Here is a 57,671-nt window from a genome sequence, read left to right as displayed (position 1 = left end):
CGGCTGCGCTCGGCGCCGGCATAGAGCCCGATGACCTCGGCCGGCAGCTCCGCGGCCAGGGAGTCGGCCACCCACCGGGCGGTGTCGTGATACTGGCTGAAGATGATGCAGCCAAGTTCCAGCCAGCCCTCGTCGTTCAGGTAATACCTAATCGCCCGCAGCTTCGGATCATCGTCCATGCCGTTCAGGGCGGCGATCAGACCAACGAGCGCGGCACGCTCCGCGTCGGTTTGGATCGCAAGCTCTACCTCGGCGTCTTCTGTTTCTTCCTGAATCTCACGCCCCGCGAGCAAAGTGGTCGCGGTATTGATACCGGCCACGCGGCTTGAACAGACCCGCTGCTCCATCAGGTTCTTCATGAAGCCTCCGCCCTTGCCGCGCTTGGCGAGCACGCGGCCGAAGGCGCGTGCTTCCTCGTAGGCCCGGTCGAAATCCGGCGACGTGCGCAGCGCCATCCCCTGGAACAGGGCGTTGAACCGGTGCAGGTCCTCGACCAGTCCCCCGTCCGGATGGACGTTGACCGCAACCCTGTCGAGCAGTCCTTGGGCCTCCAGGGTCGCACGCTTGCGCAGGACCACATGACGGACGAAGGGGTTCTCGCGTTGAAAGAACGAGGCGCCGTCGATCACCCGCTCAAGCTCAGTCTCCAGATCGTCGCGCAGTTCTGCGGACAGCAACGGCAAGGCACCCGCCAGATGCTCGGTCCGGCGCAGACTGAGTTCTTCGCGCAGGTTGCGGAACAGCCGGCGTGCGTTGGGCTCGTTGGTGGACTCCATGGTCGGCAGCGGCGAGCGCAGCAATCGCCAGCCGTAGTTGAGGTCCAGAACCCGCTCCTCGCCGCACAGGATGGGCAGCACGCGCCCCGGGTTGTGCCAGGTGGCCAGCTCGTTGCCGAGCACGAAACCGTTGCTGCCCCGGTGCAGCACCCGCACCAGGTCCCACAGGTCTTCGGCCTGGGTCTGGATGGGTGTGGCGGTGCCGAGCAGAACATGATCGGCCCGATTGGCGACCGCGTGCATGAAGGCGAGCAACTCGTTCGGCTCACCGGCCTGCTGGCCGTAGCCCTGGCGCGAGCGCGCCTTGTGGGCCTCATCCAGGATGACGAGATCGAAGCTCAGTCCGGTCAGGACCTCCTTTTCCTTCGATGGCTGTACCATCAGCCCGGTGGAGACGATCCCGATCCGCAACGGACAGCGGGCGATGTGCTCCGGTCCACTCGGGGAGATCGCCCGTTCTTCGGGGTCGAGCCACAGCTTGCGATTGGAGTGCCAGCGGGCACAGGGAATCCCGAGTTTGTCGATCATCTCCGTCTGCCACTGTTCACACAGGGTGGCCGGGGCGAAGATCACGATGGGTTTGCGGCGGCGTGCGGTCCGCTCGGATAAGAGGCAGAGCGTCAGGGCCGCGGTACCGAGCGACAGGGTCTTGCCCAGACCAACCTCATCGGCCAGCAGTAGTCGCACCTGACCATGGTCGTGGTAATGGCGCAGACATTCGGTCACGAACCCCTGCTGCCAGGGTTGTAGTGCCATGCCCTCACGGTACAGAGGGGACTCGATCAGCGCTGCCGGGGCCAGGGTCTCCTCGGTCTCGATGGCCGGCAGCCCGACTTCGGTGCGCCGACCGCGGCGTCGGACCTCGCGGCACACCGCGTCCGGCAGTGGACGGGCCGCGTTCCACAGGAACTCGAATTCGGCCTCGATCCAGGCCACCCCCTCCGGCGAGTCGTCCTCCCAGAGGATCTCATAGTGATCTTGCCAGCCGTGGCGGGTCTCGTTCATGGAGCCGATGAAACCGACCCGGCGCCCGTCGGCCCGCTCAATGACCCCGGCCTTGCCGTGCACGAAGCCGCAGATGCTGTCCGGCGCCACCCGGATCACCTGGCCGCGCTTGGCGAGAAAGGCATCCAGGCGCTGGTAGCGCTCGCGGTTCAGCAGGGACTCGGCCTCGATCGAGCGCTCGTTCCAGCGCCCGAGCATCCGCGCCTCGCGCACCTGGGCGACCTTCAGGTCTTCCGGAGTCAGGTCCACGTTGCAGACGATCCGCACGTCCGCCACCGACTCCAGCCATTCGTGGGCGACCTCGAACAGCGAGCTGGTGAAGTAGCCGGCGATGCGCCGGTAGCTGCGCGCGCCTTGGAGGTGTTCGGCCAGGAAGCTCTGATCCAGCCGATCGGTGCGCGAAGAGAGGCGGCGGATGGTCATTGATCTCTCACGGAGGCACGGAAGAGAAGTGAAAGACGATTCTCTTACGGAGACACGGACGAGAAGAGAAAGAAGATTCTCTCACAAAGGCACAAAGACACGAAGAAGAAAAGAAAGAAAAACAAAGCAAAAAAAAGCCATGACAGTCTTCTCTTCTTTGTGCCTTTGTGTCTTTGTGTCTTTGTGTCTTTGTGAGAGGACTTCTTCTCTTTCTTCCGTGTTTCCGTGAGCGGCTCTGTTCACCCGAGTTGGCCGTTGATGGTTCTGGTGATGCCGTCTTTCATCAGGGCTTGGCCGAAATTCAGGAGATAGCCGAGCTTCATCCCGGTCAGGCGCAGGTAGGTGAGCAATTGTTTCTTGTGCGCATTCGTGACGCACTCGATGGATTTCAATTCCAGAATGACCTTGCGGGCGACGATCAAATCCGCCCGGAAGCCTTCCTCAAAGCAAATATCATCGTAGAAGATCGGGACCGACACCTGTCGCTCAACAAACAAGCCCCGCCTTTCCAACTCATAGGCCAACACCGCCTCATAGACACTTTCCAGCAGCCCAGGCCCAAGCCGCATATGAATCTTAACGGCACAATCCACAACGATCACACCGATTTCATTCTCATTCATTATCAGCTATCTCACGGAGATGTAGTAGAAAATAGAAGAAGATTCTCTCACAAAGACACAAAGACACGAAGAAGAAAAGAAAGAAAAGCAAAGTAAAGAAAAAAGCCATGAAAGTCTTCTCTTCTTTGTGCCTTTGTGTCTTTGTGAGAGGATTTCTTCTCCTTCTTCCGTGTCTCCGAGAGGAACTCTCAAGGCTCATTGTAGCCGCTGGTTGCGGATGCGGCCGGCGATGGCCTCAGCGGCGCGGCGGATCTCGGGGCCGCGGGCCTTGGCGGCGATGAAGTCGGCCATGTCCGTCAGCACCGGGCGCTTGTCGAGATAATCCACCAGGGCGTCGCGCAGGTTCGCCATGACGACCGCCGGGTCCTTCTCCGCCAGGAATTCCTGAATGGCGACGATCAGAGCACCCAGTGAGGTCGGGCCGAGCTCGGTGCGGTCGGTCAGGTCTCGGGATTGGAACTCGGTGATGGACTTGAGCCGCGCCGCGTTGGGCTTGATGCTGGCCATCACCGCGGCATAGTCGCCGACGCGGAACGCCTTGGCGAAGTTCTGGTAGTTGTCGAGCTTCGCCGCCCCGGTGGTCTCCATGTCCAGCATCCGCAGGTAGAAGCGCTGTATCCCGCCGACAGCCGCCCAGGTCTCACGGTCGAGGCCCTCCGGGACCAGGAGGCTGTTGGCGGTCTCGGCCGCCTGCTCGACGATCTCGTCCACCACGGTGGTTTCGCCCTTGCGTCGCGGGCGCAAGGCAAAGGTGGTCACGTCCTCGCCGCCGATGCTGGTGTAGCCGGTCAGCACCTTGAGCGCCGCCGCGTATCCGGCCATCTGCAGGTCGGAATCGTTGAACACCGGGGCACCCATCTTGGTCTGGGTCTCGGTGTTCAGGTGCATCATCTGCTTGATCTGGGCATCGACCTCCCGTTTAACCTCGGGAAGGATGCGTTGTTTGAAGCCGGGGCGGTCGCCGGCCGGGCGCTTGCGCAGCATCAGGATCACGGTGCCCTGCACGAAGCCGCCCTTCTTGAGTTCGGAAGTTGTTTCGGTCGCGATATACCAGGCGCCGACCACCTGCAAACCTGAGGCCCAGAAGATACTCACCATATCGGACCAGACGCCGGAGTCCTGGTGGGTGAACATCACGCACTGCATGCCGTTGTCGGGCATGTGATTGGTCATAGCGCGGTAGGCGTCCACCATGCCGCGGCGGAAGTCGTCGCCGGAGCCCTTGATGGCGAGATCGCGGCGGGAGTCCCAGGTCCATTGGTCGAATGGCGGCGGGGGACTCTTGCGCAGCCAGGCGATGAAAAACTCGGTGATTTCATGATACATCACCGCGTCGCCGTAGGGCGGGTCTGTAATGAAAATATCGCAATTTCTTTCTGTGTTACTTGCTGATCGAGTATCAACGATTCCTTGAGTTGCTATTTTTTCGTTAGGATAGACGGATAAAATGGAGCCTGCTAAATAGATAAAAGCACGGCCACCATAGTTATCAAGCGTATTAAGCGCCTGATTATAAAAAGTACTTTGGCATGTCGGGTCACGTCGCGACGCTGCATTTCTTGGGTCCCAGCGAACTAATCTGGATAAGCGATCACATCCGTCACAGAGCATGGAAACAAGAAAGGGATTCTGTCGTGCTTCTCGCGAAAGAAGAGAAGCCAACATAAGTGCCCGTGGATTAAATAAATGATGCCAGTAAACCCAACCCCTTGCCACCAAAAGCTCACGTCCCTGATACCGAGGTGGCCCACCAATTTCAATGGCCATATCTGGCACCAGCCCCTGCTCCTGCCAACGGGCGAAACTATTGGAAACGATCTTCTCAACCTGCCGCTCTCGCTCCAAATCTTCCTCGGTCACGGACGCAAAAAAAGATTCCTTATGAGACTGATCAAGTGACTCGCGACGAATCCACTGAATACAGTAAAGTCGTTCCTGAAAAATATCTGTGGGGTGCGGTTTGAAATCTTGCTTTTCCCAGCGACGGAGACTGTTTGTCAAATTACCTGTGGCATCGCGATAGTCTCCGCGCAGAGTCTTGATCGGCGTACGAAAAGTCTTTTCATCAAGTTCGTAGACTAGATTGCCATCGCGCGTTGTACCCCGCTCAGCGGCGTTCATATCGGCAACGGAGGCGCCGGTAACAACTTGAATATCAAAGCGCTTACTCGGATGGTTCGGGACGAGCTTTGCAATCACGTTGCGCGTCTTGGAGATGACCCAGCTTGGCGCCATCGGCACACGCCAGCCGGTTTCTGTGTCCAACCCTTCCAGGCAATAGAGATACGCCTTGGCGCGGTTGCCACTGCTGTCGTGCTCGATGCCAAGCGCCGTGATCTCCCGATCCACCGCCTCGGCCACCTCGCGCTGCGCCCGCTCAATCTCGGCACGCTTGTCCGGCGCGGCGCCGATGATGTTGAGCGCCCCCCAGGTCAACATGCATGCGATGGGGTTCAGATCCGACGCATAGACATCACAGCCCAGCCGCGCCGCCTCGAATGGGATTGAGCCGCCACCGCAGAAGGTATCCCCGACCCGCGGCCGGTGACCGTAGCGCAGGATACCCAATTGCTCGACCAATTCCTGATGTGAATGTGCATTGATGCCCAGATACCCAAGGTGGGCATTCACCGCCGGCCAGATCGGGGCATAGAGTGCGGCCTGATCCAACTCCTCCGGGCGCTTGCACAGCCCAGCGCGCTCCTCGTAGGTGGGCCAGGTCCCCAGGGCTTTGGCCAACAGGTCGCGTTTGTCAGCCTCATCGACATCCCGCCGCCAGCGGATGTTGAGCCCCGGGAAGAGGTCCAACTCAAGCGGGAACCGGGCGTCCGCGATCTCTTGTTTATCGAGCGTATTTCCCTTGAATGAAGCAGTGAAGTAGTTCCAGGGGTCATTCAGCGCGACCCGTTCAGCGATATCGGCCGGACTGATCTTCGGCTCCCGCCGCGCCAGTCCGCCCTCGTCGAAGGCCATCAGTTTTTCAAAAACTTCCAGGTCCTGTTCGGGATCATCGGTCTGCGGCAAAAGGCTTCCCAGCACGATGGCCCGCACCAGGATCAGCGGTTTGCGGCCCTTCCAATAAGAACCCAGCGCCGTCAGCGTCTGCCCTGCCCCCGCCTTACGCTCGCGCTGCGCCTCGAACGAGACCTTCTGCGCCGGAAACACCGCCTCGATCAGGGCCGGGGCGTCGCGCAAGGCAAAGGGCTGGACTCTGCATTGCCCACCGGCCGCGGCGCTCATTACATCAACCGTCATTCTGCAATTCCTGAGTAGCTCTCACTGGGGCGCGGAGAAGAAGATTCTCTCACAAAGACACAAAGACACGAAGAAGAAAAGAAGCGGAGCAGATCATGGAAAGCTAAAACGCTATTCAATAATGATCCTGGCAAAGCGACCACTTCAGCAGCCCCCGAGATAATTCCCTAGGCTTCTCTTCTTTGTGTCTTTGTGTCTTTGTGAGAGCATTCTTTATTCCCTGTCTCCGTGCTTCTCGAAGCCCTCCGGGTCTTGCTCGGGATCATCGGTCTGCGGCAGCAGGCTGCCCAGTACGATGGCCCGCACCGGAATCAGCGGGTTGCGGCCCTTCCAATAAGCACCCAGCACCGTCAACGTCTGCCCCGCCCCAGCCTTGCGCTCGCGCTGCGCCTCAAACGAGACCTTCTGCGCCGGAAACACCGCCTCGATCACGGCCGGGGCGTCTTTGAGGGCGAAGGGTCGAAGACTGGGGGCGACCAGGTCGGGAGTAGGCTCGCGGGGCGCTGATGCCTGAAGGGGTTCTTGCATTCCGCTGGTCTCGGGTATCCGTGGTGACAATGTCTTTAGGCAACTGCTAGTATCGGATCAAGCGGGAGGAAACACCATGCGGACAACCCAAGGACCCGCCGCCATGCCCGACGAGCGCGACTTGCCGGGACGGGCGTTGCGCGTCGGCGCCGCGGCCTGAGCCGCCTCGATGCCCCGCCGCGGCCTTGACCATCGTTCCGGCCGGCCGCGGACGGTCCGCACAGCGGACCCTACGGTAACACCGCAACCTGTAGGGTCCGCTGTGCGGACCGACGACCGTGCCGATCGCGCGGTGGCTGGGTTTATGACCAAGGCCCTCGCCGCAACCCAATGAACGACTGCGCAAGACGATGCAGAGGGCCTTGATCGTAATCCCGGCCAGCGGCGTGCGTAGTCAGGGCTTCCAGCCCTGACGGTGTCAGGCCAGGATGGCCTGACTACGCACCCGGCGAGCCCAAGTGGCCGGAATCTTGATCGAGGCCATGCAGAGTGTCCCGGAGTGCGCACCTTCAGTGTAACAGCCGTGCGGTTGGCGATGAAATACAGCGAATTCAAACGGTGGCTGGCAGCGCAGGGGGCAAGATTCCGTCCCGGTAACGGCAGCCACTTGCACGTGGAATTGAACGGCAGACATTCTGTGTTTCCGTTCCACGGATCAAAGGAGATTCCCAATTCCCTCGTGAAGGCAATCAAGAAAGACTTAGATTTGGATTGAAGGAGATCCCTGATGTTGTGCTACCCGGCAACCCTGGAACGAGACAACGAAAGCGGCGCGGTGCTTGCGGGCTTTGTCGACATTCCATTCGCCCATACGGTGGGTGACGATGAGGCCGAGGCGCTGCTGAATGCGGTCGATGCCCTGACCACGGCGTTTGCGGTCTTCGTCGAACGGCGTGAACGCATCCCCGAACCCTCGGCGCCGGCTGAGCATCAGCCAGTGGTGGTCCTGCCGGTGGTCGTCGCGGGCAAGGTCGCGCTCCACAACGCGCTCATCGCCGCGGGCATGGGTAAGGCGGACCTCGCTCGAAAGCTCAATATCACGCCGACGCTGGTAGATCATCTGCTGTCCTTTCGCCACCACAGTCGCATCGAACAGATCGAAACGGCGCTCGCGCTGTTGGACAGGCGCCTCGCGATCCAGGTTATAGAGGCAGCTTGATATCGCCGTCGGACGTGATAACCGGACGTAGGGGCGGGTTTCAAACCCGCCCCTACTGGATGTCAGGTACGAAGGCCATCATTCGGGGATTGTCGTCTCAGTCATCGAACAGGGGCAGCGTGCCCTGCCCCCCGAGCCCCGCCTTCCCGACCAGGGTCCGGGGCTTGAGCGGCTCGTTCTGAGCGGTGTCGCCCAAGGCATAGCGCAGCGCGACCCGCCAGCCCTGATCGGCATCACCGATTCCGCCAGCGGTCATCGCCGTCATCCCGAACAGCCACCAGCGCTCCTCGGGTCGCAGCGCCAGCCAGTTGCGCACGGCGCTGCCGATCTTCTCGGGGTCCAGGCGCTCGCAGGCCCAGGCCAGTACGCATAACTCTTTCCCGAGCAGTCGGTCCACGGGGTTGTCCCCAACCTTCCAGGTCCCGGTGGCCAGGTCGTGCTCCTTGAGTCTGGCGTTGAAGGCCCGCTGCACCTCTGCGCGGATGGCCGTCCAACGGTGCCGCGGGAGCAGCACGCGGTCGATGACCTGCTCCCGGACGGTCTCGGAGCCCATCCCCAGGTGCTCGCAGATCAGCACGGGCGCCGCATTGCCGCGCGGGATCTGGACCAGGAAGTGATGGGGGTCGGAGGTCGCGGGGACGCCGAAGCCCAGGGTGCGGTGGGCGTAGGCGGGGCGCTCGCGCGGGTCGGCTTTCTGAATCACTCGGCTATTCTCTGAGGCAAGTCCGAAGACGGTAGGGTGAATCAGCGCGGCGCATCCACCATCACACCAGCCGCGACCACCGCGGGTGGTGGATGCGGCGCGACCGGCCACCGTGCCGAACCCGCAGCATCGTACCGCGCGCCTTATCCACCCTACAGGGTTTCCTGCTCTGCGTGCCTCTGTGTCTGGGTCCCTCCCCGTACTAATCCTGACTGACATCGCCGGACTTGAGTTCGATACCCGCGATCTCGGCGAACTCCCTCAACGCGAACCCGTCGCCGAAGCTTACGCCGCCCTTGACGATGATCTGAACCGCGGCCTGCTCGTCCCCCATAGCGGCGCGGATGCCGCGGATGGCGGTCTCGATCGCGGCCGCCGTGAGGCGGCGCTCATTGAAGCGGATCTGAACCGCGTTTTCGCCCTCGCCCAGGATCATCTGGACCCCCCACAACAGGGTATCAGGACGATCCCTGAAGCGTTGAATGAACGCGAATGTACGGTCGGTGGTGTCGATCGACACTCGCTTAATACCGTCAAGCCGTGCCGGTTGGTGCTCATCAATGATGACCCGGTAGTCACCAGCGGACGGGATCAGAACCTTAGCGGACTTCTCCACCTCGCCGGCCTTGGCCGCAATGAGGATGGTGCAGCCCTTGGCCGGCACCTGGAAAGGGTCCGTGTAAACCGTCCCCTCTTTGGGATTGGTGCCGTCCAGGGTGTAGCGCATCTCGGCGGCGGGGGTGCAGCGGAGTTCGACCTTGCGCGAGTCGGCGATGTTGAGCACTTCGTGGCGGACGGTCAGGTCCGCAGTCCAGCGGGTCGGCTCGCCCACGTGGTACTTGCCGGCGCTGTCCACCGCGATGAAGTAGAGAGTCGCTTCGGGGGTGCGATAGTCTTCCAGGTCTTGGACCTGGTGGTCCTCAACCGACACCGCGGCGGTCTTGGCGACATAGACGCGGGGGCTGTCACCGGCGTTGCGGGGCGTGAGCGAGAGGGTGGTCTCCCCGGTCTCGCGATTGGTGCCCTGGGGGGTGATGTTGACCGAGGTCTTCTCGGCGGGGAAGGGCCCCTTCTCGATGTGCCCCTCCGGCGTCTGGCGCCAGCGCCCTTGCTTGAGGGCCTCATCGCGGAGTTGCTCCAGCCCACGTGCGCCTGGCATCCAGGGCCACGTCGGGTCGGTCTTGGCGCGCATGACCAGGTCGCGCCAGGGGACACGGCGGTCCTTGGCAGACCACAGGTAGGTCTCGGCCATGGCCCAGTAGGCGGGCAAGGCGTCCGGCATATCCAGAGCAAGCTTGTTGTCGCAGCGTCCGCTGGCCAGGAGTTTTTCGATCTGGGCCTCGGCGGCATGTTCGCCCGCGCCGAAGCTCAGGCCGTTGTCGATGGTGGCCATGACCAGTTCGCCGGTACCGCCGGGGAAGAACAACCGGTTGTAGGCGCCGGAGACGGCCTTGGTGAAGCGCTCGGACAACTCTTCGAGCTTGTCGCGGGCCTCCTCGAACAAGGTGTCGCCCGCTTTGAGCGGCTTGAAGATCGCCTCCACCGCATAGAGTTCCCGCAGCCGCGCCTCCACCTCGTTGGCGAGGTGGCTGTCGTGTCCGGACAGGATCAGCACGTTGTTCTTTTCCTGCTGGAACTCGAAGAAGTTGCGGATCTGTTCGGGCGGGGTCCGCCCATCCGGCTGCACCACCAGCAGGATGCGCGGGCCCGAGAGCTTCACATCATCCAGGCGCGGCATGATCTGGACTTCCTGGTAGGCCGCCCTGGACTTGCTCTGGGCCTGAAACAGCCCGGTGAGGCGGTTGATCAGTGCTTGCTCCAGTTTGGGTAACGGGATTTGCTTGGCGTCGCGCTCAATGCGTCGCCCCAGATTTTCGGTCTCCTTGAAGTAGAAGCCTTCCCCCTCCCGATGCAGATACCAGGCGCGGTCGCGCAGACGTTCCAGGCCGGCCAGGAATTCATCGGCCTTGCGGTAGGGGGCCGCCAGGTATTCGATGATCTCGGCCTGGGTCAGGCCGGTGTGAGCACCGACGGCGCGGGACAGGGACGCCGAAAGGATCAACTTGGCCACCTGGGTGGCGGCGTCGCTGCCCAGATCGCCGTCGATCTCCTCGGCACGGGCATTGCCTAGGTCTGCGATGTCGTTGACCACCGCGGGCAGGAGCGCCGGGTTCACCCGCTGGATCTCGTCGCGGACCTGCGGGTCGTTGAGATCCAGGTGCTGGGTGCCAATCAGGAAAACGTCGTTGGCCTCCCGGTTCCAGACGCTGCGCAACAGCCGGGCGGTGAACTGCATGAGACCGCGGGTCTGGCGAAAGCCCTCGTTCTCCTTGAACAGGGCCACCAGGTTTTTAAATGAGGGGTGAAAGGGGTAGGTCTCGCGGACCTCCAGGGCGACCTGCTCCATGGCCCGAGCGGCAATGTAGCCGCCATCCTCGGCGGCCTTGACCTGTTCGGCGAATGCCTCCCCGACCGATTCGACCAAGGCATCCCCGGGCAACTCGGTGAACAGGCGCTTCTTGAGGATCTGGTAGATCTCATTGCCGGCGAGTTGGACCGGGGTGATGGTCTGGGCCTGGCGCCGGGACTCCTGCTGGAGGTTGGACATAATCCGCGCCAAATCCTTGGTCTGGGCCTCGTAACTGCCCGACAGATTGGCGATGACGACGCAACAACGCGGCAACTTGATCGCCGCGGTCAGCAGGTTGCTGATGCTGTAGGTCACCAGATCGGCCAGGGACCCCTTGCCGACCGGGCGAGTGTCGGCGTTGAGCAAATAGGGCGGCAGCTCGTCGAGCAGGATCAGGGTCGGCGCGTCGCCGATGATCGTAAGCCACTTCTTCTCGTCGATTCCGCGGGGGCCGTCAATCCAGTAGGGGCGTATCAAATCGGCCTCGCCCAACTGCTCGGCGATCTCGCCCCAGATGTAGTGCTCGGGGTCGTTGCGGCCGTTGAAGGCGGCAATGCGGGCGGGGCCGAAGTCCAAGCGCTCGGCAAGCTCGGCGGGTAACACGACAGGGCGCAGGTGCGGATGTTTGGCCAGCAACCCCAGCGCCACCATGAGATGCGTCTTACCGCCGCCCATGGCCTGGGCCAACTCGAAAGCGGCCTGGTCGGACCGGCCGGCGAGCCGCAGCAAACCCTCGCGGAACAGGGTGTCCATGCCCTGGGTCACGTAGTTCCTGGCGAAGAACTCGGCCCCGTCCCCGGCCCCGCCGATCAGGTCCGAGAGGTTTTCGATCGCCTCCGTCATCCGGTAGTCGTAGACCATCGGATGGATTTTGCAGGCGTCACGAACGGTTCCAAGCACTTCGATCTCCTTCGATTTCGAGTCCGCAGGTTGCCCCAACCGGGTCACCCTACTCCATCACACCACGCGCTCAACCCTGCATCGCAGGGCCGTCAATGTTAGTCCTTTCGGGAGCGCCTTTCTCCTAGCGATAACGGCTCCAACAGGGCCGTAGGTTGGGGTGACGAAGGAACTCCAACGATCGGCGGCCTGGGATGTTGGGGTTCGTTCCTCACCCCAACCTACCGTGCTATCCCCTCACCACAGGGTCGCGACCGGAAACGCGGCGAACGCCGGGTCCCGGGTCACCAGGACCATGGATTCCAACTCACTCTGGGCCGCCAACATGCGATCGAAGGGATCGCGATGGGCCAGGACATAGCCTCCCGCGCGCAGTCCGTGGAGGTAGCTGACCGGCAGGTGGAGGAAGCCGTCAGCGGCGACCAGTTCCGCGAACCGTTCGGCCGCGTGGGGCACTTCATCGAGCTTGCCCAGCCGCTGCTTGGTCGCGATCTCCCAGGCCGTCGCCGCGCTGACATGGACCGCGTTGGCCTCATCGGCGATGGCGGCCGCCGCGCTGGCGGACAGTTGTGGGTCCGCGGTGAACCACCAGAGCAGCGCATGGGTATCGAGCAGCAGCCGCATCAACGGCCTTCCCAGGCGTCGAGTTCTTCCGGGGGCAGCGGGTCAAAGAAGGCGTCGGTCACGCGGCCCGCGAGGCGCCCCGGTTGACGCCGGGCGGGTGCGGGTGCCAAGGGCATCAGGCGTGCGTAGGGCTTGCCGGCCTTGGCCAGGATGATCTCCTGACCGGCATGGGCCTGCTCCAGGAGCTTGGAGAGATGGGTCTTGGCCTCGTGGACGTTGACGATCAGCGTCATTGGCGCCTCCTGATGGACTAAGTACTCGGACTAAGTCTAGCGGGAATGACGGTGCGATGGAATAAGGCCGATGCCTGGGGCCCTCTTGCTACCTCAGTCTTCGGGCAAGCAGTCCTCGGCTAGGACCTGCTCGGCGCCCCTGATGAACGGGCGCCAGGATAACCGGGCGCAGCCCGGGGGGCGAGCGGCGGCGGGCCTTAAGGTGAACTCCGGATGACTTTGAGCCCATACACAGATCGGAGGTCGAGTTTTCGGAAATCGCCTTTGCTGGGCATTCTTCCGCTGGTCTCAGTTATCCGTGGTGACACTGTCTTTAGGCAACTGCTAGTATCGGATCAAGCGGGAGGAAACACCAGAAAGACTTAGATTTGGATTGAAGGAGATCCCTGATGTTGTGCTACCCGGCAACCCTGGAACGCGACAACGAAAGCGGCGCAGTGCTTGCGGGCTTTGCCGACATTCCATTCGCCCATACGGTGGGTGACGATGAGGCCGAGGCGCTGCTGAATTCGGTCGATGCCTTGACCACGGCGTTTGAGGTCTTCGTCGAACGACGTGAACGCATCCCCGAACCCTCGGTGCCGGCAGACCATCAGCCTGTAGTCGTCCTGCCGGTGATTATAGCGGCCAAGGTCGCGCTCCACAACGCGCTCATCGCCGCCGGCATGCCTAAGGCGGACCTGGCACGGAAGCTCAACATCACTCCGACGCGGGTGGATCATTTGCTGTCCTTTCGCCACCACAGCCGCATCGAACAGATCGAAACGGCGCTGGCGCTGTTAGACAGGCGCCTCGCGGTCCAGGTTGTAGAGGCCGCTTGATAACGCGGGCACTGCCTTCTCAGGACAGCGCGATGGCGCGACGTTGCGATTATCCCGGAAAACATCCTTGGCGTGAGAGATCGTCGGATTCAGGATTGCGCCCTTCCTCTCTTCTACTTTGTGCCTCCGTGTCTCCGTGAGAGGATTCGTCTTCATTGGTCTCGGCCAGCCGGGCCGGTTTGCGCTCGTCGATGACGACCCGGTCGTGGCCGACCGACGGGATCAGGATCTCGGCAGGCTTTTCCACCTCGCCGGCCTTGGCTGCAATCAGGATGGTGCAACCCTTCGCCGGAACTGGGAATGGGTCCGTGTAAAGGGTCCCTTCTTTGGCGTTAGTGCCCTCCAGGGTGTAGCGCAGTTCGGCATCAGGGGTGCAGCGCAGCGCGACCTTATCGCGCCAGGGGACACGGCGGTCGGCCTTGGTCATAAACCCGGCCACCGCGCGATCTGCACGGTCGTCGGTCCGCACAGCGGACCCTACAGATCACGGTGTTACCGTAGGGTCCGCTGTGCGGACCGTTCGTGGCCGGCCGGAACGATGATCAAGGCCCGGCGGTCCTTGGCGGACCACAGGAAAGAAGATGCTCTCACAAAGACACGAAGAAGAGCGAGATAAGAAGCTATGAAAGGCTTCTCTACCTTTGTGTCTTTGTGTCTTTGTGAGAGGATTTCTTTTCTTTCTTCCGATTTTCCGTGAGAGGCTCTGTTCACCCGAGTTGGCCGTTGATGGTTCTGGTGATGCCGTCTTTCATCAAGGCTTCACCGAAGTTCAGGAGATAGCCGAGCTTCATCCCGGTCAGGCGCAGGTAGGTGAGTAATTGCTTCTTGTGCGCATTCGTGACGCGCTCAATGGATTTCAATTCCAGAATGACCTTGCGGGCGACGATCAAATCCGCCCGGAAGCCTTCCTCAAAGCAAATATCATCGTAGAAGATAGGGACCGACACCTGTCGCTCAACAAACAAGCCCCGCCTTTCCAACTCATAGGCCAACACCGTCTCATAGACACTCTCCAGCAGTCCAGGTCCAAGCCGCATATGGATCTTAACGGCACAATCCACAACGATCACGCCGATTTCATTCTCATTCATTTCAGTTATCTCACAGAGACGCGGAAATGTGCTGGAAAAAAGAAAGAGATGCTCTCACAAAGGCACAAAGACACAAAGAAGAAAAGAAATAAAAGTAAAGAAAAAAGCCATGACCGTCTTCTCTTCTTTGTGCCTTTGTGTCTTTGTGAGAGGACTTCTTCTCTTTCTTCCGTGTCTCCGCGAGGAGATCTCAGGGCTCATTGTAGCCGCTGGTGGCGGATGCGGCTGGCGATGGCCTCAGGGCCGTAGGGGTGACGAAGGAACCCCCAACGATCTGCGTCCGGGGATGTTGGGGTTCGTTCCTCACCCCAACGGTCATGATCGTCGCGCTCACCCCCTCCCATGAAAGTCGGGCTATGCTTAGGAGACCGAGCCAAGGCCGCGAAGTTATAGGCATCTACGGGGTGGTGCTTGACTGAGCGCCGGAGGCCCGGCCAACGCCGTACCCTTATCGTGTCTCTGCGAGACAGCGAGGGTTGTTCTCGTCTCCGGCCCCGCCCGACTTTCATGGCAACCTACCGTGCTTCAGCTCGAATAATCGCCGCCGGGCAGGACGGCGGATCCGGCCTCACCGGCGACCACCGGTGCCGGGAACCGCTTGCCGACCCTGAGGCGCGAGGACTCGCTCGACCACCCTCCCGGCACCCGCCAGGGCGTCCCGTCGCAACCCCTGGTCAGGGTAAACCCACCCCGCAACAGCCAACGCCAGCGCCGACCAGCGCCGACGACGCCCGATGTCAGCCGCCAGCGGCGGGGTTCTGCTTCAGGGCTGGGCAGCCAGCAGTGCGCTCGCCTCGGCCGACGACAACGCCTTATCATCACGCAGTTCGCCCTTGTCCAGCCGGGCGAGGTGCGCGGGGTGCCGGGGAAGCGGAAGAGGTCGGTCATTTTATCGAGGAATTCTTCAGTGGCTACGCAATATGCGACGATTCTGAGTTGCGAAGACGGCGATCTGTGGATCGATCTGCAGTATGCACCGCCACGAACTGAGGCGAGTGGTTCGCGACTGGAACACGGCAAGGACTTTCTTGGGGTGCCCTTTGAGCGGTGGGCGCAACACATCGGAGAAACAGTCGATTTATCCACCTGGGAGGGAACGGGCGAGGGCATGGTCGGTGGGCCGGATCGATGTCAAATCGCAGATTATCTTGGGGGGCCACTGGAGTTTGTCAGTCCTTCGATGGATAAAGCGGAAATCAAAGATCGAATACGCCGGACGCTGTCTTGGCTGGATGACGAGAATTATGAGTATTTGCCTTCTGCGCGGAAGAGCATGGCATGGCAAATTCGCCATGCGCGAAGGTGCCTGAGGATGGCCCGCGAACTCCGACAGAGCGACGATTAGGGCCGTAGGTTGGGGTGACGAAGGAACCCCAACGATCTGCGTCCGGGGATGTTGGGGTTCGTTCCTCACCCCAACCTACCGTACTTGGTCGCTAACCGGCGCCCTCCGCATCGAGCACCGTCTCACTCCAATCGAATGACAAGTCGGCCAGCGGTTCCTGGATCAGAGCGCCTTGCACGTAGTTCGCGCCGCTCGCCCAGATCGACGCGACCCGCGTCGGGTCGTCGACACCGCCGACGATCACCTCAGCCCCGGTCTGATGCAGGCGCGTGATCAGCCGGAGCAACGCATCAGGTGCGGATTGGTGGAGCGTGGCGGCCGCGATCTTGACCAGGGGCGGTTGGAGTTCGATGACCAGATCCCTGGCCGCCGCCGTCAGATCCACATCCAGCAGACACACCTTGATCCCGAGCTTGTGCAGCATCCGCAACAGGATGGCGCTGTCATCGGGACGCCGCAGCAGGTCGGCAAGCCAGACTTCGATGATCGGACGCTGCTGCGTCAGTCCGGCCGAGACCAACTGGTTGCGGAACCAGAGCACCCAACCGTCGCTCGCCAAGGTGTCCAGGTGTTGCGGGATCAGGAGCCGCAGGTCCGGATGGGTGGGCGCCTGACCGGCGAGTGCCGCGAGCGCCCGCAGCATCAGCCACCGATCGATATCGCACAACCGCCCGCCGCGCGCGGCAACGGCCAGATAGTCCGCATCCGGGATCAACTCGGCATCGCGTTCGAGCAGCCGCAGGCGCACCTCCATCAACTGCGGGCTCGGTGATTGGACGGCGACCAGCGGCTGATAGAACAGCCGAAAGCCGCCATCCATTTCGATACCGCCCCCGTCGACACCGGTCAGCGCGCGGTCGATCAGCGCGCCGATGCGCTGCTCATGCAGCGTATCCCCCGGTCCGGGCACGAAGGGCCGATACAGGACCACGCGGTCGCCGCCCGCACCCTGGGCCTGTGCGCAGGCCTTCTCAGCACGCGAGATCACCGTGATGGCATCTCCGGCGGCCGGGTGAAAGAGCCCGACTCCGATGCTGACGCTGACCGTCAGTGACTGACCGCCGATCTTCAGGGGTGCCGCGGCGACCGCGGCGCGCAGCCCTTCCGCGGCAGCCAGGAGGGCGTCGGCTCCGGCGCGACGCAGCAGCACGGCATGGCGATGGTGATCCAAGCGGACCGCCAGCTCGCCGGACGCCAGCCGCGCGGGGATCATGGCCCCGGCGCGCGCGCGGACCAGTTCGGCCCCGCCGGTACCGATCCGCTCATCGATGCTGCTCGCCCCGTCGAGCGCAACCAGCAGCAGGCCGTTGCCGGCCTCGCCGATGCCCGGCTCGGCGACGGCGCGCTCCAGACAACTCACGAAGTAATGGCGCGACGCCAGCCCGGTGACCGGGTCCAGGTGCTCGGCCAACCGCAGCCGGCCGCGGACCGCGCGCATCGTCTCCAGCCGTTGGGTGACGGCCTTGACCAGGAGATCAGGACGAATCGGCTTGGCGATGAAGGCGTCGCCGCCCATGCTGAGCGCGTCGCTCTGCCGCACCGGATCCCGCTCGCTGGACAGAAAGAGGATGGGGACGGACGCAAAGACCTCATGCTCGCGGATGATCGCGGTCAGCTCGGCCCCGTTGGCGCCCGGCATATTGAGGTCCATCAGGATCAGCTCGGGCTGGAAGTCCTCGATCACCGCCAGCACCTGCAAGGCATCGCCCTGGGTGCGTACCGTATACCCGGCGGCACTGAGGATGCGCTCGACCAGGAGCGCTTGCATGGGGTCGTCCTCCACCACCAACACCCGGCCCACGGCCGCCGTGCGCGGAGCGCACAGCGCGCACAGCCGCTCCACCAGTGCGCGGCTCCCCACCGGCGCGGTGAAGAACGCGGCGGCCCCGGCGCGCAACGCCTGAAGCCGCAGGCCGATGTCCTTCGTGTGGGCGATGACCACCAGATTCCGAATCGGCGCCCCGTCCTGCGCGAGCGCCGCCATGAACGACTGAACCGTCTGGTCGGACGCGAGCAAGGCGCTGTCCAGGATCAGTGCCGTCCACTCGTGAGCGGGGCCCTGCGTGCGCAGATCGTCGAGGTCGGAACAGGCCTTCAGCCGCAGGCCCTGCTCATCGAGCAAGGGACGCAGACGATGCGGCAGCCCGGCATCCGTACCGACGTAGAGGATCGTTTGACTGGTCTCTTGACTGTCACCCGGCTGATCTTGCATGGCGTCCTCCTGGCCGTCCGATCGATTCACTGCCGAACCTTGGACGACGCGTTCCGATTGTTCCCGTCATGGGCTTCCCCGCGTGCCCCGACGCCTTGTCTGCGCGGCATGTGTCGAGCGTCTCATCTGCGACCTGCGACCCTTGCCCCTGGCGCGCATCGGGGTTACCTTGCCCGGCAAAGGCCGTGCCCGACCGCGCGCCGGTCAGGCGCCGACAGCAAGGCCGGCGTTCGACCGCTCGGCACAGGCCGGCCTGGTCGCAACGATCCGATCAGCCCCCCACAATATATAGACCCTTTTCGGTATGAGTTTTTTGACTCCAGTTCCGCTTTCGGGCGTGCGTGCCGCGGAGCACCGAAAACGGCCTTGATCGTCATCCCGGCCGGCGGCGTGCGTAGTCAGGGCTTCCAGCCCTGACGGTGTCAGGCCAGGATGGCCTGACTACGCACCCGGCGAGCCCAAGTGGCCGGAATCTTGATCGAGGCCGCGCTGCTCATGCCTCACTTGAATGGCTTTTCCGACTACGACAACGACGATTGTGTTTAGCTTGTTCTTGACTCGCTACTTTCATTATCGCCCCGAGTGAACCGACATGACGCCTGCCAACCTCCCGGAGTCTGCGCTCGACGACCTGGCCGACCTGGACCTGGCGCATTGGACCGCGCGCTATGCCGAGTCCGCGGCCGCCGCCCGGACGGCCCTGCGCCCCTTCGTGCTGGTGCGGGTCGGCGGCGAGCGCTTCGCCGTCGCCCTGGATGACCTCGACGAGGTCGCCTGTGTGACGACCGGCATCGCCCTGCCCCATGTGAACCCCCTGATCCTGGGGCTCGCCAATATCCGCGGCGAATTGCTGCCCCTGCTCGATACCGCGGCCATCCTCGACGTCGCCGCCGGTTACCGGCTGGGCACCGCCAACCGGACACTGGTCGTACGCGACCGGCGGGGCCGCCGCGCCGGTCTGCCGGTGGATGGGGTGGAATCGGTGGAGGAACTGGACCCGGATCTCTTCCAGACCATGACGCGCGGCGAATCCACGGATCTGGTCCGGCGCAACGGCTTGGCCGAGCATCGCGGACGCGCCCTCGCCCGGCTCGATCTCACCCCCTTGCGCGCGGGCAGCTTCAGCCATTTTTAGCCTTATTTTAGCCCTTTGTCCGCCGGGGACTCTGTGGCAAAGTAAGGACTCGTTTACAAATGGCCCGGGCGCCTGGTCTGCACACCTGGAACGGCAACCAGGGGCAAGACGCGGCCGGACCCGGCGAACCAATCAATACCGATTGCCAAGGCACGCACCATGAGCGCCGACCATCAGAGCGACCCCCATGCGGATCTGCACCGTGATCAGGGACATGACGAACCGCGCCACGAGGGACGACCGGGTGAGTTCGTCGTCCCGGAACCCGACGGGGTGCACAGCGGGGTGCCGTTCGGGGACCTGGCCGGGACCGTGCCGGCCCATTATGCGGGCGGCGCGGGGCACGGCCGCCGTGAGCTGGACGAGGGCCGGGGGCGCAGCCACACCGGCGGCGGGGGCAGCGCGGGGACCGGCGGAGGCGGCGGGCGGGCCGTGCTGCGGGGCATGAGCCTGAAACGCAAGCTCAATCTCTCGCTCGGGCTCCTGACCCTGGTGATCCTCCTGCTGGGGTTGGTCGCGGTCCGCACCATCGACGGGATCAGCTCCGACGGCATTCCGGAACTGGGGCATCATGCCGATCTGGCGCGGGTCAGCGAGGCGATCAAAGGCGCCGTCTTTCGCATGAACCTGGCCCAGGCGGATTATCTGCTGCTCGACGACGAGGGGGCGCGCGATGAAGTCATGCGCCTGGCCACCCGGGTGCGCGAGGAGATTGCCGGGCTCAAGCCCCTGGCCGCGCTGATCGAATCCACCACCGGTACCGACGTGGCCGCCCAGCAGGCCGCGCTCGGCACGGCGCTGGAGCGGTTCGAAACGCGCTTCACGGCCCAGGTCAAGTCCGTTGCCGCCCTGCGTCAAGACCAGACCGAACGCGCCGCGGCCCTGGCGGCGGGCGAGCAGGCACTGGCCGAACGCCTGGATACCGTGATCGACCAGGCCCGGGCCCTGGCCGCGGCGGTCTGGGGATCGGGCACCGGCCCGAACGCGCCGGCCGAGAGCGGTGGACGGTTGGAGTTGGCGCGCGCCCTGGACCGTTTCACGGCCGACCTGCTGCAAGAGCGGGTGGCACTCCAGATCTTCTTCGACTCCCATGATCCGCTGCTCCAGGACAGCGCCCGCACGGCGGCGGCGGAATTCGCCGCCCGGCTCGATCAGTTACGCCCGGCGGCCCAAACCCTGGGCCTGGACGATCCACTGGCGCAGTTGCGTAAAGCCTTGGCGGCCTATACCGCCCAATGGCGGGAGACCGGCGCCCGACTCACCGGCAACGCCGGCGCAGTGCAGGATGTGGCCGCGCGGATCAAGGCGGAACGCGAGACCCTGACCGGGGCGACCGAGAGCATCGTCGCTCTGGCGGAGGAACTGACGGCCTCGGCCTGGCACGATATCGCCGTGGAGAGCGCGGGCCTGCGGGCCACCGGGCAAGCCGCACTCTGGCTGGTCGGCGGGGCAGCCGGGGTGGGGCTGGCGGTGGGCCTGCTGGTTCTGCTCACGGTGCCGCGGCCCATCGTGGCCGCCATCGAGGCGCTGATGGCCGGTTCGCACCAGATCGCCCGCGGTAACCTGAGCGATGCGGTCGACGTGACCAGCCGCGACGAACTGGGCGCCCTGGCGGACTCCTTCAATCAGATGCGCGAGAACCTGCTCGCCCTGGTGCAGCGCATCCAGCGGGCCAGCGTGCAGCTCTCGTCGTCGATCAACGAGATTCAGGCTGCGGCCACCGAACAGGCGGCCTCCTCCGCCCAACAGGCCAGCGCGGTCAACGAGCTGTCCGCCTCGCTGAATGAAATGTCCCAGAGTGCCGCCACCCTGGTCGCCTCCTCCGAGACCGTCGGCCGCAACGTCAACGAGATCGCCGGGATCGTCACCGACAGTAACCACAAGTCCACCCAGATGATGGCCTCGATGGACGCCATCGGCACCTCCACCCGGCAGACCGCCGAGCGGATCAAAGCCCTGAACGACAAGATGGACGACATCAACGAGGCGGTCTCCACCATTTCCATGGTCGCCGACCAGACCACGCTCCTGTCGCTGAATGCCTCCATCGAGGCCAACAAGGCCGGCGAGATGGGCAAGGGCTTTTCAGTCGTCGCCCAGGAAATCCGCCGACTCTCCGACCGTTCCATCGATTCCGCCGGCAACATCAGCGGCATGGTGCGTGACATCCAGCGTGCGACCGAGTCCTCGGCGCTCGCCATGGACAAGTCCTCGGAGGAGATCCACCACGGGGTCGCGCTGGTCGGCGACTCCAGCCAGGCGCTGGCCGCCATCCATAGCGCCATGGAGCGCATCCAGGAGCAGATGACCATGATCCTGGAATCGGTCCGCGCCCAGGCGGAGTCCGCGCGGATGGTCCAGACGACCTCCACCGAGATGCTCTCCTCCGCCAACATGGTCTCCAAGGCGGCCGGCCAGACGCGCTCGGTGACCTACGAGCTGAACGCCATGGCGACCCAGCTCGCGAGCGCCGTCTCGGTCTTCCGCGTCTGAGTGCCCCCGTGGAGGCACTCCTCTTCACCGCCGGCGGCGGACCGTACCTGGCCCCCTTGTCGGACCTGGACGAGGTGCTGATGCCGGCGCGTCTGCGCCCCCTGGCCCAGGCACCGGTCTTCCTGGCCGGGGTGCTGGACCTGCGCGGCGCCACCCTGCCGGTCCTCGATCTGGCGGAACGCCTGGGGCGCGCGGGTCCGGCGCCCGCGGCGAGCCAGGGTCCGGCCGGGCGGCGCTGGCAGCGCGGCAACCGCATCCTGTGTTTTTCCGCCGCCGGGGTGTCCCTGGGGGCGATCGTGGAGTCGGTCACGGGGATTCGCACCCTGTCAGCCGACGCGCGCCGCGAACCGGTCTTGACCGCGGCCGGCGCCCCCGCCTTTCTCGGCGACCTGTGGCCGGTGGATGGCCGTCTGACCCAGGAGCTGCGCCTCTCCTGCCTGCTCGAACCCGCGGAACTCGCCCTGCTGCAGGGCACCGCGGTGGACCGCCTCGCGTGAACGACCTCACCGAGATCTTTCGCGCCGAGGCCGAAGCCAACCTCAAGGAGGCGACCCGGTTGGCACTGGCCTGCGAGCAGGCCCCGCCCGGCCGGGCCGAGGTCGAGGCCATGATGCGGGTCTTTCATACGCTGAAGGGGGCCGCCCGGGCGGTGCGCTTCGATCAGGAACGGGAGATCGCCCATCGCCTGGAAGATGTGTTCCACGCCATCCTGGACGGCACCGCGCCGTTCCGCCCGGCGGTGGTCGATCTGTGCCTGCTCGCCATCGACCTGACCCGCGCCACCCTGGAGGCGCGGCTGGCGGCGATCGAACTCCCCGACCTGGCCACCTTCCTGACGCGGGTGGACGACTACCAGGCCGCGCCGCTGGACGCCGCACCGCTGCCGGACCCGGCCACGCCGCAGTCGCCCGAGGCGGCAGACGGGGTCGCCGGCCTCGACCTGCTGGCCATCTTCCGCCTCGAGGTGCAGGAACAGTTGGCGCAGGCGCGCGCCAGGCTCGCCGACCCGGCGGTCGACGCCGAGGCCTGGGACGCTCACCTGCGCCGCGTTTTTCATACCCTCAAGGGCGCCGCCCGCGCCGTCGGCTGCGATCCGGTGCGTGAATTGGCCGGGGCCCTGGAGGACTTGGTCCACGGGGAGCACGAGGCGGCGGGCAGCACCGCGGTCCCGGCATCGCCCGACCTGATCGCGCTCATCCTCTGCGGCCTACGCTGGATCGAGACGGTGCTGGAACGAATCGCCGGCGGCGCCGAGCCCCCACCGCTCGCCGGTTTCCTGGAACCACTCGCCCGCTACCGGGACGACGGCATCCTGCCCCCGTGCAGCCCGCCGACGGAGCAGACCGCGGACCAGGCCGCACCCCCGGTCCCTATCCCGTCGGCCGCCGTCTCCGCGGCCAGCGCATCCGTCGGCGGTGCGGCACCCGTAGTCCCGCCGGAGCCGACGGTCGGTGTCACGGCCGTGCCGGTCGCCGGATCCGCCGCCGCGTCCAACGGGACCCCACCCGACGAACCGCGCGCCGAGCCCGCCCCGGCCGCGCGGCGTCAGGCCCGGCTCGACTATGAACAACTCGACCGGCTGCACCGGCTCTCGGGCGAACTGACGGTGGCGGTCGCCGCCCTGGCCGGGCAGCGTCACCAATTGCGGGTTCTGTCACGGACCCAGGCCCGCGCCGGGGCCCAGATCGAGCGTCTGGTGGCGGCCGCCCTGAGCGAGGACCTGGACCGGGAGACCCTGCAGGAGACGCTGCGCCAGGGCGCCCAGCGACTGTCTGCCGGCGCCGGCGCACTGGATGTGCTCACCGCGGCGCACGACCGGATGGAGGGCCGGCTGCGGCATCTGGCCGACGGCCTGGCGGACCAGGTGACCCAGGCGCGCCTGGTGCCGCTGGGGGATCTGCTGGACGACTATCCGCGACTCGCCCGCGATCTGGCCCTGGAACTCGGCAAGCGGGTCGATTTGCAACTCGACGGGATCGACAACCGCATCGATCGGGCGGTGCTGGAGCAGTTGCGCAACCCCTTGCTGCACCTGCTGCGTAATGCGCTGGATCACGGCATCGAGCCGGTCGCGGTGCGCACCGCCCAGGGTAAACCGCCGAGCGGGCGCATCCTGGTGGAGGCGCGCCAGTTCGGGTCCCGGATGCGCATCCGGGTGGAAGACGACGGCGCCGGCATCGATCAGGCGCGACTCGCGGCGTCCGTGATCGCGGCCGGCCACACCACGGCCGCGTTCTGGGCGCACCTGGGGGTCGAGGAGCGGATGCAGTTCCTCTTCCTGCCGGGGCTGAGTACCGCGGCAACGGTCTCAGCCACCTCCGGGCGCGGCTTCGGGCTCGATATCGTCAAGGCCGGCATCGAGGCCGCCGGCGGCACCGTCGGCGTGCGCAGCGAACCCGGCCGCGGCACCTGCTTCGAACTGCTGGTCCCCTTGAGCCTGTCGCTCACCCGCTGCCTGCTGGTGGTGGGTGGACGCCACCCCCTGTTCGGCGATCAACGCTACGCCTTCCCCATGGGCGAGGTGGCGCGGGTGCGCCGCCTGGCCGCCGTCGACCTGCGCGAAATCGCCGGACGGCTGGCAGTGCACCTGGAGGAGGAAACCCTGCCCTTGGTCCAGCTCCATGCCATCCTCGGGCTGGCGCCGGTCCACGCCGACCTGGAGCGCAAGCACCTGCTGGTGCTGGGCGAGGGGGATAGCCGTTGCGCACTCCTGGTCGAGGCCGTGGTGGACGAGCAGGACATGGTGTCCCGGCCGCTGGACGAACGCCTGGGCAAGGTCGCGGAGGTCTCCGGACTCACCTTGCTGGAGGACGGCGGTCTGGCCCTGATCCTGGATGTCCCGGACCTGCTGCAACACCTGCACGAAGGTGTCGGGCACCTGCATCCGGCGGCGGTGCGCGAGGCGCTGACGGCACCATTGCCGGAGCTGACGCCGGGTTCCGGCCGGACGGAGGCGCCGGCGGACGCGACACCGGCCCAGGTCCTGGTGGTGGAAGACTCGGTGACCGTACGGGAGGTGGAGCGGCACTTCCTGGAGCAGGCCGGCTACCAGGTGACCACGGCGGTGAACGGGGTGGACGGGCTCAACAAGGCCAAGGCGGGGGATCACCGCATTCTCATCACCGACATCGACATGCCGCGCATGAACGGACTGGAACTGATCCGCACCCTGCGCGGCATCGACCGCTTCCGCCGGCTGCCGATCATCGTCGTCTCCTACAAGGACCGCACCGAAGACCGTGACCGCGCCCTGGAGGCGGGTGCGGATCGTTATGTCACCAAGTCCGAGTTCGACACCGATGCCATGTTGGCGCTGGTCGCCCAACTGCTCGCGGCGGACGGAGCCGGCGGCGGCACCGACCCGCCGGCGCCGCGGCCCGCCTGGACCCCTGGTCGCGCACCATGAGTATCACGGCCCCGCGTACCGCGGATGCCGTCGCGCCGCCGGCCGGGGTGGTCATCGTCAACGACTCGCCGGTCGCGCGGGCGGTCACCGCGGCCGTGATTGCAGCCGACGGCGGCTTTCGGCTGCTCGGGCAGGCGACCGGCGGCCTGGCCGGCGTGGAATTGGTCTGCCGACTACGGCCGCAGTTGGTGTTACTCGATCTGCACATGCCCGATATCGACGGGGTGGAGGTCACCCGCCGCATCATGGCCACCTGCCCCACGCGTATTCTCATCTCCAGCGCGACCATTCGCAGCAATACCGCTTATCTTTTCAACGCCCTGAAACAGGGCGCCCTGGACTACACCCACACCCCGAGCCTCAAGGCGCGGCCGGGTGAGAGCGTGACCCGCGCCGACTTGCTCACGGCCGGCACCGGTCTGCTACGCAAGATGCGCACGGTGCTGAGTCTGCGGTCCGGCGCCGGCACGGTCGCGGTGCCGCCGCCGCGGCCGGCCGGCAGCGCGACCCGGGCGGGCACGGCGCCGGCCGGGAACGCAACACACCATGCCGAGGTGCGGGTGGTCGCGGTCGGCAGCTCCACCGGCGGGCCGAGCGCGCTCGCGACCCTGTTCGGCGCCCTGCCGCGCGGGCTCCCGGCGATCTATCTGGTCTCACAACACATCGACCCGGAGTTCACCGAAGGGCTCGCGCTCTGGCTGAGCGAGGAGACCGGACATCCGGCGGCGGTGGCCCGGGCGGGTGAAATCCCGATCCCTGGTCATATCTACCTGGCGTGCGGGGGACGCCGGAACCTGATCCTGTCGGCGGGCGGGCGACTCCAATACGAGTCCGCGGGCGACGCGGTCTATTGCCCCAACATCAACCGGATGTTCGCATCGCTCGCGGCCGCGGTGGCCGGTCCGCGGACGGTCCCTCCGGCCGCGGGTCGAGCGCCGATCTGCGGGGTGGTGCTGACCGGACTGGGGGACGACGGGGCCGAGGGTCTGGCCCTGATCAAGGCCGCCGGCGGCCGGGTGCTGGTGCAGGACCCGGCCACCGCCGTGGTGGACGGGATGCCGGGTGCACCGATCCGTCGCGGGATCGTCACCCATGGCCAGGCCCTGCCGGAGTTGGCTCGCCTGATTGCCCACTGGATCGAGGACGGGCGATGAGCCGCGGACCCAGGCCGCCACCGGCCGTGGATGCGCGTCCGGAGTCGCCGGCAGGATGCGTCGCCGAGCCGTTGCGCGACTGGATCCGGACCCGCACGGGCATCAGCATCACCGACCAGAATCAGGCCCCGGTCGAACTGGCGGTGCGCATCGAGGCCGAGCGCCATGGGCTGGACCCGGCCCGGTATCTGCAAAGGCTCTTGAGCGGCGGGCTCCCGCCCCAGGCCTTCATCGACGCCGTCGCCACCAACGAATCCTACTTTTTTCGCGCACTGGAGCAGATGCGGGTGGTGGTGACCCGGCTGATCCCGGAGCGGCTGGCGCGGCGGCCGGGTCAGCCGGTGCGCATCCTCTCCTTGCCCTGCGCCCGCGGCGAGGAGCCCTTCAGCCTGGCGATCCTGTGCGAAGAACACCGCATCCCGCCGCAGTCCGTCCAACTCGTCGGCGGCGACATCTCGGCGACCTGTGTGGCGGACGCCGGCCGCGGACTCTACAGTCCGCTGGCCCTGCGGCGCACCGACCCGGAACTGGCCCGGCGCTGGTTCACGCCGGCGGGGTCCCGCGCCTGGCAACTGGAACCGGCCCTGCTGCCGCGGGTGGAACTGCGTCGACTCAATCTGCTGGCGGATGCCGAAGTCGTGCTGGCCCGCCGCTTCGACATCGTCTTCTGTGAGAACCTGCTGATCTACTTCGACGCCGAAACCACCGTCGACGCCCTGGCCGTGCTGGGCCGCCTGCTGGTCCCGGACGGCTGGCTGTTCGTCGATCATGCCGAATGGAATATCCCGCGGGGCGCTTTTCGGATGCAGGAGTTCGACGGCTGCGTCGGCTTCCGTCCCCCGGGTGCGCCGGCCGCGGGCACATCCGCATCCGGGCCGCGGACCGGCCGGGTCGCCGATGCCCCGTCCCGCGGCGCGTCGACCCCGTCGCCAACCCGGATCCCGGCCCCCTTGCCAACCAGAGCCAGTGGACCCGCGGCGTCCCCGGTGTCGCGGCCGCTGCCGCGGCCGGCCCGGGCTGCCCCGGCAGCGCCGTTACGGGGATCGGCGCTGACCACCCACCTGGCCCAGGCCCAAGTCCATTACCGCGCCAAGCGCTTTGCCGAAGCCTTGAGCGCCTTCGACGCCGTACTGACCGCCGACCCCGGCCACCCGCTCGCCCGGCTCGGCAAGGCGCGGGTGCTGGCGGACTGTGGTGAGGACTTCGAGGCGCTGGAGATCGCTGAATCACTGCTCCACGGCGCCGCGGCCGGCGGCCTGAAGCTGGCCCCGGCCGATCAGGTGGAGGCGCTGGTCCTGATGGGTCTCTTGTTGCATAAGAAAGGACTCAAGGACTTGGCCCAAGGCTATCTGCGCGAAGTAAAACGGCACGACCCGCATCACCCCAGCCTGGGACTGCTGCGACCGCATCGACCAGGAGACGCGGATGCCTGAGGACACGCCTTTGCAGACCCCGTTCCGCGTCCTGATCGTCGATGACTCACCCACCATGCGGGCGGTCTGTACCCAGTCGCTGACCCAGGCCGGCTTGCGGTGCGCGGCGGCGGACGGTGCCGAGGAGGGTTATCGCATGCTCGGTGAGGCGCTGGCAGCGGGTCAACCCTTCGACGGACTCCTGCTCGACTGGCTGATGCCGGGGATGAACGGCTGGGAACTCCTGGAGCGCATCGCCGGGGAACGCCGCCTCGACGCCCTCGCGGTGATGATCTTCACCGAACAGCCCGACGACCGGGCCTACCAACTGGCGAGCCTGCGTCCGAACAATGACATCCAGCTCAAGGAGGATCTGACGCTCCTGCCCTATCGGATGCGCAAGTTCCTGACCACCTACAGCGAGGCGGGCGGCATGGGTGACTGGCGCGCCCGCCAGCTCCTGAAAAGCCGCGAACCCTTGGGCGGATCCATTCTGTTCGTGGACGACTCACCGACGGTCTGCGCAAAATACGGCGACCTGCTGCGCAACAACGGCTATGCCGTCCTGATCGCCGACTCCATGGCCGCCGCCCTGGAACTGGCACGCCGCCACAAGCCGCAGCTCGCGGTGGTGGATTATTTCATGCCCGGCGGCAACGGCGACGCCCTCTGCCGGGCACTGCTGGAGGATGACCGCACGCGCGACATCACGGTGGTGATGCACTCCCAGCGCAAGGAGGTCATCGAAGACGCCCTGGATGCCGGCGCCATCGATCTGATCTGGAAAGACGACCCGATCAACATTTTCCTGATGCGCATCGCTTCCATCATGCGCACCCTGCGGGCCAACCGGCAGGCCAAGGACCTGGACATCCTGTTCGCCGCCACCCAGGCCCTGGATATCGGGGTCATGTCGGCGACCCCGGAGGGCTTCAAGGCGTTCAATGCCACCATGGACCGGTTCGCCCGCGAGTGCGGCGGGCTCGACCGCTTCGACCCCCAGGGTATCGCCGCCCTGCCCCATCGCTGTACCGACCGGGACGGCCGGCGCCGCGCATTCAACATCCAGAACGTCGCCGGGGAGAGCGGCGGCCGGGTGGTGCTGGTGCAGGACGTGACGGTGAGCGCCGATCAGGCCGAGGTGCTGGAGCAGGCGCGCGACCGGGCGGTGGAACTGGCCAATGCCAAGAGCCAGTTCCTGGCCAGCATGAGTCACGAGATCCGGACCCCACTGAACGGCGTCCTGGGGATGCTGGAGCTGCTCAAGGGGACCGACATGAGTAGCGAGCAGGAACACTACGTAGACACCGGCATCAACTCGGCCGAGGGGTTGCTCGGGGTGATCGGCGACATCCTGGACTTTTCCAAGATCGATGCCGGACGCCTGGAACTGGAGCGCACCGCCTTCAACCTCCCGGAATTGGCGGAAGAAGTGATGCAGATGCTGGCCGGCAAGGCCATGAGCCAGGATCTGGAGGCGATCTGTCACGTCGAGCCGGAGGTGCCGACCTCGGTGGTGGGGGACCCCACCCGGTTGCGCCAGGTGCTGATCAACCTGATCGGCAATGCCATCAAGTTCACCGAATACGGCGAGGTGGGCTTACGGGTCTGGCTGGACGATCCGGACCCGCTGGCGCCGCGGATCGGCTTCGCCGTGTGCGATACCGGGATCGGCGTCGACGCGGCGGCGCGGGCGCACATCTTCGAAGCCTTCCGGCAGGCCGACAACAGCACCACCCGGCGCTTCGGCGGCACCGGTTTGGGGCTGGCCATCAGCAACCAGCTCGTCCAGATGATGGGCGGCACCCTGGACCTGGAGAGCACCCCTGGTCAGGGCAGCACCTTCAGCTTCGTCATCCCCCTGGAACAGGCATCCCCCGACGCGGCGGCGCCGCCCTGGCGGATGGCCGATGTCAAGGCACTCGCCGGACGGCGCGTGCTGATCGTCGATGACAATGCCACCAACCGGCTCTATCTGCATTGCATGTGTCGCGCCTGGTCCATGATCTGCACCGAGGCGGCGGACGGGCCCCAGGCACTGGAACTGCTGATTGCCGCCCCCGGCGCCGGCCCGCCGTTCGATCTGGTGCTCCTGGACCGCAGAATGCCCGATATGGACGGACTGGAAGTCCTCGCCTGGCTGCGCGCGGACCCCGGCGGTCTCGGGGTCCGGGTGGTCTTGCAGACTTCCATGGACGAGACGGGCGAGGCGCGGCGCGCCCGCGAACTCGGTGCCGATGACAGCCTGGTCAAGCCGGTGCGCCGCCGCCTCCTCCTGGAGACCCTGTCCCACCTGTTCGGCGGCGGTCATGCCGACCCGGCCGAGGTCGCACGTACCCCGGCGCGCATCCGCCTGGACGGCTGCCGGGTGCTGGCGGTCGAGGACAATCACGTCAACCAGATGGTGCTGCGCGGTATCCTGGAGCGGTCCGGCTGCGCGGTGCGGATCGCCAACCACGGCGCCGAGGCACTCGACATCCTGGCCGACCAGTCGTTCGATATCGTGCTGATGGATTGCGAGATGCCGGTCCTGGACGGGCTCTCCGCGACCCGCGCGTTGCGTGAACGCGAGCGTGCGCAGGGCGCGGGCGGGCCTCATCAGGTGGTGGTCGCACTCACCGCCCATGCGTTTCCCGCGGAGCGTGATCGCTGCCTGGCCGCGGGCATGGACGACTATCTGCCCAAACCGATCCGCGCCCCGGACCTGCTCGCCACCCTGGACCGCTGGTGGACGCGGGCCGCGCCGACCACGGTGGCCGCAACCGCGGCATCCCTGATCACGACGAGCGCTGCACCGACCCTCGACCGCGCGGTCATCGCCGACCTGCGCGAAGCCATTGGCGACATCACACCGGTGATCGAGGCCGCCCTGGCTGACCTGCCGCAACGGCTGGCGACCCTTGGTCGCGCCGTGACTGACGCCGCGCAGGACAGCATCCGCGCCGAGACCCACGCCCTGGCGGGTGCCTGCGGCAATCTGGGAGCGCAGGAGGCCGCCCGACTGGCGCAGGCGCTGGAAACCCTGAGTCGGTCCGGCGATCCCAATGACTCCCCCGGTGGCGCACCCGAACTGTTCGCCGCACTGGACGCCGAGATCGGACGGCTGCTGCCGGCTCTGGCGGCCTTGCTGGAGGAGGAGACCGGGGCAGTCAGCATGGCGTGATTCCAGGTACAACGGTCAGCTAGGCAGGCGTGCACCTCCGTGGGTTTGCTGCCCCGGCTTGCGGCCCCGGCACACATCGATAGACCGTTCGGCGCGAACAACAACTCTCTGGTCGAATGAGCGATCGACACCGGCGTGGTGGATCATTGCGACATTGCGGACCGAGCAGGAACGGACCTCATCCAGCAGTTCCAAATTTGAGGGTCTCCTGCGGCCCTTAAACAAATAGGAGTGTAAATTTGCGAAAATGCGTCGTCGTCAATTATGCAAAACGCATGCATGTCAGGCATTCGTTAGAACTGCCTGTTGATCTAATTGGTCTTGCGAAAAAATACGGGACTTTAAGATTCATTGATATACCATGTCAGATTGACGGAATCACGGCAAACTTGAAGGTACCAGGTACCAAGCCAACGATCTTAGTCAACAAGACACGCCCCAAGAAGAGGCAACGCTTTACGTTAGCCCATGAAATAGGCCATGTGGTAATCCCATGGCATATGGGAACGATTTTCGACATAACTGACGCTGGCGTCCCTGACGGGGCGATTGATTACTGGGATATGGAGGCGGAAGCAAATGCGTTCGCGACTGAACTGCTTATGCCAAGCTCTTGGATGCTAGGATTGCTTGAGAACTTTAATAATCCGGCAGAAATTAATGAAAAAATGGCTTATGAGGCTAATGTATCAGCGATTGCTGCCACGCTGCGATTAAAGACGTTTTTACCGCCAGGTTACATATTTGTTGTCTACACAAGTGATGGAAAAATAGCATACTCAGGTCGGACTGAGGGTACCCATGCAAGCCCCCCAGCACGCGGCGAAGATCAGCGCGCAAAAGAACAGTATGGGTATGCTCAAGACTTCTACGAATTCCATTCCGGCCAAGAACATTATCTCTGGATCGAGTTTCCATCTGAAGTCAACATTACTTTAGATACGAAGAGAAAATGGCGTGATGTTCTCGATGAGATACTGGATGATGTTACCGATAGTGAGGAACAAAAACGGACATATAAGCAACAAGTAAATGGAGTGCTTGGATATGCAAATGGAGTGGTTCGGAGAGGCGACTATAACGAGCGCTCTCTGTGCAGCGCATGCATTCAGCGGTTTAACGGAAAAGAGCATTTGAAGCCGATTACAAGTCACTTGAAGTTTGAGGAATTCCTCTCAGCAAAAATACGTGATTTGATTGATAAAGCCGGGCGTTAACAAGACCGCAGACGCGGACGCATTTTTCGTTTGCGTTGCCCACTACAAGTGTGCTGGTTGCAGCTGGTTATGGCCTTTGACTATACCTTTCACGGTGAGGGAAATGAAGCGAAATCGTCCAGTGACCCAGCTTGACGAGTGGGGATGTGGGGTTGCTTGTGTAGCATCATATCTCGAGCTGTCATATGGTGAGGCAAAGACTCACCTCGAAAGATACAAAAGGAATCTAGTCGACCCGGACCCCAAAGACATGGAGATTATCGCAAGAATAGCCATCAAGACATGACAGAATTCGAGTGGGACCCAGAAAAGGCCATAGCGAATAAGACTGACCACCGTGTAACATTCGAGGAAGCACGGACCATTTTCGGCGATCCTTTTGAACTCACAATGCCAGATTCCGACTACTCCGAAGGGGAACAGCGGTTTCTGAGTATCGGCCAGTCGGAACTCGGGCGCTTATTCGTTGTCTCCTACGCAGAAAGGAAGCCAAACACGATTCGAATCATCATTAGCGCAAGACGCGCTTCGCAAGCCGAGAATGAGCCAAGACATTGAATCATCCGAATTCAGAGCCGAGTATGATTTTTCGGAGGCCGTGCGCGGCAAACATCATGAAGCGTATCATGAAGGTACGAACGTCATTCTACTTGACTCGGACCTGGCTTGCGTATTTCCCGATTCTGCGTCGGTAAACAGAGCATTGCGTCTATTGGTGGACATCGCAAGCAAGGAGGCCGGCAGAGAAAAGCGACCCAGTTCCACGGAATGAGTGAATGTCAGCTGGAAAAAGACGAAATGGCACTTACTGAACGCCAAGCAAGCGAGCTCGCATATCATCGGGAACGCGCCCGCACACAGACAAGCATACTGAACCAGCCGTTCTCTTGGGACGTTATTAATCATCCATCCCGGAGGTGGTGGAACGCCTATTGGCAAATGTACGCTTACCTGGTGACACTGAACCTGAAGGGAAAACGCGCACTGGTCGTCGGCTGCGGGTATGGTGAGGACGCGCTGCGTCTCGCGAAATTAGGTGCCGACGTTTATGCGTTCGATCTTAGTTCGGATTCGGTATCCATCGCCGGCGCTTTGGCTGAACGAGAAGGTTTGAATATCGTATTTGCAGTGATGCCCGCGGAGACGATGACCTATGACAACGATTTCTTCGACGTTGTGATTGCGAGAGATATCCTTCACCATGTCGATATTCCGCGTACGATAAATGAGATCTTCCGTGTCTCAAAGTGTGATGCACTATTTCTGGCAAACGAAATATATTCTCACTCGTTCACTGATAAAGTCAGGCACTCGATCCTGGTCGAGCGAGTGATCTACCCAAGAATGCAGACATTTATTTACGGAAGAGGAAAGCCATACATTACCGAACATGAGCGAAAGCTCACGGAACAGGATATTCAAAAGATAGTCAAACCACTGAGAAAGGTTGTGTTCAAGAAATATTTCAACTTTCTTGTTACGAGAATCATTCCTGATCGATATGACTATTTTTCGAAGATCGATCGTCTGCTTTTGATTTTACTGAGGCCAATTGCCCCTTTTCTTGCGGGGCGCATTTTATTTTCCGGGCATATAAAAAAATAAGCGGTTTTAATTAATTCCATTCGAGTCCGCATGCCTGTGCCATCGCTGCGAAATTCCGATGCGCACGGACCGTCAGTTCATTACGCAGGGACAGCCGTGCCGCCGCGGGAATGGACAGCACCTCGCCAACTCGCGGCGGCACCTCGGCGAGCGGCGGACAGCGCGACTGCCCCGGCAGGTCCCAGGTCTCCAGATAGAAATCGACCTTGCATGGCCGATCGCTCAATCCCAGATGCGGTACGGCAAAGGACTGTGCGGTGATGGCGCCATGCAGGCTGGTGCCGATGAATAAGGTCGCTTTGGCGATCGTCAACATGATCTCGAAGAGCGAAGCCTCCGCGCTGACGACCCTGGCCCGGCTGCGCAGTTTCCCCTGAATGGTGCGCAACGCCACCTGGTCATCGAGCCCGACATAGCGGCCGATCGGCAGCAGCACGACGGGCAAGCGGTACTGCGCGTGGATCGCTTCAAGCGCGGCAACGATGGCGTCCAGATGCTTGCGCGCATAGCGCTGGTTTGACTGGAAACACAGGTAAGGTCCGGCGTCGAGCAGAACGCGCAGTGCGCTCGAGGCCCGCGTCTCCAGCCAGGGGATCGGGTACTGCTCCGACATCAGGATGGCGCTATCCGGGGCGAGCACAACGGGCAGACGGCTTTCGAGTGGCGCAAACAAGCGCTTCGTCTCTGCATCCCTGACCGACAGATAGGCCGCCTGTCCCAGCCGGTTCAGGGTCTGCTCCTGCACGCGCAGCGGCAGCCGGGCGAACTCCGAACCGCCAACGGCGTTATAGGCCACTTTGACCGGAACGGGGAAATCCCCCGGACCCGCCACCCACGGAAAGGGCGCGCGGCCGCCGAACGAATGGCGGCTCAGCGCATTGACGGCGCTTTCACCAATCAGGCGTTGCAGGTAGTAGAGCGCGGCATTGCCGGTCCGCCCCAGCAGGTTGGCAGACATTGCACTCCAGTCGACACCGATGGTGCCGCCGCCGGCGAAGATGACGACCGTGCCGGGGGCGAGCGCGCCCGGCCGATAGAGCGCTTTGAGTGAACGCGTCGCCATCGCCCCATAACGTCGGAAGTCGCTGCCGATGAGCGCATGAACCGCGGTGATCGTCCCCGGACTATGCACCGCCAGTGCATTCCCGACGACCATCGGAAACAGCAGATCGCCATAATTGAAGCGGTCGAAGGCGCCGAGCAGGATGGCCGAGGGTGGTTCGCAGCGGATCATGAGCGGGAACCGTTTACCAGTAAGCTAAACACGTCCAACAGGAAGCACCTCGGGGCGTCATTGTCGTTGTCGTTGTTTAACGCTTCAGGAAAGCCAGGGTACTCATCCATTGTTCGGCAAAGAAGACGCGCAGAATAATAAGATAGATCATCAGCCCGGCCCCGACCTCGATAACGAGCCGGACCGGTGCCGGTGCGCCGGCCACCAGCAATTTGACGCCAAGGACCCCGGCGGCCATGCCGGCCACGCCGAGCACCGCCGGACGCAAGCCGCGGGCAATGCGGCGAAACGACGTGTCGATCGCTTGCTTACCCAACCGGATCGTGACAATGGTAACGATGGGTTCGGCGATCAGCACGGCCAGCACCAAGCCGATGACTCCCTCATTGGCGCCGATGAGGATCAGGGTGAAGAGCAGCACCCAACTCACCAGGGTCGATCGTAAGACGAGACCGGGATACCCGATACCGCCGAGCACCTGCCGGATGAATGACGTGAGCCCCCTGAACGGCACACTCAGCGACAACAGCGTCAGCGGCACGATGGCCGGTGCCCATGACTCACCAAACAGCGTCAATACGAACGCCTCGCCGACGCAGGCCAGTCCGATCATGAGCGGCAGCAGGGCCAGCGCGGCGATGCCGATTGCTTTCTCCAGGTAATGCGCAACCGCCGCGGGCTGGCCCTGAAACTTCGCGAACGCGGGGAAAACGATCGGGTTGATGACGGCCGAAATCTTGGCCAGCGGCAACAGCGCGAATTGCATCGAGACGACAAACAGGCCCATCGCTTGGGGCCCGAGCCGGGGCCCGGCGATCAGCACCGGAAGCAGGTTGGCAGTGATGCTGACCGCGCCGGCGAGCGCCATGGTCCCGCCGAAAGCGAGCATCCCGCGCACCGGATCGAAGCGCAATGACGGCACCACGAACCAGGGCTGCATGACCATCAGGATGACCGCCAGGAACGCACGGTGGGTCAGGACGCCGATGATCAGCGCCCAGACCCCGGCACCATAGACGGCGAGGAGCAAGGTTGTCAGGGCGGACGCGATGCCGGCGGCCAGTTCGGCGAACGCCTTGAGCTTGAATTTGAGTTCGCGGTCGAGCAAGGCGTCCGGAATCACCCGGAAGGGAAACAGCAGGAAGACAAATGCCAGTACCCGCGCCAGGGGTTCGAGACGGGGTTCGTTGAAATAACCGGCGATCAGTGAACTGCCGAAAAAGTAGGCGAGAAACAGCAAACCGTTGACGAGCAGCATCCAGCCGAACGCACTACGCACCGCGCTGCGCCCGAGCGTCTTGGTGTGCACCAGTGCGCGTTCCAGACCAAAGGTGCTGAGCAGAAAAAGAAACTCCAAGGGAGTTTCCAGCATGGCGTTGAGGCCGTAGTCGCTGGTGCTGATGAAACGCACAACGACGATGGTCGCGATCCAGCTAATGGTCTGGGCGATCATGCGCAGCAGCGTCGCCCAACGCAAACCCGACAGGATGGTGTCGATGAGCGCGGCATTGTCCTGGTCACGCATCATGTGAATCCGCCGCTGTTTTCCACCCTAGCAGCCTGTCGGACTTAGCCCTAGGATTAGGGTATGAGTCAACATAAAGGCTTTTTGTTGCTCCACAATCTAACGTAAGGTGATTTCCGCGAAGAATCCAACCCGTAGGAGCCCGCTTGCGGGCGACGGGTGGGGCACAATGACGCGATTCCGGCAGGTCACGTCGCCCGCAAGCGGGCTCCTATGGAGCTTGATTCTTGATAGCGTCTTATTCGGAAATCGCCTAAAGTCCGACAGGCTGCTAGGAGCAGCTTTGGTCATCGTTCCGGACCGCTTCCGCCGAGAGGTCGGGGCGAAAATTTGATCCACAAATGACCACAGATGACCACAGATGTCTCTATCTTCATCTGTGACATCTGTGGACAATCCGGGTGATCGTTTTGGCCGGGACGGCGATCATGGCCGACACCGGCCGCCTCAAATACCGCCGACGACCTCCAGGGTCGCGACCGCTCCCAAGGCAGTGCGGATTTCCTCCAGTGTGATGGCGCGTGCCCGCCACATGTCGTCGAGCATCCCGAGGCAGGTGAGACGCATGACATTGGTGTCCGGACCGCGCAGCCAGAGATGATAGCCCTCCTGAATCAGCGGGGTGCCGCCGCCCCCGTCAGTCGATTGGGCGAGCTGGAAGCGGACCGGCCCGGGCCGCTGGAGACGCGCGACCTGGGTCCACACAGTTTGGACACGGACGATCTTGAAGGTCTGGGGCGCGATGGTCTGGGCGCCCTCCCGTGACATGGTGCGGACCTCCAGCCCGCAACTCGGCCCCGCGTTCGCCCCGGCCGGCCGGACCCGGCCGCTCAGGAAGAAGATCCGGGCACGGTCCTGAGGCACCTGCACCGGGCGGTTCAGGGTCAGGGTACTGCCCGGCGGAATCGCGGCCCAATCGCCGGCCGCGTCCTTACGCACCTGGACCGGAGCACAGGCCACCAACAGGGCAGCCAGCACGACGACACCGAACGGATGGAAATAACGCCTGCTCATCGCTCGCCCTCTTGCAGATTGCTTGGGAACCGTTCATTAACCAGCGAAACAAGTCCATCAGGGGCGTCTCGGTCGTTGTCGTTGTCGTTGTCGTAATCGAGTTTACGATACCCGCGAAAATTGTCTCACACCGCATCGATCGTTGGTCCCAGCGAATCGAAACCCGATAGATAACGGGCTACTCATGCCTGACTTGAATCGCTTCTCCGATTACGACAACGACAACGATTGTATTCGCTATTTTACTGATGTGGCTCGTGACCAGGCTCAATCCAAACTCACCCGCACCTGGGCCACCACCGCCAGCGCCTTGGCCTGGGCCTCGGCGATGTCCTTACCGCGCGCCAGGGCGACACCCATGCGGCGGCGCCCGCGCACTTCGGGCTTGCCGAAGAGGCGCAGATCGGTGCCCGGCTCCGCCAAAGCAGCCGCCAGGTTGCCGAAGCGCGGCCGGTCGGAGTCGCCCTCGACCAGGAGCGCCACTGAAGCGGCGGGGCCGAGTTGGCGGATCTCCGGAATCGGCAGCCCCAGGATGGCGCGTACGTGCAAGGCGAACTCGGACAGATCCTGCGAGATCAAAGTCACCAGACCGGTATCATGCGGGCGCGGTGAGACTTCGCTGAAAATGACCTCATCGCCGCGCACGAAGAGTTCGACGCCGAAGATTCCGCGTCCACCCAGCGCCTCGGTGACCCGACCGGCGATCTCGCGCGCCCGCGCCAGCGTATCCGGGTGCATCGGCTGCGGCTGCCAGGACTCGCGGTAGTCGCCGTCCGCCTGACGGTGGCCGATGGGTTCGCAAAAACTGGTGCCGTTACGATGGCGCACGGTGAGCAGGGTGATCTCATAGTCGAAGGGGACAAAGCCCTCCACGATGACGCGTCCGGCCCCGCTGCGCCCGCCGCCTTGCGCATAGTCCCAGGCCGCGCCGATCGCATCGCGGGTGCGCACCAGGCTCTGGCCCTTACCGGACGAAGACATGATGGGCTTCACCACGCAGGGCAGACCGATCACCGCGACCGCGGCGGCGAAGTCGTCCGGGGTGTCGGCGAATCGATAAGTTGAGGTGGGGATGCCCAACTCCTCCGCAACCAACCGGCGAATCCCCTCGCGGTTCATCGTCAGCCGCGCCGCCCGCGCGGTCGGAATGACGGTGAAACCCTCGGCCTCCAAGGCCACCAGCGTCTCGGTGGCGATCGCCTCGATCTCCGGGACGATGTAATCCGGCCGCTCCAGTTCAATCACGCGCCGCAGTTCTGCACCATCCAGCATGGAAAAGCTGTAGGCACGGTCGGCGACCTGCATCGCCGGCGCATTGGCATAGCGGTCGCAGGCGATGACTTCCACGCCCAGGCGTTTCAGTTCGATCACGACTTCCTTGCCAAGCTCGCCGGCACCACACAGCAAGACCTTGGTGGCGGTGGCGGAAAATGGGGTGCCAAGCGTCGGCATGAAGCGCTCTCCGATTGATGCAGTCCGTTGGTCGCGGACGATTTGGGACGACAATGCGAGACTACGGTGATTGACGGACATTGCCTAGGGTTCAATGCCCAGGGCGCGCAGCCGAGCGGCCAGACGCTCCGGTCGGGTCCTCCTCAGGATTGATCGAGCCGGTAGTGCTTCTCCACCGCCTCCAGCACCTCCCAGGTACAAGCGAGGCCCGCCGGGAAACGGATCAGATCGCCGCGGCGGAACTCCTGAGGCACGCCGCCCTCGGGGGTCACCAGGAAGCGGCCGCGCAGGACATAGCAAGTCTCCTGCTGGGTGTAACGCCAGGGAAAAGTCGCCGGCTCCCGACGCCACAGGGGCCAGCCCTCGACGCCCAGGACTTCGAGTTTGGCGGGGGATGGTTTGTGTTCCACCAGGATATCAAGGTCGTTCATGATGGTGCACTCAGGCAGCAGACGCGGCACTGACTGCCGCGCGGTGTGTAGAATAGGACGCGGGAGACTGCCGCGCCCGGTTGCCCGGCAGGTTAGACGCCACCCCACCAGCGCCGCAAGAGGAAAGCCTGCATCCTGGGCGATTACCGGAACGTCCAGCACGCAACATGTGTCGCCGCGGGCCTCGATCAAGATTCCGGCCACTTGGGCTCGCCGGGTGCGTAGTCAGGCCATCCTGGCCTGACACCGTCAGGGCTGGAAGCCCTGACTACGCACGCCGCCGGCCGGGATTACGATCAATGCCTCGCCGCGGGCAGGGCTGACCGTCGACCGCCTCCGCGTGAGCGCGCGCGACCGGCCCCGGCACCAGGGGGGGGCGGCCCCAACTCAACCCGGTTCTTGTGCAGTTCCGACCGCTGAAGGACACTGAACATTATGACTGAACGACTCGACGCTCTTGCAACCCGCCTCGGGACGCTGCTCATGGCCCGCGGACTGCGCCTGGTCACGGCTGAGTCATGCACCGGGGGCTGGGTCGCCAAGGTGGTGACCGATGTCGCCGGCAGCAGCGCCTGGTTCGATCGCGGCTTCGTCACTTACAGCAACGCCGCCAAGGAGGCCATGCTGGGGGTCCGTCCACCCACCCTGGAGGCCAGCGGCTCAGTCAGCGAACCCGTGGTCCTGGAACTGGTGGCCGGGGCCCTTGAGCGCAGCCAGGCCCAGGTGGCGGTGGCGGTCAGCGGCATCGCCGGACCCGGCGGCGGCAGTGAAGACAAACCCGTAGGCACGGTCTGGTTCGCCTGGTCGATTCCGGACGGCCCGCCCTGGACGCGGCGCCTGCAATTTGCCGGTGATCGCGATGAGGTGCGCCATCAGGCCGTGCGGTTCGCCCTGGAAGGCCTGATCGAACGGCTTGCGGGTCAGAGCCGGTCGGATGGCTGAGCGCTCAGGGTTCAAATTCTGTCGGGTTTGAATGCCCTGTGCGATAATCACCGACTTTCCAAGCCCTGGACACCTGCCGCCGACGCAAGGGGCGCACCCGGTGCCCGGATTAGGACCAACGGAGACCCGATGGACGAGAATCGCAAAAAGGCTTTGGCCGCGGCCCTGACCCAGATCGAAAAGCAATTCGGCAAGGGTTCGGTGATGCGCATGGGCGACGTTGGCGCCGTGCGCAACGTCGATGTCGTCTCCACCGGCTCCCTCGGTCTGGATCTCGCGCTCGGCATCGGCGGACTGCCGCGCGGCCGGGTCGTCGAGATCTACGGGCCGGAATCCTCGGGCAAAACCACCCTCACCCTGCATGTGGTCGCCGAGATCCAGAAGCTCGGCGGCACCGCCGCCTTCGTGGATGCCGAGCACGCGCTGGACCCCGGCTATGCCCAGAAGCTCGGCGTCAATATCGACGAATTGCTGGTCTCGCAGCCCGACACCGGCGAACAGGGGCTGGAGATCACCGACATGCTGGTGCGCTCCGGGGCGGTGGACCTGGTGGTCGTCGACTCGGTCGCGGCCCTGACCCCGAAAGCCGAGATCGAGGGCGAGATGGGCGACTCCCATGTCGGACTGCATGCGCGCCTGATGTCCCAGGCGCTGCGCAAGCTCACCGGCAACATCAATCGCTCGAACTGCCTGGTCATTTTCATCAATCAAATCCGTATGAAAATTGGGGTCATGTTCGGTTCTCCGGAAACCACAACCGGCGGCAATGCCCTCAAGTTCTACGCCTCGGTGCGGCTCGACATCCGCCGCACCGGCAGTATCAAAAAGGGTGACGAGGTCATCGGCAACGAGACCAAGGTCAAGGTGGTCAAGAATAAGGTCGCGCCGCCCTTCAAGCAGGCCGAGTTCGACATCCTCTACGGCGAGGGCATCTCGCGCGAGGGTGAGATCGTCGACCTCGGCGTGGCCGCCGGCATCGTCGACAAATCCGGCGCCTGGTACAGCTATCAGGGCAACCGCATCGGTCAGGGCAAGGACAATGCGCGGATCTTCCTGCGTGAAAACCCGGATCTGGCCAAGACCATCGAGGCCCGGATCCGCGAGCAGATGCTCCCGCGCCCGGTCGATGATGCGCCTGCCGCCGACCCGCTCGAGGCCGCGGAGCTCGAGCCCTGAGCGCGCACGCCCTGACCGCGGCGGATGACGCGCCGACGATCGAGGTCGAATCCCGTGCGCTCAAGCTGCTTGCCGCCCGTGAGCACTCGCGGCTGGAGTTGGAACGCAAGCTCGCGGCCCGCGGCTATGCGACCGCGGTCATTGCCGCGGCACTGGACCGGCTGGTCGCGCACGGGGCGCTCGACGAGGCACGGCTGGCCGAGGTCTATGTGTCCGAGCGGGCGCGCAAAGGCTTTGGTCCGCTGCGCATCCGCGCCGAACTGCGTGACAAGGGCCTTTCGGACGCGGCTATTGATCCCCAGTTACACGCCATGAATGACGCTTGGCCGGCCTTGCTGACGCAGGCCCACGACCGGCGCTTTGGGCCGGCCCCACCGACCGATCATGCCGACCTGGGTCGGCGCGGGCGTTTTCTGGAAAGCCGCGGATTTCCCGCCGAGCTGATCCACCGCCTCCTGCGTCGGCACGACTGACCGATCCGTTTCCGCGGTCCATTCGAGTATCCCACATGACCACCAGTTCCGACCTGCGCGCCAGCTTTATCGACTATTTTGCGCAACAGGGCCATCAGCCGGTCGCCTCCAGCCCGCTGATTCCAGCCAATGATGCCACGCTCCTGTTCACCAACGCCGGCATGGTCCAGTTCAAGGACGCCTTCCTTGGCCGCGAGCGCCGTCCCTATACCCGTGCCGTGACCTCACAGCGGTGCGTGCGCGCCGGCGGCAAGCACAACGACCTGGAGAACGTGGGCTACACCGCCCGCCACCACACCTTCTTCGAGATGCTGGGTAACTTCAGCTTCGGTGACTATTTCAAGCGCGAGGCGATCCACTACGCCTGGGATTATCTGACCCGGGTGCTGCACCTGCCGCCCGAGCGGCTGTGGTTCACCGTTTATACCGAAGACGACGAGGCCGCGTCCATCTGGCTCGACGAGATCAAGGTCGACCCGCAACGCTTCTCGCGCTGCGGCGCCGCGGACAACTTCTGGTCCATGGGCGACACCGGTCCCTGCGGCCCCTGCTCCGAGATCTTCTATGACCACGGCCCGGCGATTGCCGGCGGGCCACCCGGCTCGCCGGACGCGGACGGCGACCGCTACGTGGAGATCTGGAACCTGGTCTTCATGCAGTTCAACCGTGCCGCCGACGGCACCCTGACACCCCTGCCCCGGCCCTCGGTCGACACCGGCATGGGCCTGGAGCGCCTGGCGGCGGTCATGCAGGGGGTGCACAGCAACTACGATATCGATCTGTTCGTGAAGCTGATCGCCGCGGCGGCCGCGATCACCGGGTGCGCGGACCAGGCCGACCAATCCTTGCGCGTCATCGCCGATCACATCCGCTCCACCGCCTTCCTGATCACCGACGGCGTCACCCCCGGTAACGAGGGTCGCGGCTATGTGCTGCGCCGCATCATGCGCCGTGCCATCCGCCACGGGTATCGTCTCGGCTGCACCGCGCCTTTCTTTTATCGGCTGGTCGCGCCCCTGGTCGCCGAAATGGGCGACGCCTATCCCGAACTGCGCACCGCCCAGACTCAAGTTGAGCGGTTGGTGCGACTGGAGGAGGAGCGCTTTGCCGAGACCCTGACCAATGGCATGGGCATCCTCGAGACGGCGATCGCCGGGCTGGCCGACCGCCGCATCCCCGGTGACACGGTCTTCAAACTCTACGATACTTACGGTTTTCCCACGGATCTGACGGCCGATATCGCCCGTGAGCGCGGCCTGACACTCGACCTCGCGGGCTTCGAGCGCGCCATGGATGCGCAGAAAGACCGCGCCCGCGCCGCCAGCCAGTTCGGGGCGGGGCAGGACGTCGCCATCGACATCCAGGGCCAGACCGAATTCTGCGGTTACGACTACCTGCATGAGACCGCCACCGTGGTCGCCCTGTACCGGGACGGCCACTCCTGTGATGCCCTGGATGAGGGCCAGGACGGACTGGTCATCCTCGACCTCACTCCTTTCTACGGCGAATCCGGCGGTCAGGTCGGCGACCGCGGCTGGCTCACCGGAGAGAGCGGGCGCTTCGAGGTGGGCGATACCCAGAAAAAGGCCGAAGGCGTCATCTATCATCTGGGGCGGGTCGTCATCGGCCAGCTGCGGGTCGGCGACAGCGTCGCGGCACAGGTGGATGACACGCGGCGTCATGCCACGGCACTCAACCACTCGGCCACCCATCTGTTACATGCCGCCCTGCGTCAAACCTTGGGTGATCATGTACAGCAAAAGGGCTCACTGGTCGGCCCGGAGCGTCTGCGCTTCGACTTCTCGCACTTCGAACCGGTCACCCGCGCGCAACTGCTCGAGATCGAGCGGCTGGTCAATCGCGAGATCCGCAAGAATCATGTGGTCGAGACCCGGATCATGGATCTGGAGGACGCCAAGGCGACCGGCGCCGCGGCCCTGTTCGGCGAGAAATACGGCGATCAGGTGCGGGTGCTGCGCATGGGCGATTTCTCCACCGAGCTCTGCGGCGGCACGCACGTCAAAGCCGTCGGCGATATCGGCCTGTTCAAGATCGTCGGCGAGGGCGGCATCGCCTCCGGCGTGCGGCGCATCGAGGCCATGACCGGCGCCGGCGCGCTGGACTGGGTGGAGGCGGATGAGGACCGGGTGCTGCGCCTGGCCGGGCTGCTCAAGGGCGGACGCGAGGATCTGGACGATCGGGTCGCGACCCTCATCGAGCGCGGCCGCTCCTTGGAAAAAGAGCTGGATCAGATCAAGTCGCGGCTGGCGAGTTCGGCCGGCAAGGATCTCGCCTCTCAGGCGGTGGCGGTCGGCGCGGTCAAGGTCCTGGCCGCGCGGATCGACGGCGTCGATCCCAAGGCGCTGCGCGAGACCCTGGATCAGATCAAGGATCAACTCGGCTCCGCGGTCGTCGTCCTGGCCAGCACGGCGGACGGCAAGGTGAGTCTGGCGGCCGGCGTCACCAAGGACCTGACCGATCGGCTCAAGGCCGGCGACCTGATCCGCGAGGTGGCCGCCAAAGTCGGCGGCAAGGGCGGCGGACGGCCCGACATGGCGCAGGCCGGCGGGACCGACCCCGCGGGTCTGCCGGCGGCCTTGGGGCTGGTGGAAGAGTGGGTCCGGCAGCGGCTGGCCTGACGTCCAGGATCAGCCGCCACAAAATTCTTTAAATCATGATGCTAGCAGCCTGTCGGACTTTAGGCGACTTCCGAATAAGGCGCTATCAAGAATCAAGCTCCGTAGGAGCCCGCTTGCGGGCGACGTGACCTGCCGGAATCGCGTCATTGTGCCCCCACCCGTCGCCCGCAAGCGGGCTCCTACGGGTTGGATTTCTCGCGGAAATCACCTTACGTTAGATTATGGAGCAACAAAAAGCCTTTATGTTGACTCATGCCCTCATCCTAGGGGCTAAGTCCGACAGGCTGCTAGAATGACTCATTTCCCATTGCAGTAGAGATTTTGATGGCTTTGATCGTACAGAAATATGGCGGCACCTCGGTCGCCAACAGCGAGCGCATCCGCGCCGTCGCTGACCGCGTCAAGCGCTGGCGCGACCAGGGCAACCAGGTCGTGGTGGTGGTCTCCGCCATGTCCGGTGAGACCGACCGGCTGATCGGGCTGGCAAAGCAGGTCCAGGAGCAACCGCTGCCGCGGGAACTGGACGTGCTGCTCTCGACCGGCGAGCAGGTCACCATCGCCCTGCTGACGATGGCGCTGGATGCCCAGGGCTGCCCGGCGCGCTCCTACACCGGCGCTCAGGTTCACATCCTGACCGACAGCACCCACAACAAGGCGCGCATCCGCGATATCGACGCGGCCCGCGTGCGCGCCGACCTGGATGCCGGCCGGGTGGTGGTCATCGCCGGGTTCCAGGGCATCGATGCGCAGGGCAATATCACGACACTCGGGCGCGGCGGCTCTGATACTTCAGCGGTCGCCATCGCGGCCGCCATCAAAGCCGATGAGTGCCAGATTTACACCGATGTGGACGGCGTCTACACCACTGACCCGCGTGTCGAACCCAAGGCGCGCAAGCTCGATCGCATCACCTTCGAAGAGATGCTGGAGATGGCGAGTCTCGGCTCCAAGGTCCTGCAGATCCGCTCGGTGGAATTCGCCGGGAAATATCGGGTCCCATTACGCGTGCTCTCCAGTTTCGATGAGGGCGCGGGCACGCTGATCACATTTGAGGAAGACACCGTGGAAGACGCCAAGATCGCCGGCATCGCCTTCAGCCGAGACGAGGCTAAATTGACCGTCCTGGGCGTGCCGGATCAGCCCGGCGTCGCCCACAAGATTCTCGGGCCGATCGCCGATGCCAACATTGAAGTCGACATGATCGTCCAGAACATTGCACCGGATGAGACCACCACCGACTTCACCTTCACGGTGCACCGCAACGACTTCGACCGCGCCCTGGACTGCCTCAACAAGACGGCCGCGACGCTGGCCGCACGTCAGGTACTCGGCGACAAGCGCATCGTCAAGATCTCGCTGGTGGGCGTGGGGATGCGCAACCATGCCGGCATCGCCAGCACCATGTTCGGCGCCCTGGCACGCGAGGGGATCAACATCCGCATGATCTCCACCTCCGAGATCAAAATCTCGGTCGTCGTCGATGAAAAATATCTGGAACTCGGGGTGCGCTGCCTGCACGATGCCTTCGAACTCGACCGCCCGAATCAGGCGGGCTGATCCGTTGGCGCGGGCGGTGCAGGACGCACGTCACGATTTTCATGGCCTAAAATAATTTATTTGGCTGAGAGATGTCATGGAATTGCAGCAAAAGCTTGGGCTCAGCCTAAGCTATTGTTAGAATCCCAAGTGGGGGTTGTGCACCCCCTGCTTGGTCTGGGTGTGGTTGGTGCCCGCGCAACCGGGCGCGGATGATTGCCGCGGTTACGTTCGGGCGCACCACGTATGTCGGATAAAGGAACGAAGGGAGAAAGCAACGATGTTGATCTTAACTCGCCGTGTCGGCGAGACCCTTATGATTGGTGACGAAGTCACCGTGACAGTCCTTGGCGTAAAAGGTAACCAAGTCCGCATCGGCGTCAACGCCCCGCGGGACGTCGCCGTGCATCGCGAGGAGATCTACGAACGCATCAAACGCGAGCAAGCGGAAGCTGGTCACGGGCCCGCGCCCGGCACCAGCGAAGAGGCCGCCGCGCCAGAGTAACTGGTAAGCGAACTCTGACCGCGCTATAATATCGGACTCGTATCTTGCGAGTCCGATAAGCTCGGTCGGCGATGGTTCTGATCATCAGGAATCCACCGCAGCCGCAGGATTTATCCCACAAGGAGACAGCAGAACACTCCGTCGCTGCTGGTCGCAAAGCAGTGGTTACCGCGTTGGTTCGAAGATTTTTTGGAGAGATGGCCGAGCGGCTGAAGGCGCTCCCCTGCTAAGGGAGTATGGGTCAAAAGCCCATCGAGGGTTCGAATCCCTCTCTCTCCGCCATTTTTAACGGTACTGATACCCCCCTGCCCAACCGAACCCCTCCCGCGCCGGACGCTGGCCGCGATGCCTGGTGTGCCGGGCAGCAATTCCAAGTTTGGGCAGCATCGCGCGACCCCTGTGCCGGGTCCCTGACACCGAGCGGCGCGCCGGCCTTGATCGTAATCCCGGCCAGCGGCGTGCGTAGTCAGGGCTTCCAGCCCTGAGGATGTCAGGCCAGGATGGCCTGACTACGCACCCGGCGAGTCCAAGTGGCCGGAATCTTGATCGAGGCCGGCGCGCCTTATCCAACCGACAACGCAGCCGGTTTCGTAGGGTGGGTAAGCGCAGCGCATCCACCATCGGTCCCGCCGACGGCGCCATGCCGGTTACTGCCGCCCAAAGTCGAAACGACCGGCGCGCGTCCTGGTTCACACAAGATCACCGCCTGCCGCTGTATACTCCATCAAGAACAGCGCAAGAGGAGTCCTTTCGCCCTTGATCGACGCAACCGCCGTTGGCTGAGTCGAGGCTTAAGGCATCCGCTCCGTCCGTCCGTCCGAATTTCGTGAAAGTCCGTCGGAAATCGGACCCGCGGCCTGACGGATGGAGGTAGAGTTATGATAGGAAAGGTATTCCCTGACTTTCTCCAGATCCAAAATGGATGATGGTGATGTCGAACTGCACAGAGGCCTTATCGCGCCACGACGCCGGCAGCTTGCCTGTTGTCGCGTCGTTGCGCCAGTCTTCCTGGAGGAAACAGCGACCCGCGCGTCCGTTCCGCCATCGACCTGCGCTGCTCCCTGACAGCCAGGGTTTCTCACTCCTGGAAGTCCTGGTCGCGGTCATCGTGCTCGCGGTTGGGCTTCTCGGAATCGCCGCCCTGCAAGTCTCTGTTTTGAAATCCAACGACAGCAGCCGATTTCGCAGTATCGCCAGCTTTGCCATTACCGACCTGATCGATCGGGTGCGTGCGGACCCAACCGCGCTCCTCACCGACTTGAAGGCGTCCATCCTTCAAGGGACCTGCGGCAAGGCTGAGGACGATGGCGAAGGCGACGAGGAAACAACGCCACTCAGCCGGTGGGAGCGGGATTTCTGTGCGCTGGGATTGCCGCTGCCCGCACCCGGCGCGAAATCGAAACCGGTGGATGGGCTGACGAGGGACTCGGACAATGCGATGGAGATCGATTGCAAGACGGCCGGGGACTGCGGGGTCGGAAACTGCGAGATTATCGTCCGCTGGGATGACTCACGCAGCGATCCCAGAAGCGCGTCTAAGAGCAAGACGCCTATCAACACAGCCTTTCGCGTCTGCACGCGCCTGCCGGTGCTTTAGCCGGCACGGCCTTGGCTAAACCGACGTCAGGTGGCAACGAGTCCGGATGTTCACTTTGGGGCATATGCCGATGATCCGTTCTCCCCGCACAGCATTGGTGGGTCGACCCGGCCGCACCCAGGCACGGAACTGTCGGTCGCCGCGGCCCGCGCGCGGACTGTCACTGATCGAAGTGCTGGTCGCGATGGTGCTCGGACTCTTCCTCCTCGCCGGGATCATCCAGGTGATGGTGTCCGCCCGCACCGCCTATCGGCTGGCCGAAGCCCAAGCCCGGACTCAGGAAAACGGCCGCTACGCGATGCAGTTCCTGGCCCGCGAGCTGCGCCCCAGTCGGAGCCCTGCTTGCCGCAATATCGCACACGACGAGTTCGAAGGGACATTAAACGTGCTCGCCTGTTCGCTGCTGGCTGACGTCGACAACTGCACCGGCAAGGCAAAGATCGGCACCAAGGTACCGCTCGGCTATAGCCCATCGGCCACACCGGGGAAGGCCGCGAGCGCACTGGCTGGTCTCACCGCGAAGGCCCAGACCGCGGTCGGCGAGCGCTGGCTGCGCGGTGATGTGCTGGTCTCCTGGGGCACCTTCGGCGAAGGTTTCTATGCACAGAATCGCACGATCAAAGAAAAAACCCCAGAGGCCCTTCAGAAGGCACTCACAGATCCCATTACGCTTATTAGCGGGGTCACGCCCGGTGATGTCAAGGCCGCAGGGATCACGGCCGGCGGTCTGGCGCTGATCACCGACTGCGAGACAACTGATCTATTTGTGGTGTCGAGCGATGAGGATGACGATGATCTGCCGATACTACCACTTGGTCTTGATCCAGACCTGAATATGGCCTTGACCAAATTACAGGGCAGCACACTGGGCATCGGCAAGACGATCCGCCCCCGCGTCTTTCCTTTCGATTTCAAAGTTTACTTTATCTGCTGCGTCAACAAGCAAAACGGCAATCTTCAAGGCGGCGGCGTCGGCAACGCCTACAACTGCATCACGGACCCCGTGACATACCGGCCATCCTTGTGTCGCTGGTCTGCTTCAGCGGGGGATACCCAATCGCTGACCATGGACGTGGCCGACCTGCGCGTCACCTACGACGGCCAAGACGGCGCGACCCGGTTCAGCGAGCCCCCGGCGACGGTGACCGCGAATAACCACTGGGGCCGCGTCGCCAGCGCACGGATCGAACTCCTGGTGACAAGCGATGACGAGGTACGCAGGGCGGATACGCTGCCGGCGCTGGCTGCCCCGAACAGCCCGCGCGACCTGGGCCAGGACCTGAAAGCCGATCGGCGCCTGTATGAAGCCTTCAATGCGACCGTCGCCATTCGCTCACTGGCCCCCTGGTATCCTCCTGCAGAGTGATCGCAATGCTCCAGCACCCAACGCTGCCCTCGACCCGAAGCCGACCCTGGACCAGGGCCGCCCTGCCGGGCAACCGCCGCACGGCGGTAACCGCGACGACCGGCACCCCGGCCGTGCTCATCGTTCCGGCCAAGCGGCAGCGCGGTACCGTGTTAGTCGTCGGTTTGCTGATCCTGGTCGTGATGATGCTGCTTGGGTTGAACAGTATGCAAACCTCCGTTCTCGAAGAACTGATGGCCGGCCAGTCGAAGCAGCAGAACACCGCTTTTCACGCCGCGGAGGCGGGAATGCAAGCCGCTTTGAGTTACCTCGCGGCGCTGCGCAAACCCCCGATGGTGACCGCGAGCGGGACTGCGCATGTGTGGCCGGGTTGCCAGGTAGCGGATACCAGTTGCGCTTCGACCATTCCCGGCATCATCGCGTCATGGAAGAACTTCGACCCCGACACCGAGGGAGCGGAACTTGAGGGCAAGGCCATGAGCGACTTGGATGACGTCGACTGGAGCATGAATGCCGCGGAGGTGGAACCGCATTTCGTGATCGAATCCCGCTATGCCCAACCGCTGGAGTTCGAGGACGCCGCCAAACGCAAGGGCTACCACTTTTTCACCGTCGCGGCGGTCGGGCTCGACCCCGGCACCAACTCCGGGGCGGTGTTGCAGTCCACCATCACCAAACTCTTTCCGTGACCCGCAATGACCGGTTCAGAGGATCGCATCATGTTGAATCAGCGGCTCTTCAATTCACAGACGCGCCCGCGCCGCTTGACGCGACCCCACCGCCGGGGTCTGAGCAGGTGGCAGGCCGCGTTGCTCTGTCTCTTCACCGCCTTGGCGGCGGGAGCGCTTCCGGCCGCCTCGGATAACACGGTCGACATCGCCGGCGCCCCCGTCTTCTTGTTGTCCGGCACGCCGCCGAATGTGATTTTGACGATCGATAATTCCAAGAGCATGAATAAGGCGTTTCTGCCCGATGATATCTGGGGCACCGGTGATTTACAGCCGCCACCCAGAATCGACCGGCAGGATACGGCGGCGCTCACCAATCGTCAATACTATGACCCGGCGGTGACCTATCTTCCCCCATTGAACGTGAAAGGAAGAAGCGTGGGTCATGCGCGTTTCGAGAAGGCGCGAGTGGATGCGCTTGCGGGTTTTGCCGAATGTGCGGGCTGCGTGGAGGGCAACTTCGACAACTGCGATGAAACATGCCCCAGCATAGGCAGCGGATGCACACTGCATCTCGGTCAGCACTACGCACCGGTGTGGAACCTGACGCCTTCAAACGGTGAAGCGTGCAAAGATTGGGCCGCGGATTCAATCAGCCCAAAAAATAGGTACTCGGCGGATGTTGATCACCTGGATTTCGAGAGCTTCAAAAAAGAGAAGGGTTTGGAAGGGTACGACCTTGGTGCCGCATGGGCCTGGCGCTGCGTTAAAGAGAAGAATGACTGCCCGGCATTCTACTATCGTTACAAACTGTCCGCCGCAGGCGAAGAACCGAACCCCACGTGCGCTGCACTTGACCTTCAGCGGATATCAGCGAACGAGGTCCCATCCGAGTGTCTTGAACGGGTGATCGTCGGCGAAATCAGCGATCTGAGCGTGATTCTCGACAAGAACAAGACAAATATCTATCCGGATGTACTGCGCGACCGCCAGGCCAAGCTCAAAGACCCGGATGAAGCGCTCACCGAAGGTGACCTGGCACGACGAAATTTCGCCAACTGGTTCAGTTATTATCGTACCCGCCTGCTCGCCACACAGACCGCCGTGAGTCGTGTCATGGCCGGATTTCCGGAGCGTATGCGGCTGGGGTATCAGGGCTCCATTCAAGGTCAGTATAAAGAAGGCGAGATCGCTTACGATAATTTGGCCGCGACGTTCGCCCGTTATGAGCCCGACCCACGACCCGACGCACCGTCCCAGAAAACCTCCAAGCTGAATTTCTATCAATGGCTCTATCCAACACGCACCCTGGATAGTACTTTTATGCTCAGTGCCGCACTGCGCGCCCATGAGTTCTGCAGTTCAGAACAGGCTTATCTGGATTACCCGCAAGCAGAGCCCGACTCGCTCACCAATCGGGAGTATGGGTGTCGCAAGAACTTCCATGTCATCTTCACCGACGGTTTCTGGGAGGACTTGATGCCGAAGAAGACGCCTCCCCCACGCGGATTCGATCCACCAGCATGGCTGGAGAACAACGACGGCGAGAAAAAAGACTTGCCGCCGCCAAGCCAGCAGTCGTATGCCCAAACGCAAGGCATCACCCAGTACGATCCAGCAGCGGACTACGCCAGGATTTTCCAGGACCAGAATAGGGGTATGCTGGCGGACGTTGCCTTCTATTCCTGGATCACCGACTTGAGGCCCGATCTCGGCATCGTCGAGCACGCCGTGCCAACCTTGATCCGGGCGGTGTCCGGTACCCCGGAAGAGATCTTTTGGAATCCGCTGAATGACCCGGCGGACTGGCAGCATCTCAACACGTTCACGGTCGGCTTCGGTGTTGCAGGCAACGTGCACTATCCAGACGGCGACTACGAGACCAATCCTGATGGCAGCCCGTGCACGAATCCGGACGGTACCCCCTGTACGATCTTCAAGAACGGCTTCCCAGGCGAGTATGATGCCATCAGCCTGGACGCAACGGGAGCATGGACGTCCAAGAAAATCCCGGTTCCGGTCAAGGTCGACGACACTTGGCATGCCGGAATCAACGGCCGCGGCGGCTACCTGAATGCGGGCGACCCCAGTGAGCTGGCAACACGCTTCCAGGAGGTCTTGAATCTCATCGGCACCATGGCGAAAGACAGTTCCGCCGCCGCTGCCGCGGTCAATACCGGCAGCACCGCGAGTCAGGACGTGGTTTATCAGGCCAGGTTGAATTCGGCGGGATGGAGCGGTGATATCCGCTCCTTCCAGGTCTCTGCCGGCTTGGGCAATCCGCCCTGTGCAGCGCTGGAGGTCGTGCCCGGACAACTCTGTCAGGATCCGGCCAGCGGGGATTACTACCGGTCAGCAGCGGACGCCATCCGCGAAGAAACGCACAACACACGACTGATCATCACCGCCGCGCCGTCAAAGACAACGAACGACCAGGAGGGAGTCCCATTCAGTTGGGACAATTTGTCGGATAGCGGGAAGCTCGATTTTCTCAAAGGCGCCGGATTCACAGGTAAGGATCCAACAACAGCCACTGACGAGCAGGAGCTGGAGGCGAAAGCACGACTGGATTATGTGGCCGGCGACAAGACCTACGAGGTCGATGGCGAACTCTACCGATTCCGGACCCGCCCGCTGCTGCCGGTCCCGAACAAGGTCGCGGCATGCAAAGACCCGACGAGCAATCCCACGGCCTGCACGAACCTGCTTGGTGATTTTATCAACTCGGCGCCGGTCATGGTCGGACCGCCCGCTTTCTATTACAACGCGACGGACTATATCGCCTACAAGGAAAAGCACCGGGATCGCGTCACACTGGTCTATGCCGGCGCGAATGACGGCATGCTCCATGCGTTCTATGCCGACACGCTCGAAGAGGCATTCGCCTTTATCCCACCGGTCCTCATGGAGCATGAGAATGTCCGTGACCCTCTGAAGCGGCGGGGGCTGCACCAACTGAGCCTAACGGAGTATACACACCAGAACTATGTGGATGGCCCCATCGCCATCGGCGATGTCCGGTTCAGCGACACGGGCTGGCACACGATGCTCGTCGGCACACTCGGACTAGGAGCCCAGGCGCTCTACGCCCTGGACGTCACGGATGCGCCCCCCACCGCGGTCAACCTCGAGTTGGATGCCAAAAAGCTGTTTCAATGGGAGTTCACCGACCGCGGTGACGGTGACCCGGACCTGGGCTACATCTTTGGACGCCCGGCCATTGTTCGCGTTCGCGCGGAGTTGGGGGGGCCACCGGCGAACCCATCTGGGTGGTCATTACCGGCAACGGCTACAACAGTTCCGAGGATGACGGGAGTCGCGCCAAGGGCTGCGATGCGCCGGGTCAGGATCAGGCCGGCAAGGCCCCTTGTGGACAGGCGGTGCTCTATGTCATTGCGATGGATGACGGGCGAGTGATCAAGAAGATTGAAACCGGGGTCGGGCGCCGGAATGACCCGCTGAATCCGTCAGACGACCCGAGCAAGCAGCGTTCAAATGCCTTGGGGCAAGCCACTGTCGTCACCAGTTCGATCGAGAGCGGCGATATCGTTGCTGATTTTGCGTACGCGGCCGATCTGTTCGGCAACCTTTACCGCTTCGACCTCACCGGAGACAGCGAAGAACCGGAAGTCCGTACGCTGTTCTCCGCCGTCGATGCCAAGGGAATTGCCCAACCGATCACCGCCCCGATCGCGGTGGCCCGTCACCCGCTGGGTCTGGGCACTCTTGTCCTGTTCGGTACCGGAAAATATCTTGATCTCGCCGACATCGAAGCGAACCCAGAACCGCAGGTTCAGAGCTTTTACGCCATCTGGGATATCGGGTCGAACACCCAGACAGCGGTAGGCCGCGACAAGCTCTTAGAGCAGGAGTTCCTGGAAACCAATCTCCGCATGACCACCGACGAAGGCGAGGAAGTCACCCGCGGCCGGACCAGTACGGCGAAGTCGATCGATTGGTCCAAGCACCTAGGTTGGTATATCGACTTCGACATCGAAAAGGACACTGTCGCCGGCCTTAACAAGGGTGAACGGGTGGTCACCGAACCTGATGTGCAGGGCGGGCGGGTGATCTTTGTCAGCCTGGTTCCGGAGACCAACCCCTGTGCGGGCGGCGGCTATAGTTGGATCACTGCCTTGGATGTGCGCAATGGCAGCCGCCTCGGGATCACCCCCTTCGACTTCGACCTCGACGGAACAATCGGTGAAGCGGACCTGCTGACGACGAGCGACGGGGGCAAGGTCGTGGGCAGCAGCGTACGGTTGACACCCGGCGGCAGGAACACGGGCATCTACTCCTCACCGTCCAGCTTCGGCGACGGTGCAGGTCGGGTCACAACGGTGGTCTCCACCTCCGAAGGCGACTTGGCACTGATCAACGCCGCCGACATCCAAGCTTGGCGCGTCTGGCAGCAATTGCGCTAGTGGGACGTTGCGGCAACAGTGCTAAATTTAGGTGGCCGCCGCCGGCGGCGTGCCGGCGGCAAGGCTCATGGTGGAGACGGTGCAATTATCGCCTTGGTACCTGAGATCCGGACAGATCCTTGGCGTAGGGGGCGGGTTTGAAACCCGCCCCTACGTCCGGTTATAGCGTTCGCACCTGATATCCAGACAGACTTTCGTGTAGGGGCGGGGTTGAAACCCGCCCCTACGTCCGGTTATCACGTCCGAAGCTATATTTACTCTGCGAAATCAGCTCCGCTGACGGGTGGATAAGGCGCGTCGCTCGGTGTCAGTGACCCGAGACGACAACGACAACGATCGTATTTGTTGTCTAACTTAAACCGCGTCCGGCGCGAAATGCGCAATTTTCATTGTGTGTTCGGCCTTGGGGATTCAACCAACCTCGGTGGAGACGCGGTTTAAAATTGATGCTCTTCAAGACTTTAAACCGCGCCAACTCCATCAATCGTCGAGTCTGCCGGGGCCGAGCCAATCCAACAAACATCGCATACCGCGCTGGGGGCGGTTTAGTTCTGACACGCGACTAAGGCGCGGTGCGCGACGCGCGTCCCCGACACAGCCGCAGCGCACCAAGGCCAAAGCCCAACAGGACGAGCGTGCCAGGCACCGGAACGTCACCTCTGGTACCGAAGATTTTGATGGTCATCGGCGCATAGACGAGGTCCGGCAAATCCTGATCGACACCGTTCCAGATGGACTCGTATAGCCGGAACTCTATCATATCGCTGACGCTGATCGTCTTATCAACCAAATCGATCGCATAGAACACGAAAGAAACCGGCGTTGGTAAGGTGTTTCCCATGGCGTACCAGGTGTCACCCTTGACAAATCCGCTGAACAGCCCCTGCTGCACCGCGTCGTTGCCTCCCACGCCGATCTGTATCATCGCCTCAACCATTTGCGTGTCAGCCGCGTCGTTGGACCACTCCCACACCGGCGCTGCTCCAACGCCCTGCATCACGCCCTCCTTACCACTGCCCAGAGCGGTCGGAGGATCGACCTGCGTCATGCTGATTTCGATCCTGTCCAGGACAAAGGATCCCAGTGCACCAGGGCTGGTCCAAGTGATGACACTATTATTCGGATCGTTTGCGCCGCCCCAACCGAACAGGGTATTTCCATTCGGCACAGGCGAATCCTCGCCGTCAGCCGGACACCCGGCCCCCCCCGCATTGGTGCAGTGGCCAGCAAAGGTGTTGTAGGCTTCGACGCCGGCGACGCTACCCCACTCGATCCTGGCGATTTCGACTGCGACCGCTGAGGCGCGCTCGGAGGTCAGCATCATGGCGCCTATCAGCGCACACAATGCGACTCGGACTCCAGTGGAGCGGCCGGGAACCTGGCTGACATGTTCGGCCTGCATCATCTGAGAACTCCTGGAAGATCTGAACGAGCGCTCGCTCGCCCCGGAAATCGAGCATTGATGAGTTTAATGCAAAAATGGCGCCAAGTTTTAAAACCCAATAGATAACATAATGCTATCTCTCACCGATTGCTGTCATCCTGAGGATGGCGCGTGCAGGTGTAAAAAACACTGACACAGGTCATGCAGCCGGTATCGACCCCCGGCGGCACAGTCGGTGACATCAACGCACGACGGGGGCCTGACGAAGAACCGCCGACGGATCCCTCCAGACTGCGACACGCGTTTGCGAGATTGAAGCGCTGCCCCAATAATCGACAAAATTGAAGCGACTCATCCCTGGACGCGCCGGTATATAGCCTTCGGACGTGATAACCGGACGTAGGGGCGGGTTTCAAACCCGCCCCTACACGAAGGTCCGTCTGGATATCAGGTGTGAACGCTATATGCGGGTTTTCCGACTGGATCTCGGGCGGATGTCCGGGATCGGACGTCCGACTCTCCCCCGTGCCCTGCCCTTAACGTTACGCTGAGTAAGATTGCATGCAGCAAGCGACCGAACCCACCCACGGTGCTACTTGCACCATCGCCGACGTCCAGGGGAGCGCGGACACCCGTCGCATCGCCATTGATAAGGTTGGCATCAAGGATATCCGCCACCCAGTCCGTGTCAAGGATCGCGGCGGGGTGGAACAGCATACGGTAGCCACCTTCAACATGTACGTGTACCTGCCGCACAACTTCAAGGGCACGCACATGTCGCGTTTCGTGCAGGTGTTGAACAGCCAGGAGCGGGAACTGAGCGTCGACTCCTTCAAGGACATGCTCAAGGAGATGTCCTGCCGCCTGGAATCCGCGGCCGGGCACATCGAGATGCGCTTCCCCTTCTTCGTCAACAAGCGCGCCCCGGTCAGCGGTGTGGAAAGCTTGCTGGACTATGAAGTGACCTTTATCGGCGAGGTCCGCGACGGCGAGCCGAGCCTGGCGATCAAGGTGCTGGTGCCGGTGACCAGTCTGTGCCCCTGCTCCAAGGAGATTTCAGCCTACGGCGCCCACAACCAGCGCTCCCATGTGACGGTGCAGGTGCGCACCCAAGGGTTCATCTGGATCGAGGAGATCATCGAGTTGGTCGAGCGGGAGGCGTCCGCCGAGCTGTACGGCCTGCTCAAACGGCCCGACGAGAAGTTCGTGACCGAGCGCGCCTACAACAACCCGAAATTCGTCGAGGACATGGTGCGTGATGTCGCCACCCGCCTGAATGAGGATGAGCGGATCGCGGCCTATGTGGTGGAGGCGGAGAACTTCGAGTCGATCCACAACCACTCCGCCTATGCCCTGATCGAGCGCGACAAGGAGGCCGAGGCACGCATCGCGGAGGCGTCGTTGTGACTCAGAAATTTATTAGGTAACGAATCCGATCGTTGTCGTTGTCGTTGTCGTAATCGTAATCGAAAGAGCAATTCACCTAGCAGCCTGTCGGACTTAGCCCCTAGGATTAAGGTATGAGTCAACATAAAGGCTTTTTGTTGCTCCACAATCTAACGTAAGGTGATTTCCGCGAAAAATCCAACCCGTAGGAGCCCGCTTGCGGGCG

The 57,671-nt window shown here is 63.3% G+C and carries 43 protein-coding genes, 1 tRNA gene and 1 pseudogene (1 of these 45 running past the window's edge); 28 read left to right on the top strand and 17 right to left on the bottom strand.

Annotated features, from left to right (window positions below; all coding sequences use genetic code 11):
• From A39O_RS0128840 to A39O_RS0128825, 4 genes are all read right to left on the bottom strand, one after another.
• A protein-coding gene (locus A39O_RS0128840; RefSeq protein WP_020508127.1) for a phospholipase D-like domain-containing anti-phage protein crosses the window boundary here: on the bottom strand, window positions 1-2,204 show its 5' portion. 535 nt of this gene lie to the left of the window's left edge; only the first 2,204 of its 2,739 coding nucleotides appear in the window; the start codon lies at window positions 2,202-2,204; its stop codon lies off the left edge, out of view.
• Window positions 2,205-2,443: 239 nt separating this feature from the next.
• On the bottom strand, window positions 2,444-2,827 hold the full coding sequence (locus A39O_RS0128835) for a GxxExxY protein (protein ID WP_020508126.1): 384 nt from the start codon (window positions 2,825-2,827) through the stop codon (window positions 2,444-2,446).
• Window positions 2,828-3,022: 195 nt separating this feature from the next.
• Window positions 3,023-6,082, bottom strand: a complete 3,060-nt coding sequence (locus A39O_RS0128830) for an anti-phage-associated DUF1156 domain-containing protein (protein WP_245562009.1) — start codon at window positions 6,080-6,082, stop codon at window positions 3,023-3,025.
• A 213-nt stretch (window positions 6,083-6,295) separates the two neighbouring features.
• Window positions 6,296-6,610 carry a DUF1156 domain-containing protein gene (locus A39O_RS0128825; RefSeq protein WP_020508124.1) on the bottom strand — a complete coding sequence of 105 codons (315 nt, stop codon included), beginning with the start codon at window positions 6,608-6,610 and terminating at the stop codon, window positions 6,296-6,298.
• 499 nt (window positions 6,611-7,109) lie between these two features.
• Between A39O_RS0128825 and A39O_RS39575 the strand changes: the two genes are divergently transcribed.
• Together A39O_RS39575 and A39O_RS0128820 are read left to right on the top strand one after the other, a co-directional pair.
• On the top strand, window positions 7,110-7,325 hold the full coding sequence (locus A39O_RS39575) for a type II toxin-antitoxin system HicA family toxin (protein ID WP_245562008.1): 216 nt from the start codon (window positions 7,110-7,112) through the stop codon (window positions 7,323-7,325).
• A 12-nt stretch (window positions 7,326-7,337) separates the two neighbouring features.
• Window positions 7,338-7,769: a type II toxin-antitoxin system HicB family antitoxin gene (locus A39O_RS0128820; RefSeq protein WP_020508123.1), complete on the top strand. Its 432-nt coding sequence runs from the start codon at window positions 7,338-7,340 to the stop codon at window positions 7,767-7,769.
• A 97-nt stretch (window positions 7,770-7,866) separates the two neighbouring features.
• On the opposite strand, the gene A39O_RS35670 is transcribed toward A39O_RS0128820, so the two are convergent.
• The 4 genes from A39O_RS35670 to A39O_RS0128800 form a co-directional block, all read right to left on the bottom strand.
• Window positions 7,867-8,472 carry an anti-phage-associated DUF3780 domain-containing protein gene (locus tag A39O_RS35670; RefSeq protein WP_020508122.1) on the bottom strand — a complete coding sequence of 202 codons (606 nt, stop codon included), beginning with the start codon at window positions 8,470-8,472 and terminating at the stop codon, window positions 7,867-7,869.
• Between the two features lie 202 nt (window positions 8,473-8,674).
• Window positions 8,675-11,782, bottom strand: coding sequence for an anti-phage-associated DUF499 domain-containing protein (locus A39O_RS0128810; protein ID WP_026199823.1), 3,108 nt, complete (start codon window positions 11,780-11,782; stop codon window positions 8,675-8,677).
• A gap of 237 nt (window positions 11,783-12,019) precedes the next feature.
• Window positions 12,020-12,406 (bottom strand): type II toxin-antitoxin system VapC family toxin, encoded by a 387-nt coding sequence (locus A39O_RS0128805; protein WP_020508120.1) that lies wholly within the window; start codon window positions 12,404-12,406, stop codon window positions 12,020-12,022.
• Complete coding sequence (locus A39O_RS0128800; RefSeq protein ID WP_020508119.1) at window positions 12,406-12,639, bottom strand: type II toxin-antitoxin system Phd/YefM family antitoxin; 234 nt, start codon at window positions 12,637-12,639, stop codon at window positions 12,406-12,408. The genes A39O_RS0128805 and A39O_RS0128800 overlap by 1 nt, the downstream gene beginning before the upstream one ends.
• Window positions 12,640-13,028: 389 nt before the next feature.
• On the opposite strand from A39O_RS0128800, the gene A39O_RS0128795 reads away from it, so the two are divergent.
• A complete protein-coding gene (locus tag A39O_RS0128795) occupies window positions 13,029-13,460 on the top strand; it encodes a type II toxin-antitoxin system HicB family antitoxin (RefSeq protein ID WP_020508118.1) in 432 nt (143 codons plus the stop codon).
• A 49-nt stretch (window positions 13,461-13,509) separates the two neighbouring features.
• Here A39O_RS0128795 and A39O_RS0128790 read toward each other — a convergent pair whose 3' ends face one another.
• Window positions 13,510-13,887, bottom strand: coding sequence for an FN3 associated domain-containing protein (locus A39O_RS0128790; protein WP_157640488.1), 378 nt, complete (start codon window positions 13,885-13,887; stop codon window positions 13,510-13,512).
• A gap of 280 nt (window positions 13,888-14,167) precedes the next feature.
• Window positions 14,168-14,551: a GxxExxY protein gene (locus tag A39O_RS0128785; RefSeq protein WP_020508116.1), complete on the bottom strand. Its 384-nt coding sequence runs from the start codon at window positions 14,549-14,551 to the stop codon at window positions 14,168-14,170.
• Between the two features lie 907 nt (window positions 14,552-15,458).
• Between A39O_RS0128785 and A39O_RS41375 the strand changes: the two genes are divergently transcribed.
• A complete protein-coding gene (locus A39O_RS41375; RefSeq protein WP_157640487.1) occupies window positions 15,459-15,896 on the top strand; it encodes a hypothetical protein in 438 nt (145 codons plus the stop codon).
• A 91-nt stretch (window positions 15,897-15,987) separates the two neighbouring features.
• On the opposite strand, the gene A39O_RS0128780 is transcribed toward A39O_RS41375, so the two are convergent.
• Window positions 15,988-18,108: an EAL domain-containing response regulator gene (locus tag A39O_RS0128780; RefSeq protein WP_020508115.1), complete on the bottom strand. Its 2,121-nt coding sequence runs from the start codon at window positions 18,106-18,108 to the stop codon at window positions 15,988-15,990.
• 592 nt (window positions 18,109-18,700) lie between these two features.
• Here A39O_RS0128780 and A39O_RS0128775 point away from each other — a divergent pair.
• The 10 genes from A39O_RS0128775 (at window position 18,701) to A39O_RS0128725 (ending at window position 33,693) form a co-directional block, all read left to right on the top strand.
• Window positions 18,701-19,243, top strand: coding sequence for a chemotaxis protein CheW (locus tag A39O_RS0128775; protein ID WP_020508114.1), 543 nt, complete (start codon window positions 18,701-18,703; stop codon window positions 19,241-19,243).
• A 159-nt stretch (window positions 19,244-19,402) separates the two neighbouring features.
• Complete coding sequence (locus tag A39O_RS0128770) at window positions 19,403-21,736, top strand: methyl-accepting chemotaxis protein (protein WP_020508113.1); 2,334 nt, start codon at window positions 19,403-19,405, stop codon at window positions 21,734-21,736.
• An 8-nt stretch (window positions 21,737-21,744) separates the two neighbouring features.
• Window positions 21,745-22,233 carry a chemotaxis protein CheW gene (locus A39O_RS0128765; protein ID WP_020508112.1) on the top strand — a complete coding sequence of 163 codons (489 nt, stop codon included), beginning with the start codon at window positions 21,745-21,747 and terminating at the stop codon, window positions 22,231-22,233.
• Entirely contained in the window at window positions 22,230-25,142 is a 2,913-nt protein-coding gene (locus tag A39O_RS0128760) for a hybrid sensor histidine kinase/response regulator (protein ID WP_020508111.1), read from the top strand. Before A39O_RS0128765 ends, A39O_RS0128760 begins: the two co-directional genes overlap by 4 nt.
• The gene (locus tag A39O_RS0128755) at window positions 25,139-26,296 is read left to right on the top strand and encodes a chemotaxis protein CheB (protein ID WP_020508110.1); all 1,158 of its coding nucleotides are present in this window, start codon (window positions 25,139-25,141) and stop codon (window positions 26,294-26,296) included. Before A39O_RS0128760 ends, A39O_RS0128755 begins: the two co-directional genes overlap by 4 nt.
• A complete protein-coding gene (locus tag A39O_RS37260) occupies window positions 26,293-27,729 on the top strand; it encodes a CheR family methyltransferase (protein WP_020508109.1) in 1,437 nt (478 codons plus the stop codon). The genes A39O_RS0128755 and A39O_RS37260 overlap by 4 nt, the downstream gene beginning before the upstream one ends.
• Window positions 27,722-30,871 (top strand): response regulator, encoded by a 3,150-nt coding sequence (locus A39O_RS37255; protein WP_020508108.1) that lies wholly within the window; start codon window positions 27,722-27,724, stop codon window positions 30,869-30,871. The genes A39O_RS37260 and A39O_RS37255 overlap by 8 nt, the downstream gene beginning before the upstream one ends.
• Window positions 30,872-31,110: 239 nt before the next feature.
• Window positions 31,111-32,088, top strand: a complete 978-nt coding sequence (locus A39O_RS39570) for an ImmA/IrrE family metallo-endopeptidase (protein ID WP_157640485.1) — start codon at window positions 31,111-31,113, stop codon at window positions 32,086-32,088.
• A gap of 282 nt (window positions 32,089-32,370) precedes the next feature.
• Window positions 32,371-32,646, top strand: a complete 276-nt coding sequence (locus A39O_RS0128730) for a BrnT family toxin (RefSeq protein ID WP_020508105.1) — start codon at window positions 32,371-32,373, stop codon at window positions 32,644-32,646.
• A gap of 108 nt (window positions 32,647-32,754) precedes the next feature.
• Entirely contained in the window at window positions 32,755-33,693 is a 939-nt protein-coding gene (locus A39O_RS0128725; protein ID WP_157640483.1) for a class I SAM-dependent methyltransferase, read from the top strand.
• A gap of 10 nt (window positions 33,694-33,703) precedes the next feature.
• Here A39O_RS0128725 and A39O_RS0128720 read toward each other — a convergent pair whose 3' ends face one another.
• The 5 genes from A39O_RS0128720 to A39O_RS0128700 all read right to left on the bottom strand — a co-directional run bounded on the left by A39O_RS0128720 (window position 33,704) and on the right by A39O_RS0128700 (window position 39,349).
• Window positions 33,704-34,927 (bottom strand): polysaccharide pyruvyl transferase family protein, encoded by a 1,224-nt coding sequence (locus A39O_RS0128720; protein ID WP_020508103.1) that lies wholly within the window; start codon window positions 34,925-34,927, stop codon window positions 33,704-33,706.
• 76 nt (window positions 34,928-35,003) lie between these two features.
• Window positions 35,004-36,452 carry a lipopolysaccharide biosynthesis protein gene (locus A39O_RS0128715; protein WP_169338507.1) on the bottom strand — a complete coding sequence of 483 codons (1,449 nt, stop codon included), beginning with the start codon at window positions 36,450-36,452 and terminating at the stop codon, window positions 35,004-35,006.
• A gap of 447 nt (window positions 36,453-36,899) precedes the next feature.
• Window positions 36,900-37,466, bottom strand: a complete 567-nt coding sequence (locus A39O_RS35655) for a hypothetical protein (RefSeq protein ID WP_020508101.1) — start codon at window positions 37,464-37,466, stop codon at window positions 36,900-36,902.
• Window positions 37,467-37,733: 267 nt separating this feature from the next.
• Window positions 37,734-38,918 (bottom strand): formate-dependent phosphoribosylglycinamide formyltransferase, encoded by a 1,185-nt coding sequence (gene purT / locus A39O_RS0128705; protein ID WP_020508100.1) that lies wholly within the window; start codon window positions 38,916-38,918, stop codon window positions 37,734-37,736.
• 143 nt (window positions 38,919-39,061) lie between these two features.
• Entirely contained in the window at window positions 39,062-39,349 is a 288-nt protein-coding gene (locus tag A39O_RS0128700; protein WP_020508099.1) for a cupin domain-containing protein, read from the bottom strand.
• A gap of 435 nt (window positions 39,350-39,784) precedes the next feature.
• Between A39O_RS0128700 and pncC the strand changes: the two genes are divergently transcribed.
• The 13 genes and pseudogenes from pncC to A39O_RS43015 all read left to right on the top strand — a co-directional run bounded on the left by pncC (window position 39,785) and on the right by A39O_RS43015 (window position 54,675).
• Complete coding sequence (pncC, locus tag A39O_RS0128695; protein ID WP_020508098.1) at window positions 39,785-40,291, top strand: nicotinamide-nucleotide amidase; 507 nt, start codon at window positions 39,785-39,787, stop codon at window positions 40,289-40,291.
• Window positions 40,292-40,420: 129 nt separating this feature from the next.
• Entirely contained in the window at window positions 40,421-41,467 is a 1,047-nt protein-coding gene (gene recA, locus A39O_RS0128690) for a recombinase RecA (protein WP_020508097.1), read from the top strand.
• Window positions 41,464-41,940, top strand: coding sequence for a regulatory protein RecX (locus A39O_RS0128685; protein WP_407635666.1), 477 nt, complete (start codon window positions 41,464-41,466; stop codon window positions 41,938-41,940). The genes recA and A39O_RS0128685 overlap by 4 nt, the downstream gene beginning before the upstream one ends.
• A 35-nt stretch (window positions 41,941-41,975) precedes the next feature.
• Entirely contained in the window at window positions 41,976-44,579 is a 2,604-nt protein-coding gene (alaS, locus tag A39O_RS0128680) for an alanine--tRNA ligase (protein WP_020508095.1), read from the top strand.
• Window positions 44,580-44,903: 324 nt separating this feature from the next.
• On the top strand, window positions 44,904-46,136 hold the full coding sequence (locus A39O_RS0128675; RefSeq protein WP_020508094.1) for an aspartate kinase: 1,233 nt from the start codon (window positions 44,904-44,906) through the stop codon (window positions 46,134-46,136).
• Between the two features lie 259 nt (window positions 46,137-46,395).
• Entirely contained in the window at window positions 46,396-46,620 is a 225-nt protein-coding gene (gene csrA / locus A39O_RS0128670; protein ID WP_026199821.1) for a carbon storage regulator CsrA, read from the top strand.
• A 191-nt stretch (window positions 46,621-46,811) separates the two neighbouring features.
• Window positions 46,812-46,902, top strand: a tRNA-Ser gene (locus A39O_RS0128665).
• Between the two features lie 640 nt (window positions 46,903-47,542).
• A complete protein-coding gene (pilV, locus tag A39O_RS37250; protein WP_020508092.1) occupies window positions 47,543-48,217 on the top strand; it encodes a type IV pilus modification protein PilV in 675 nt (224 codons plus the stop codon).
• A gap of 46 nt (window positions 48,218-48,263) precedes the next feature.
• Window positions 48,264-48,425 (top strand): annotated as a pseudogene (locus A39O_RS43740) (prepilin-type N-terminal cleavage/methylation domain-containing protein); the annotation flags it as partial.
• Window positions 48,426-48,443: 18 nt separating this feature from the next.
• The gene (locus tag A39O_RS0128655; RefSeq protein ID WP_245562007.1) at window positions 48,444-49,583 is read left to right on the top strand and encodes a PilW family protein; all 1,140 of its coding nucleotides are present in this window, start codon (window positions 48,444-48,446) and stop codon (window positions 49,581-49,583) included.
• 5 nt (window positions 49,584-49,588) lie between these two features.
• Window positions 49,589-50,272: a pilus assembly PilX family protein gene (locus A39O_RS37245; protein WP_020508090.1), complete on the top strand. Its 684-nt coding sequence runs from the start codon at window positions 49,589-49,591 to the stop codon at window positions 50,270-50,272.
• 6 nt (window positions 50,273-50,278) lie between these two features.
• A complete protein-coding gene (locus A39O_RS43425; RefSeq protein WP_051088906.1) occupies window positions 50,279-53,668 on the top strand; it encodes a pilus assembly protein in 3,390 nt (1,129 codons plus the stop codon).
• Window positions 53,632-54,675, top strand: coding sequence for a pilus assembly protein (locus A39O_RS43015; RefSeq protein ID WP_169338505.1), 1,044 nt, complete (start codon window positions 53,632-53,634; stop codon window positions 54,673-54,675). The genes A39O_RS43425 and A39O_RS43015 overlap by 37 nt, the downstream gene beginning before the upstream one ends.
• A 562-nt stretch (window positions 54,676-55,237) precedes the next feature.
• On the opposite strand, the gene A39O_RS0128630 is transcribed toward A39O_RS43015, so the two are convergent.
• On the bottom strand, window positions 55,238-56,080 hold the full coding sequence (locus A39O_RS0128630) for a PEP-CTERM sorting domain-containing protein (protein WP_020508088.1): 843 nt from the start codon (window positions 56,078-56,080) through the stop codon (window positions 55,238-55,240).
• A 540-nt stretch (window positions 56,081-56,620) separates the two neighbouring features.
• Between A39O_RS0128630 and folE2 the strand changes: the two genes are divergently transcribed.
• Window positions 56,621-57,466 (top strand): GTP cyclohydrolase FolE2, encoded by an 846-nt coding sequence (gene folE2, locus A39O_RS0128625; protein ID WP_020508087.1) that lies wholly within the window; start codon window positions 56,621-56,623, stop codon window positions 57,464-57,466.
• Window positions 57,467-57,671: the final 205 nt, after the last annotated feature.

Source organism: Lamprocystis purpurea DSM 4197 (assembly GCF_000379525.1).
GTDB classification, from domain to species: domain Bacteria; phylum Pseudomonadota; class Gammaproteobacteria; order Chromatiales; family Chromatiaceae; genus Thiodictyon; species Thiodictyon purpureum.
The sequence above is the reverse complement of the archived record's forward strand: the minus strand, read 5'-3'. Positions and strand labels throughout refer to the sequence as shown.

Excerpts from the sequence above, each read along its gene's own strand:
- A39O_RS0128785 (WP_020508116.1), bottom strand. The coding sequence starts at position 14,551 with ATGAATGAGAATGAAATCGGCGTGATCGTTGTGGATTGTGCCGTTAAG.
- A39O_RS35655 (WP_020508101.1), bottom strand. The coding sequence starts at position 37,466 with ATGAGCAGGCGTTATTTCCATCCGTTCGGTGTCGTCGTGCTGGCTGCC.
- A39O_RS0128630 (WP_020508088.1), bottom strand. The coding sequence starts at position 56,080 with ATGATGCAGGCCGAACATGTCAGCCAGGTTCCCGGCCGCTCCACTGGA.
- A39O_RS0128755 (WP_020508110.1), top strand. The coding sequence starts at position 25,139 with ATGAGTATCACGGCCCCGCGTACCGCGGATGCCGTCGCGCCGCCGGCC.
- A39O_RS0128790 (WP_157640488.1), bottom strand. The coding sequence starts at position 13,887 with ATGACCAAGGCCGACCGCCGTGTCCCCTGGCGCGATAAGGTCGCGCTG.
- A39O_RS0128830 (WP_245562009.1), bottom strand. The coding sequence starts at position 6,082 with ATGACGGTTGATGTAATGAGCGCCGCGGCCGGTGGGCAATGCAGAGTC.
- A39O_RS0128805 (WP_020508120.1), bottom strand. The coding sequence starts at position 12,406 with ATGCGGCTGCTGCTCGATACCCATGCGCTGCTCTGGTGGTTCACCGCG.
- csrA (WP_026199821.1), top strand. The coding sequence starts at position 46,396 with ATGTTGATCTTAACTCGCCGTGTCGGCGAGACCCTTATGATTGGTGAC.
- A39O_RS0128715 (WP_169338507.1), bottom strand. The coding sequence starts at position 36,452 with ATGCGTGACCAGGACAATGCCGCGCTCATCGACACCATCCTGTCGGGT.
- recA (WP_020508097.1), top strand. The coding sequence starts at position 40,421 with ATGGACGAGAATCGCAAAAAGGCTTTGGCCGCGGCCCTGACCCAGATC.
- A39O_RS37260 (WP_020508109.1), top strand. The coding sequence starts at position 26,293 with ATGAGCCGCGGACCCAGGCCGCCACCGGCCGTGGATGCGCGTCCGGAG.
- A39O_RS0128655 (WP_245562007.1), top strand. The coding sequence starts at position 48,444 with ATGGTGTCCGCCCGCACCGCCTATCGGCTGGCCGAAGCCCAAGCCCGG.
- A39O_RS0128795 (WP_020508118.1), top strand. The coding sequence starts at position 13,029 with ATGTTGTGCTACCCGGCAACCCTGGAACGCGACAACGAAAGCGGCGCA.
- pncC (WP_020508098.1), top strand. The coding sequence starts at position 39,785 with ATGACTGAACGACTCGACGCTCTTGCAACCCGCCTCGGGACGCTGCTC.
- A39O_RS0128820 (WP_020508123.1), top strand. The coding sequence starts at position 7,338 with ATGTTGTGCTACCCGGCAACCCTGGAACGAGACAACGAAAGCGGCGCG.
- pilV (WP_020508092.1), top strand. The coding sequence starts at position 47,543 with ATGATGGTGATGTCGAACTGCACAGAGGCCTTATCGCGCCACGACGCC.
- A39O_RS0128675 (WP_020508094.1), top strand. The coding sequence starts at position 44,904 with ATGGCTTTGATCGTACAGAAATATGGCGGCACCTCGGTCGCCAACAGC.
- A39O_RS37255 (WP_020508108.1), top strand. The coding sequence starts at position 27,722 with ATGCCTGAGGACACGCCTTTGCAGACCCCGTTCCGCGTCCTGATCGTC.
- A39O_RS0128835 (WP_020508126.1), bottom strand. The coding sequence starts at position 2,827 with ATGAATGAGAATGAAATCGGTGTGATCGTTGTGGATTGTGCCGTTAAG.
- A39O_RS0128825 (WP_020508124.1), bottom strand. The coding sequence starts at position 6,610 with ATGCAAGAACCCCTTCAGGCATCAGCGCCCCGCGAGCCTACTCCCGAC.
- alaS (WP_020508095.1), top strand. The coding sequence starts at position 41,976 with ATGACCACCAGTTCCGACCTGCGCGCCAGCTTTATCGACTATTTTGCG.
- folE2 (WP_020508087.1), top strand. The coding sequence starts at position 56,621 with ATGCAGCAAGCGACCGAACCCACCCACGGTGCTACTTGCACCATCGCC.
- A39O_RS0128700 (WP_020508099.1), bottom strand. The coding sequence starts at position 39,349 with ATGAACGACCTTGATATCCTGGTGGAACACAAACCATCCCCCGCCAAA.
- A39O_RS43425 (WP_051088906.1), top strand. The coding sequence starts at position 50,279 with ATGACCGGTTCAGAGGATCGCATCATGTTGAATCAGCGGCTCTTCAAT.
- purT (WP_020508100.1), bottom strand. The coding sequence starts at position 38,918 with ATGCCGACGCTTGGCACCCCATTTTCCGCCACCGCCACCAAGGTCTTG.
- A39O_RS37245 (WP_020508090.1), top strand. The coding sequence starts at position 49,589 with ATGCTCCAGCACCCAACGCTGCCCTCGACCCGAAGCCGACCCTGGACC.
- A39O_RS0128775 (WP_020508114.1), top strand. The coding sequence starts at position 18,701 with ATGACGCCTGCCAACCTCCCGGAGTCTGCGCTCGACGACCTGGCCGAC.
- A39O_RS0128720 (WP_020508103.1), bottom strand. The coding sequence starts at position 34,927 with ATGATCCGCTGCGAACCACCCTCGGCCATCCTGCTCGGCGCCTTCGAC.
- A39O_RS0128800 (WP_020508119.1), bottom strand. The coding sequence starts at position 12,639 with ATGACGCTGATCGTCAACGTCCACGAGGCCAAGACCCATCTCTCCAAG.
- A39O_RS0128780 (WP_020508115.1), bottom strand. The coding sequence starts at position 18,108 with ATGCAAGATCAGCCGGGTGACAGTCAAGAGACCAGTCAAACGATCCTC.
- A39O_RS0128730 (WP_020508105.1), top strand. The coding sequence starts at position 32,371 with ATGACAGAATTCGAGTGGGACCCAGAAAAGGCCATAGCGAATAAGACT.
- A39O_RS0128770 (WP_020508113.1), top strand. The coding sequence starts at position 19,403 with ATGAGCGCCGACCATCAGAGCGACCCCCATGCGGATCTGCACCGTGAT.